This is a genomic window from Rhizobacter sp. P5_C2 (assembly GCF_054049715.1).
Map to the genome: position 1 here is coordinate 1 of NZ_JBFULV010000025.1, position 55,570 is coordinate 55,570.

The 55,570-nt window shown below is 68.7% G+C and carries 56 protein-coding genes (1 of these 56 cut by a window edge); 34 read left to right on the plus strand and 22 right to left on the minus strand.

Annotated elements, in window-relative coordinates; translation table 11 throughout:
* The coding region (pdxR, locus tag ACXJLU_RS11545; RefSeq protein ID WP_457330951.1) for a MocR-like pyridoxine biosynthesis transcription factor PdxR at window positions 1-1,100 on the plus strand (1,100 nt) is incomplete at its 5' end.
* Here pdxR and ACXJLU_RS11550 read toward each other — a convergent pair.
* Window positions 1,087-3,579, minus strand: coding sequence for a putative bifunctional diguanylate cyclase/phosphodiesterase (locus ACXJLU_RS11550; RefSeq protein WP_457330953.1), 2,493 nt, complete (start codon window positions 3,577-3,579; stop codon window positions 1,087-1,089). The two genes, pdxR and ACXJLU_RS11550, sit on opposite strands and share 14 nt — an antisense overlap.
* The gene (locus tag ACXJLU_RS11555) at window positions 3,576-4,205 is read right to left on the minus strand and encodes a methylamine utilization protein (protein WP_457330955.1); all 630 of its coding nucleotides are present in this window, start codon (window positions 4,203-4,205) and stop codon (window positions 3,576-3,578) included. Before ACXJLU_RS11555 ends, ACXJLU_RS11550 begins: the two co-directional genes overlap by 4 nt.
* 297 nt (window positions 4,206-4,502) lie before the next feature.
* On the opposite strand from ACXJLU_RS11555, the gene ACXJLU_RS11560 reads away from it, so the two are divergent.
* Window positions 4,503-5,036: a CAP domain-containing protein gene (locus ACXJLU_RS11560; RefSeq protein ID WP_457330957.1), complete on the plus strand. Its 534-nt coding sequence runs from the start codon at window positions 4,503-4,505 to the stop codon at window positions 5,034-5,036.
* Between the two features lie 13 nt (window positions 5,037-5,049).
* Here ACXJLU_RS11560 and mnmA read toward each other — a convergent pair whose 3' ends face one another.
* Together mnmA and ACXJLU_RS11570 are read right to left on the minus strand one after the other, a co-directional pair.
* Window positions 5,050-6,159, minus strand: a complete 1,110-nt coding sequence (gene mnmA / locus ACXJLU_RS11565) for a tRNA 2-thiouridine(34) synthase MnmA (protein ID WP_457331068.1) — start codon at window positions 6,157-6,159, stop codon at window positions 5,050-5,052.
* Window positions 6,150-6,650: an NUDIX hydrolase gene (locus tag ACXJLU_RS11570; protein ID WP_457330959.1), complete on the minus strand. Its 501-nt coding sequence runs from the start codon at window positions 6,648-6,650 to the stop codon at window positions 6,150-6,152. Before ACXJLU_RS11570 ends, mnmA begins: the two co-directional genes overlap by 10 nt.
* A 140-nt stretch (window positions 6,651-6,790) precedes the next feature.
* Here ACXJLU_RS11570 and ACXJLU_RS11575 point away from each other — a divergent pair, with 140 nt between their 5' ends.
* From ACXJLU_RS11575 to ACXJLU_RS11590, 4 genes are read left to right on the plus strand one after another with little or no spacing between them, the layout of a single operon-like run.
* Window positions 6,791-7,906 carry a Re/Si-specific NAD(P)(+) transhydrogenase subunit alpha gene (locus ACXJLU_RS11575; protein ID WP_457330961.1) on the plus strand — a complete coding sequence of 372 codons (1,116 nt, stop codon included), beginning with the start codon at window positions 6,791-6,793 and terminating at the stop codon, window positions 7,904-7,906.
* Window positions 7,899-8,597 carry a hypothetical protein gene (locus ACXJLU_RS11580; RefSeq protein WP_457330963.1) on the plus strand — a complete coding sequence of 233 codons (699 nt, stop codon included), beginning with the start codon at window positions 7,899-7,901 and terminating at the stop codon, window positions 8,595-8,597. The genes ACXJLU_RS11575 and ACXJLU_RS11580 overlap by 8 nt, the downstream gene beginning before the upstream one ends.
* A 10-nt stretch (window positions 8,598-8,607) precedes the next feature.
* On the plus strand, window positions 8,608-8,937 hold the full coding sequence (locus ACXJLU_RS11585; RefSeq protein ID WP_073465136.1) for an NAD(P) transhydrogenase subunit alpha part 2: 330 nt from the start codon (window positions 8,608-8,610) through the stop codon (window positions 8,935-8,937).
* Complete coding sequence (locus ACXJLU_RS11590; RefSeq protein WP_073465135.1) at window positions 8,934-10,358, plus strand: NAD(P)(+) transhydrogenase (Re/Si-specific) subunit beta; 1,425 nt, start codon at window positions 8,934-8,936, stop codon at window positions 10,356-10,358. The genes ACXJLU_RS11585 and ACXJLU_RS11590 overlap by 4 nt, the downstream gene beginning before the upstream one ends.
* 197 nt (window positions 10,359-10,555) lie before the next feature.
* On the opposite strand, the gene ACXJLU_RS11595 is transcribed toward ACXJLU_RS11590, so the two are convergent.
* On the minus strand, window positions 10,556-11,305 hold the full coding sequence (locus ACXJLU_RS11595; RefSeq protein WP_457330966.1) for a hypothetical protein: 750 nt from the start codon (window positions 11,303-11,305) through the stop codon (window positions 10,556-10,558).
* Complete coding sequence (locus tag ACXJLU_RS11600; protein ID WP_457330968.1) at window positions 11,302-11,499, minus strand: hypothetical protein; 198 nt, start codon at window positions 11,497-11,499, stop codon at window positions 11,302-11,304. The genes ACXJLU_RS11595 and ACXJLU_RS11600 overlap by 4 nt, the downstream gene beginning before the upstream one ends.
* A 174-nt stretch (window positions 11,500-11,673) precedes the next feature.
* On the opposite strand from ACXJLU_RS11600, the gene ACXJLU_RS11605 reads away from it, so the two are divergent.
* Window positions 11,674-11,877 carry a hypothetical protein gene (locus ACXJLU_RS11605; RefSeq protein WP_073465132.1) on the plus strand — a complete coding sequence of 68 codons (204 nt, stop codon included), beginning with the start codon at window positions 11,674-11,676 and terminating at the stop codon, window positions 11,875-11,877.
* A complete protein-coding gene (locus ACXJLU_RS11610) occupies window positions 11,810-12,340 on the plus strand; it encodes a Fic family protein (RefSeq protein WP_457330970.1) in 531 nt (176 codons plus the stop codon). Before ACXJLU_RS11605 ends, ACXJLU_RS11610 begins: the two co-directional genes overlap by 68 nt.
* 28 nt (window positions 12,341-12,368) lie before the next feature.
* On the opposite strand, the gene ACXJLU_RS11615 is transcribed toward ACXJLU_RS11610, so the two are convergent.
* A complete protein-coding gene (locus ACXJLU_RS11615; protein WP_073465130.1) occupies window positions 12,369-12,995 on the minus strand; it encodes a response regulator transcription factor in 627 nt (208 codons plus the stop codon).
* A complete protein-coding gene (locus ACXJLU_RS11620; protein ID WP_457330973.1) occupies window positions 12,992-14,920 on the minus strand; it encodes a sensor histidine kinase in 1,929 nt (642 codons plus the stop codon). Before ACXJLU_RS11620 ends, ACXJLU_RS11615 begins: the two co-directional genes overlap by 4 nt.
* Window positions 14,921-15,072: 152 nt before the next feature.
* On the opposite strand from ACXJLU_RS11620, the gene ACXJLU_RS11625 reads away from it, so the two are divergent.
* Genes ACXJLU_RS11625 through ACXJLU_RS11635 form a run of 3 tightly spaced genes read left to right on the plus strand, consistent with a single transcriptional unit; the run spans window position 15,073 to window position 18,045 of the window.
* Window positions 15,073-16,074, plus strand: a complete 1,002-nt coding sequence (locus ACXJLU_RS11625) for a TRAP transporter substrate-binding protein (protein ID WP_457331070.1) — start codon at window positions 15,073-15,075, stop codon at window positions 16,072-16,074.
* A gap of 7 nt (window positions 16,075-16,081) precedes the next feature.
* The gene (locus tag ACXJLU_RS11630) at window positions 16,082-16,726 is read left to right on the plus strand and encodes a TRAP transporter small permease (RefSeq protein WP_073465127.1); all 645 of its coding nucleotides are present in this window, start codon (window positions 16,082-16,084) and stop codon (window positions 16,724-16,726) included.
* Entirely contained in the window at window positions 16,723-18,045 is a 1,323-nt protein-coding gene (locus ACXJLU_RS11635; RefSeq protein WP_073465126.1) for a TRAP transporter large permease, read from the plus strand. Before ACXJLU_RS11630 ends, ACXJLU_RS11635 begins: the two co-directional genes overlap by 4 nt.
* A gap of 1 nt (window position 18,046) precedes the next feature.
* Here ACXJLU_RS11635 and ACXJLU_RS11640 read toward each other — a convergent pair whose 3' ends face one another.
* From ACXJLU_RS11640 to ACXJLU_RS11650, 3 genes are read right to left on the minus strand one after another with little or no spacing between them, the layout of a single operon-like run.
* Window positions 18,047-19,561, minus strand: coding sequence for a UxaA family hydrolase (locus ACXJLU_RS11640; RefSeq protein WP_457330976.1), 1,515 nt, complete (start codon window positions 19,559-19,561; stop codon window positions 18,047-18,049).
* A 31-nt stretch (window positions 19,562-19,592) separates the two neighbouring features.
* The gene (locus tag ACXJLU_RS11645; protein WP_457330978.1) at window positions 19,593-20,456 is read right to left on the minus strand and encodes a fumarylacetoacetate hydrolase family protein; all 864 of its coding nucleotides are present in this window, start codon (window positions 20,454-20,456) and stop codon (window positions 19,593-19,595) included.
* Between the two features lie 22 nt (window positions 20,457-20,478).
* A complete protein-coding gene (locus tag ACXJLU_RS11650; RefSeq protein ID WP_457330980.1) occupies window positions 20,479-21,246 on the minus strand; it encodes an SDR family oxidoreductase in 768 nt (255 codons plus the stop codon).
* Window positions 21,247-21,432: 186 nt separating this feature from the next.
* On the opposite strand from ACXJLU_RS11650, the gene ACXJLU_RS11655 reads away from it, so the two are divergent.
* The 5 genes from ACXJLU_RS11655 to ACXJLU_RS11675 all read left to right on the plus strand — a co-directional run bounded on the left by ACXJLU_RS11655 (window position 21,433) and on the right by ACXJLU_RS11675 (window position 25,538).
* Window positions 21,433-23,106: a long-chain-fatty-acid--CoA ligase gene (locus ACXJLU_RS11655; protein ID WP_457330982.1), complete on the plus strand. Its 1,674-nt coding sequence runs from the start codon at window positions 21,433-21,435 to the stop codon at window positions 23,104-23,106.
* A 91-nt stretch (window positions 23,107-23,197) separates the two neighbouring features.
* Window positions 23,198-23,710 (plus strand): hypothetical protein, encoded by a 513-nt coding sequence (locus tag ACXJLU_RS11660; protein WP_457330984.1) that lies wholly within the window; start codon window positions 23,198-23,200, stop codon window positions 23,708-23,710.
* Window positions 23,711-23,750: 40 nt separating this feature from the next.
* On the plus strand, window positions 23,751-24,260 hold the full coding sequence (locus ACXJLU_RS11665) for a hypothetical protein (protein ID WP_457330986.1): 510 nt from the start codon (window positions 23,751-23,753) through the stop codon (window positions 24,258-24,260).
* Window positions 24,261-24,287: 27 nt separating this feature from the next.
* A complete protein-coding gene (locus ACXJLU_RS11670) occupies window positions 24,288-25,022 on the plus strand; it encodes a 16S rRNA (uracil(1498)-N(3))-methyltransferase (protein WP_457330988.1) in 735 nt (244 codons plus the stop codon).
* A gap of 81 nt (window positions 25,023-25,103) precedes the next feature.
* A complete protein-coding gene (locus ACXJLU_RS11675) occupies window positions 25,104-25,538 on the plus strand; it encodes a YidB family protein (RefSeq protein WP_457330990.1) in 435 nt (144 codons plus the stop codon).
* A 10-nt stretch (window positions 25,539-25,548) separates the two neighbouring features.
* On the opposite strand, the gene ACXJLU_RS11680 is transcribed toward ACXJLU_RS11675, so the two are convergent.
* From ACXJLU_RS11680 to argS, 7 genes are all read right to left on the minus strand, one after another.
* Entirely contained in the window at window positions 25,549-26,793 is a 1,245-nt protein-coding gene (locus ACXJLU_RS11680; protein WP_457330992.1) for a THUMP domain-containing class I SAM-dependent RNA methyltransferase, read from the minus strand.
* 12 nt (window positions 26,794-26,805) lie between these two features.
* Window positions 26,806-28,335, minus strand: coding sequence for an RNA polymerase factor sigma-54 (locus ACXJLU_RS11685; protein ID WP_457330994.1), 1,530 nt, complete (start codon window positions 28,333-28,335; stop codon window positions 26,806-26,808).
* 10 nt (window positions 28,336-28,345) lie between these two features.
* On the minus strand, window positions 28,346-29,098 hold the full coding sequence (gene lptB / locus ACXJLU_RS11690; RefSeq protein ID WP_073465116.1) for an LPS export ABC transporter ATP-binding protein: 753 nt from the start codon (window positions 29,096-29,098) through the stop codon (window positions 28,346-28,348).
* A 32-nt stretch (window positions 29,099-29,130) separates the two neighbouring features.
* Entirely contained in the window at window positions 29,131-29,754 is a 624-nt protein-coding gene (gene lptA / locus ACXJLU_RS11695; RefSeq protein ID WP_457330996.1) for a lipopolysaccharide transport periplasmic protein LptA, read from the minus strand.
* Between the two features lie 88 nt (window positions 29,755-29,842).
* On the minus strand, window positions 29,843-30,514 hold the full coding sequence (locus ACXJLU_RS11700; protein WP_457330998.1) for a thiol:disulfide interchange protein DsbA/DsbL: 672 nt from the start codon (window positions 30,512-30,514) through the stop codon (window positions 29,843-29,845).
* Window positions 30,515-30,593: 79 nt separating this feature from the next.
* Window positions 30,594-31,265, minus strand: coding sequence for an SPOR domain-containing protein (locus ACXJLU_RS11705; RefSeq protein WP_457331000.1), 672 nt, complete (start codon window positions 31,263-31,265; stop codon window positions 30,594-30,596).
* Between the two features lie 10 nt (window positions 31,266-31,275).
* The gene (gene argS, locus ACXJLU_RS11710) at window positions 31,276-32,964 is read right to left on the minus strand and encodes an arginine--tRNA ligase (RefSeq protein WP_457331002.1); all 1,689 of its coding nucleotides are present in this window, start codon (window positions 32,962-32,964) and stop codon (window positions 31,276-31,278) included.
* Window positions 32,965-33,151: 187 nt separating this feature from the next.
* On the opposite strand from argS, the gene ACXJLU_RS11715 reads away from it, so the two are divergent.
* The gene (locus tag ACXJLU_RS11715; RefSeq protein WP_083614061.1) at window positions 33,152-34,513 is read left to right on the plus strand and encodes a serine/threonine-protein kinase; all 1,362 of its coding nucleotides are present in this window, start codon (window positions 33,152-33,154) and stop codon (window positions 34,511-34,513) included.
* A 142-nt stretch (window positions 34,514-34,655) separates the two neighbouring features.
* Window positions 34,656-34,949 carry a hypothetical protein gene (locus ACXJLU_RS11720; protein ID WP_073465112.1) on the plus strand — a complete coding sequence of 98 codons (294 nt, stop codon included), beginning with the start codon at window positions 34,656-34,658 and terminating at the stop codon, window positions 34,947-34,949.
* A gap of 1 nt (window position 34,950) precedes the next feature.
* Here ACXJLU_RS11720 and ACXJLU_RS11725 read toward each other — a convergent pair whose 3' ends face one another.
* Genes ACXJLU_RS11725 through ACXJLU_RS11740 form a run of 4 tightly spaced genes read right to left on the minus strand, consistent with a single transcriptional unit; the run spans window position 34,951 to window position 39,041 of the window.
* Window positions 34,951-35,871 carry a LysR family transcriptional regulator gene (locus ACXJLU_RS11725; protein WP_073465111.1) on the minus strand — a complete coding sequence of 307 codons (921 nt, stop codon included), beginning with the start codon at window positions 35,869-35,871 and terminating at the stop codon, window positions 34,951-34,953.
* 49 nt (window positions 35,872-35,920) lie between these two features.
* A complete protein-coding gene (locus ACXJLU_RS11730) occupies window positions 35,921-36,892 on the minus strand; it encodes a Bug family tripartite tricarboxylate transporter substrate binding protein (RefSeq protein ID WP_457331073.1) in 972 nt (323 codons plus the stop codon).
* Window positions 36,892-38,112 (minus strand): CaiB/BaiF CoA transferase family protein, encoded by a 1,221-nt coding sequence (locus ACXJLU_RS11735; protein WP_457331005.1) that lies wholly within the window; start codon window positions 38,110-38,112, stop codon window positions 36,892-36,894. The genes ACXJLU_RS11730 and ACXJLU_RS11735 overlap by 1 nt, the downstream gene beginning before the upstream one ends.
* 8 nt (window positions 38,113-38,120) lie before the next feature.
* The gene (locus tag ACXJLU_RS11740) at window positions 38,121-39,041 is read right to left on the minus strand and encodes a hydroxymethylglutaryl-CoA lyase (RefSeq protein ID WP_457331075.1); all 921 of its coding nucleotides are present in this window, start codon (window positions 39,039-39,041) and stop codon (window positions 38,121-38,123) included.
* A gap of 109 nt (window positions 39,042-39,150) precedes the next feature.
* On the opposite strand from ACXJLU_RS11740, the gene ACXJLU_RS11745 reads away from it, so the two are divergent.
* From ACXJLU_RS11745 to ACXJLU_RS11820, 16 genes are all read left to right on the plus strand, one after another.
* Window positions 39,151-39,891 (plus strand): IclR family transcriptional regulator, encoded by a 741-nt coding sequence (locus ACXJLU_RS11745; protein ID WP_457331007.1) that lies wholly within the window; start codon window positions 39,151-39,153, stop codon window positions 39,889-39,891.
* 100 nt (window positions 39,892-39,991) lie between these two features.
* Window positions 39,992-41,575 (plus strand): malate synthase A, encoded by a 1,584-nt coding sequence (gene aceB, locus ACXJLU_RS11750; RefSeq protein WP_457331009.1) that lies wholly within the window; start codon window positions 39,992-39,994, stop codon window positions 41,573-41,575.
* A 70-nt stretch (window positions 41,576-41,645) separates the two neighbouring features.
* Entirely contained in the window at window positions 41,646-41,960 is a 315-nt protein-coding gene (locus tag ACXJLU_RS11755) for a type II toxin-antitoxin system Phd/YefM family antitoxin (protein ID WP_457331011.1), read from the plus strand.
* Window positions 41,957-42,334, plus strand: coding sequence for a hypothetical protein (locus ACXJLU_RS11760; RefSeq protein ID WP_457331013.1), 378 nt, complete (start codon window positions 41,957-41,959; stop codon window positions 42,332-42,334). Before ACXJLU_RS11755 ends, ACXJLU_RS11760 begins: the two co-directional genes overlap by 4 nt.
* Window positions 42,335-42,553: 219 nt before the next feature.
* Window positions 42,554-43,537: an esterase/lipase family protein gene (locus tag ACXJLU_RS11765; protein WP_457331015.1), complete on the plus strand. Its 984-nt coding sequence runs from the start codon at window positions 42,554-42,556 to the stop codon at window positions 43,535-43,537.
* Window positions 43,534-44,490 (plus strand): lipase secretion chaperone, encoded by a 957-nt coding sequence (locus ACXJLU_RS11770; protein WP_457331017.1) that lies wholly within the window; start codon window positions 43,534-43,536, stop codon window positions 44,488-44,490. Before ACXJLU_RS11765 ends, ACXJLU_RS11770 begins: the two co-directional genes overlap by 4 nt.
* 129 nt (window positions 44,491-44,619) lie before the next feature.
* Entirely contained in the window at window positions 44,620-46,638 is a 2,019-nt protein-coding gene (locus ACXJLU_RS11775; RefSeq protein WP_457331019.1) for a M13 family metallopeptidase, read from the plus strand.
* Window positions 46,639-46,665: 27 nt separating this feature from the next.
* Entirely contained in the window at window positions 46,666-48,108 is a 1,443-nt protein-coding gene (locus ACXJLU_RS11780; RefSeq protein ID WP_457331021.1) for a DHA2 family efflux MFS transporter permease subunit, read from the plus strand.
* A 197-nt stretch (window positions 48,109-48,305) separates the two neighbouring features.
* The gene (locus ACXJLU_RS11785) at window positions 48,306-49,331 is read left to right on the plus strand and encodes a DUF2169 family type VI secretion system accessory protein (RefSeq protein ID WP_457331023.1); all 1,026 of its coding nucleotides are present in this window, start codon (window positions 48,306-48,308) and stop codon (window positions 49,329-49,331) included.
* Window positions 49,328-50,395 carry a beta-ketoacyl synthase N-terminal-like domain-containing protein gene (locus tag ACXJLU_RS11790; RefSeq protein WP_457331025.1) on the plus strand — a complete coding sequence of 356 codons (1,068 nt, stop codon included), beginning with the start codon at window positions 49,328-49,330 and terminating at the stop codon, window positions 50,393-50,395. Before ACXJLU_RS11785 ends, ACXJLU_RS11790 begins: the two co-directional genes overlap by 4 nt.
* Before the next feature lies 1 nt (window position 50,396).
* Window positions 50,397-51,308: a DUF4150 domain-containing protein gene (locus tag ACXJLU_RS11795; protein WP_457331027.1), complete on the plus strand. Its 912-nt coding sequence runs from the start codon at window positions 50,397-50,399 to the stop codon at window positions 51,306-51,308.
* On the plus strand, window positions 51,305-52,237 hold the full coding sequence (locus tag ACXJLU_RS11800) for a type VI immunity family protein (RefSeq protein ID WP_457331029.1): 933 nt from the start codon (window positions 51,305-51,307) through the stop codon (window positions 52,235-52,237). The genes ACXJLU_RS11795 and ACXJLU_RS11800 overlap by 4 nt, the downstream gene beginning before the upstream one ends.
* A gap of 19 nt (window positions 52,238-52,256) precedes the next feature.
* Window positions 52,257-53,039, plus strand: coding sequence for a type VI immunity family protein (locus tag ACXJLU_RS11805; RefSeq protein WP_457331031.1), 783 nt, complete (start codon window positions 52,257-52,259; stop codon window positions 53,037-53,039).
* Window positions 53,040-53,049: 10 nt separating this feature from the next.
* Window positions 53,050-53,799, plus strand: coding sequence for a hypothetical protein (locus ACXJLU_RS11810; RefSeq protein WP_457331033.1), 750 nt, complete (start codon window positions 53,050-53,052; stop codon window positions 53,797-53,799).
* Window positions 53,800-53,891: 92 nt separating this feature from the next.
* The gene (locus tag ACXJLU_RS11815; protein ID WP_073465097.1) at window positions 53,892-54,362 is read left to right on the plus strand and encodes a (2Fe-2S)-binding protein; all 471 of its coding nucleotides are present in this window, start codon (window positions 53,892-53,894) and stop codon (window positions 54,360-54,362) included.
* Between the two features lie 10 nt (window positions 54,363-54,372).
* Window positions 54,373-55,570, plus strand: partial view of a xanthine dehydrogenase family protein molybdopterin-binding subunit gene (locus ACXJLU_RS11820; RefSeq protein WP_457331035.1) — the 5' portion only. 959 nt of this gene lie beyond the right edge of the window; 1,198 of the gene's 2,157 nt are visible here — the first part of the coding sequence; its start codon is at window positions 54,373-54,375; its stop codon lies off the right edge, out of view.

Sequence of the window (55,570 nt, forward strand, 5' to 3'; positions counted from 1 at the left end):
CGCCGGTCGCGTTCCGCATCGGTGCGCCGGCCACCGCCGAGTTCCCGTTCGCGCTGTGGGACCGCCTCGCGCGCGACACCGTGGCAGCGCGCCGCCGGGCCTTGTCGCAGTACACCGACCCGGCCGGCGAGCCGGTGCTGCGCGAGGCCGTCGCCCAGTGGCTGCTGGTGTCGCGCGGCATCCGCTGCGATGCGTCTCAGGTGCTGGTCACGTCGGGTTCACAGCAGGCCATCGACCTGATCGGCCGGCTGCTGCTGGACCTGGGCGACGAGGTGATGGTCGAGGACCCCGGCTACCCGGGCATCCGCGCCAACCTGCTCGGGCAGGGCGCGGTCGTGCGGCCGGTGCCGGTGGATGCCGACGGGCTGTGCATCGCGCAGGGCGCGGCCCGCTGGCCGCAGGCGCGCATGGCGGTCGTGACGCCGACGCACCAGTTCCCGATGGGCGTGCGCATGAGCCTGGCGCGCCGGCTCGCGCTGCTCGAGTGGGCGCGCATGCGGCGGGCGTGGATCGTCGAGGACGACTACGACGGCGAGTTCCAGTACGGCGCGCACCGCATGCCGGCGCTGTGCAGCCTGCCGCAGTCGGAGCGGGTGCTGTACGTCGGCACCTTCTCGAAGACGCTGCACCCGGGGCTGCGGCTCGGCTTCATCGTGACGCCGCTCGCGCTGGCGCCGGCGTTTGCCGGGGCCAAGGCAGTAACCGATCGGCACAGCCCCGGTGCTGCGCAGGACGTGCTGGCGCGCTTCATCACCGAAGGCCACCTGCTGCGCCACCTGAGGCGCATGCGCGAGTTGTATGCGCAGCGGCAGGCGCTGGTGATCGAGGCGCTGGCGAAGGCGAGCGGTGGTGCGCTGCGGCTCACGCCGAGTGCGCAGGGCATGCACCTGGCGCACGAGGACGAGGCGGGCCGGGCGGACGAGCCGCTGTCGGCGCGGGCGCAGGAGGGCGGCGTGTACCTCGCGACGCTGTCGCGCTACGCGATCGAGGCGCCGCGGCGCGGGTGGCTGTTCGGGTATGCGGGGTACGACGAGGCGGCGTTGAAGGCCGCCGCGCGGACGGTGGGCGCCCTGTTCAGGCGCCCCGTCAATGCAAGGTGATCGGAATGTCCGGCCCCTTGCCCGTCGAGATCGTCATCGCCTGGCGCGTGCTCCAGCCGGTCGACCAGCGCGCGAACTCGGCGGCCGGCATCGGGCGGCCCATGTGGAAGCCCTGGGCCTCGTCGCAGGCCAGTTCGCGCAGCAGCTCCCAGACTTGCGCGTTCTCGACGCCCTCGGCCACCACCGTGAGCCCGAGGCCGTGCGCCAGGTCGATCGTCGAGCGCACGATGCGCGCGTCGTCCAGGTCCTTCTCCATGTTGATCACGAAGGACTTGTCGATCTTCAGCTCGTCCACCGGCAGCCGCTTCAGGTACGCGAGCGACGAATAGCCGGTGCCGAAATCGTCGATCGACAGCCGGAAGCCCAATGCGCTCAGCTTGTCGAGCGTGGCCTGCGCGCGCTGCGGGTCGTCCATGATCGCGCTCTCGGTGATCTCGAGGCAGAAGGCCTCGGCCGGCACCGAATGCCGCACCAGCAGCGCGTCGAATTTCTGCGGCAGCTCCGGGTCGAGCAGGTCGCGCGTCGACAGATTGACCGAGATCGTCAGCGTCTGCCCGCTGTCGTGCAGCCGCTTCCACATCTGCGCGGTCTGCTCGAAGATCCACAGCGTCAGCACCCGGATGAAGCCGGTCTGCTCGGCGAACGGGATGAACTCCATCGGCGGCAGCAGCCCGCGGCGCGGGTGCTGCCAGCGCACCAGCGCCTCGGCACCGACCACGCGCGCATTGTTCAGCGCCAGCTTGGGCTGCAGGTACAGCCGCAGCTCATCGTGGTCGACCGCGTGGCGCAGCTCGCTCAGCAGCGACAGCGTCTGCGAGCTCGCGGCGTCGAGCGCCGGGTCGTAGACCATCGGTCCGTCGTGGTGGCGCTTCGCGATGTACATCGCGACCTCGGCGCGGCTCAGCAGCACGTCGGCGTCGTCGGCATGCTGCGGCCAGTTCGCGAGGCCCAGGCTCGCGCTGATGTCGACCGTCTGGTCTTCCAGCGTCAGCGCGGCATCGAAGGCCTGCTGGATGCGCTTGGCCACGGTGCCGGTCAGCGCCAGGTCGGTCGCGGGGTCGAGCCCGGCCAGCAGCACCGCGAACTCATCGCCGCCCAGCCGCGCGACCAGGTCGCCGCCGCGCACCGCCTGCTGCGTCAGCCGCTCGGCCACGCCGCGCAGCAGCAGGTCGCCGAAGCGGTAGCCAAGCACGTCGTTGACATGCTTGAAGCGGTCGAGGTCGAGCATGATCACCGACACCGTGCGGCCGGCCTTCCCGGCCGCGACGATCGCGTCGCGCACCGCGTTGCGGAACTGCAGCCGGTTCGGCAGCGCGGTCAGCGGGTCCCAGTAGGCGAGCTTCAGGATCTCGTCCTGCTGCTCGCCGATGTTCTCGCGCATGCGTTCGAACGCGCGGGCCACGTCGCCCAGCTCGTCGCTGCGGTCCAGGCCGCGCAGCGGCGTCGAGTAGTCGCCGGCGCCGAGCCGTTCGGCCGCGGTCGCGAGGCGGCGCAGCGGCGTGGTCACGTGGCGCGCGGTCAGCACGCTGCCGATGCCGAACACCAGCACGCTGACCAGCGTCAGCGCGGCCAGCCCCAGCTGCAGCTGGCGGTAGGGCGCGACCGCATCGTCGACCGAGCGCAGCAGCAGCGCCGAGACGGCGGCGCCGTCGTGTTCGGCGAGCATCACGGTGCGGCCGCTGTATTCGTTGTCGAGCAGGCTCAGCGTCATCGCCGCCGAGCTGGCGGCTTCGGTGCGGCCGTTCACGCGGTCCAGCGACAGCGCGGCCTGCTTCTCCAGCGGGTCGCGCGTGGCCAGCGGCAGCGTCGAGACCGCGGTGGACCATCTGGCCGACGCGTCGGCGCGCACCTGCAGGCTGACCTGCAGCGACGACAGCGCGTGCATGTCGTCGACCAGCCGCTGGWCGATCGGGAAACCCATCAACACCCAGCCGACGACGACGGGTGCGCGCATCGGCACCATCACCAGCTGGAACGGGCGCTGGCCGAGCACGACGATCTCGCTGGCGCGCTTGGACGCGAGGGCCCGCGCGGCCAGCCGCTGCGTGACCGGCAGCAGCTCCTGCAGACCAGGCTGGGCGGCGGCGCGCAGGTGGAATTCGGTGTCGAGCAGCGCGGTGACGGTGGCGCCGATGCGCTCGCCGTGGTTGGCCAGCACTGACGCGATGGTGTTGGCATCGTTGCTGCTGACGGCGGCGCGGAAGCCGTAGTCGGCCGCCAGCAGGCTCGCGCCTTCGGCGAGCTTCTGCGCGTTCTGGTCGAGCACGCGGGTCAGCACGCGTTCGCCGACCTGCAGCTCTTCGGTGATCGAGGCCCGCGCGTTGCGGTCGATGCTGGCGCGGATCGCGAAGAAGCTCGCGGCCTGCACCAGCAACAGCAGCCCGAGGAACAGCACGACGATGCGCGTGCCGAGCGAGCTGCCGATCCAGCGCGGCCACTGGGTCGGGTGCAGCAGGGCGCTTAGCGGTGTCGGCGTCATGGGGCGCTCCCCGCGGCCACCGGCAGCTGGAGGCCGGCGTTGAGGTCGGCCGCGCCGATCGCGAGCGCCTGCGGCGCCGGCTCCTGGCCGGGCGCGACGCCGGCGTGCCAGCCGCGCAGCCGGTAGCTGCCGGGCGGGATGCCGTCGAGGCGCGCACGGCCGTCGGCGCCGGTGCGGGCGTGGTACGGCGTGTCGACGACGACGACCCAGGCGCTCATCTGGTCATGGATGTTGCAGCCGAGCACCGCGGCACCGGGCTTGTCGAACACCACCGGCGCATTCGGCACGCCGGCGTAGAGCTTCAGTTCGAAGGTCTTGATCGGCGAGAACGAGTAGACGTGGTGCCGCACGGTGTCGAAGTTCGGGAAGGTGACCGGCGTGCCGACCGTGACGACGGTCAGCGACGGGTGGAACTGGCGCTTGCTCTGCGAGATCTCGACGCCGGCCATCGGCTTGACCGGCAGCTTGCCGCCGGCGGGCTCCAGCATCACCACCGCGTCGACCAGCGGGCGGCCCGCCGGATCGGCCACCGCGACGCTGACGACGGCGCCGTGCGCGGCGGCGGCCAGCGACAGCGCCGTGGCGCAGAGGCTGTGTCGGGTCAGGGAGGGAAGGCGCAAACGCATGGTGGGCGGGAACTCGGGGTCGATGGGAACCGGTGCAGCGAAAGCCGCATCGTCTTCGGATATCGGCGGGCCATCGACCGACTGAAGCCGACGCTACCCCGGCAGCGCCGCCGAACGTGCACTGCGGCATCCGACGCCCGGCCTGCGCGTGCTTTGCATCACGCTTCGGGCCGCCGCAGGCGTCGGGTCAGCAAACGCTTACGTTTCGGGCGTGTTGCGTCGTCCGGGGGCGTTTAGGCTGTGAGCCCCCGGTTTTGGATATAGATCTTGTCGACCTCCTCACGACGCGCCCGCCTGGTGGCACCCTGGTTGATGTTCCTTGCGGCCTGCGGCGGCAGCAGCGATTCCGGCACGGCCGACGCCGCCACGCCGGCACCGCCCCCCGCGGCCTCCGGCACCTGCGACATCCTCGATTTCAACGCGCAGATGCTGGCGCGCATCAACGCCTTCCGCGCCAGCGCGCAGAGCTGCGGCACGTCGGGCAACTTCACGGCGGCGCCGGCGCTGGCCTGGAACGACAAGCTGACGCAGGCCGCCGCGGGCCATTCGCAGGACATGGCGACGAAGAACTACTTCTCGCACACCAGCCAGGACGGCCGCAGCGTCTCCGACCGCGTCGCCGCGGTTGGCTACACCTGGAGCCAGCTGGGCGAGAACATCGCCGCCGGCCAGAACAGCATCGACAGCGTGATGACCACCTGGCAGAACAGTGCCGGGCATTGCGCGAACCTGATGAGCAAGAACTTCACGCAGGTCGGCGTGGCCTGCGTGCCGGGCGCGACCGGTGCCGCCTACAGCCGCTACTGGACGATGGACCTGGGCAAGCCCTGAGCTTGGCTGCGTTTCAGGCGGCGCTCGCGATCACGCCGCCACCGAGGCAGACCTCGCCGTCGTACAGCACGGCCGACTGCCCGGGCGTCACGGCCCACTGCGCGCTGCCGAAGTTCAGGTTGAAGCCCGCCGCGCTGCCGCCATCGAGTGCGCAGCCGGCATCCGCTTGGCGGTAGCGCGTCTTCGCGGCCATCGCGCCGGGCTGCGGCGCCACGCCGGCCACCCAGCTCGCATCGTCCGCCGTCAGCGCATGCGACTGCAGCCACGGATGCTCATGCCCTTGCACGATGTACAGCGTGTTGGCCGCCATGTCCTTGCGGGCGACGAACCACGGCGCGTGCTCGCTGCCGCCCTTCGCGGCGCCCTTGTCCTTCAGCCCACCGATGCCGATGCCCTTGCGCTGCCCCAGCGTGTAGAACGACAGCCCGACGTGCTCGCCGATCACGCGGCTGCGGTCGTCCTTGATCGGGCCCGGCTTGTTGGACAGGTAGCGGTTCAGGAACTCACGGAACGGCCGCTCGCCGATGAAGCAGATGCCGGTCGAATCCTTCTTGGCCGCATTCGGCAGCCCGATCTCGGCCGCGATGCGGCGCACCTCGGTCTTCGGCAGCTCGCCGACCGGGAACAGCGTCTTGCTCAGCTGCGCCTGGTTCAGCCGGTGCAGGAAGTAGCTCTGGTCCTTCAGCGGGTCCAGCCCCTTCAGCAGCTCGAAGCGGCCATCGCGCTCGCGCACCCGCGCATAGTGCCCGGTCGCGATCTTCTCGGCGCCCAGGCGCATCGCATGGTCGAGGAAGGCCTTGAACTTGATCTCGGCATTGCACARCACGTCGGGGTTCGGCGTGCGGCCGGCCTGGTACTCGCGCAGGAACTCGGCGAACACCCGGTCCTTGTAGTCGGCCGCGAAGTTCACATGCTCGATCTCGATGCCCAGCACGTCGGCGACGCTCGCGGCGTCGAGAAAATCCTGGCGCGTCGAGCAGTATTCGTCGTCGTCATCGTCCTCCCAGTTCTTCATGAAGATGCCGATGACCTCGTGCCCCTGCTGCTTCAGCAGGTGGGCACTGACGGCGGAATCGACGCCGCCGGACAGCCCGACGACGATGCGTTGCTTCTTCACTTCGATGGGACCGCAAAGACCGACTCGTCGGTCGTGATGAGGGACAGCGGGAGGTTCACGCCCGCCAGGTGGTCGTCGACGCAGCGCAGCAGCAGCGGGCTGCGGTGCCGGTGCACGCTCGCGCGGATCTCGTCGGGCGTCATCCACAGCGCCCGCACGATGCCGGTGTCGAGCGCGCGCGACGGGTCGGGCTCGCCGACCGTGCCGCGGAACGCGATGCGCAGGTAGGTGGTGTCGCGCCCGGCCTCGCGCTCCGTGCCGGCGCGCTGCGAGCGCGACAGGTAGATGCCGACGATGCCGGTCGGCACGAACGCGCGGGCGGTTTCCTCGAGCGCTTCGCGCACCACGCCTTGCAGCGGCGATTCGCCCGGATCGAGGTGGCCGGCCGGGTTGTTCAGGCACAGGCCGTCGGACGTGTGCTCCTCCACCAGCAGGAAGCGGCCCAGGTGTTCGACGATCGCGGCAACGGTGACGCTGGGTTTCCAACGGGAGGACATCCGGCGGATTTTAAGGGCGGGTGTTGTGGCCCTGCATCGCGTGAGGGCGTGTGCCGGTTGTGAGCGCGAAAGCTTTGTGTAAGCTCTCGCGCCAGTTACAGCACAACCTGCAGCACAACAACATACCCGAGGAGTCCGCCATGTTGATAGGGGTCCCGCTGGAAACAGCGGCTGGGGAAACGCGCGTTGCCGCGACTCCGGAGACGGTCAAGAAGCTCAAGGCGCAGGGCCATGTGCTGCGCGTGCAGTCGGGTGCGGGCATCGCCGCCAGCGTCACCGACGAGGCCTATGCGGCGGCCGGCGCCGAGATCGTCGACCGGGCCGGCGCCTTCGGTGCCGAGCTGGTGCTGAAGGTGCGTGCACCGTCGGTGGACGAGCTGCCGCTGCTGAAGACCGGCACCGCGCTGGTCGGCATGCTGAACCCGTTCGACCGCGACGGGCTGCAGCGCCTGGCCGAGGCCGGGCTCACCAGCTTCGCGCTCGAGGCCGCGCCGCGCACCACGCGGGCGCAGAGCATGGACGTGCTGTCGTCGCAGGCCAACCTGGCCGGCTACAAGGCGATCATGATCGCGGCCGACCGCTACCAGCGCATCTTCCCGATGCTGATGACGGCGGCCGGCACCGTGAAGGCGGCGCGCGTCGTGATCCTCGGTGTCGGCGTGGCCGGGCTGCAGGCGATCGCGACCGCGAAGCGCCTGGGTGCGGTGATCGAGGCGAGCGACGTGCGGCCTTCGGTGAAGGAGCAGGTCGAGTCGCTGGGCGCGAAGTTCATCGACGTGCCGTACGAGACCGCCGAAGAGAAGGAAGCGGCCGAAGGCGTCGGCGGCTATGCGCGGCCGATGCCGCAGAGCTGGCTCGACCGGCAGAAGGTCGAGGTGGCCAAGCGCGTCGCGGCGGCCGACATCGTCGTCACCACCGCGCTGATCCCAGGCCGGGCCGCGCCGGTGCTGGTCACCGAGGAGATGGTGAAGGCGATGAAGCCGGGCTCGGTGATCGTCGACCTGGCGGCGGCGCAGGGCGGCAACTGCCCGTTGACCGAGGCCGGGAAGATCGTGGTCAAGCACGGCGTCACGCTGGTCGGCGAGACCAACCTGCCGGCGCTGGTGGCGGCCGACGCGAGCGCGCTGTATGCGCGCAACGTGCTCGACTTCCTGAAGCTCGTGCTGACGAAGGAAGGCACGTTCCACGTGCCGATGGACGACGACATCGTCGTGGCCTGCCTGGTGTCGAAGGACGGCAAGGTGCAACGTGCCTGACGCGATGCGCGTGCCGGGCCGTGCGTTGCTCTGCGCGATGCTCGCACTGTCGGTGTGTGGCGTGAGCCTCGCCGCCGACGACGTGTCGGTGCGGGTCAACGTCGGCCGGCGCTCGATGCTGCTGCCGGCGGGCTACACGGCCACCGGTGAACGGCTGGCGGCCGAGAACAGCGACATTGGCGTGAAGGACGTCGAGCGCGTGCTGACGAGCATCACGACCCCCACGGGGCGCAAGCTGGTGCTGCTGTTGCAGGCTATCGACGCCGCGGGACTGTTCGAGTGGGATTCCCAGTGCAGCCGCCTGAAGTCGGATGAGCAGCAGTTCGTCTACAGCCCGTTCCACTCGATGCGCGATGAATGCGTGATCGTCGTCGGTTCGGTCGAGTTGACGGAGGTGCTGCAGAAGGTGGTGCCCGAGTCGAAGGCCTCGCAGGCCGTGCTGGATGAGGGCGCCGTCGGCTACTTCATTCGCGCTCAGTACGCGGTGCCGACCGGCTCGATGCTGTCGGCCCTGGTGTTCCTGCCCGAGCCGTTCTCCGGCGCCGTGCCCGGCGGCAAGCGGCCGGCCAACGATTCGGGCCTGCCGGACGAGGTCGTCGCCTGGGCGCTGAACCTGGGCCGCGAGGTGCAGGACGGCGTGCGGTCGTTCAGCGGCGACTGGCACCTGCCCCCGATCAACGAGAAAGAGTGAGGAGAAGACCATGGATCCCGTGAGCCATACCCTGACCAACCTGATCATCTTCGTGCTGGCGATCTACGTCGGCTACCACGTGGTGTGGACCGTCACGCCGGCGCTGCACACGCCGCTGATGGCGGTGACGAACGCGATCTCGGCGATCGTGATCGTCGGCGCGATGCTCGCCGCGGCGCTCACCGAGACGACGCTCGGCAAGACGATGGGCGTGCTGGCGGTCGCGCTGGCGGCCGTCAACGTGTTCGGCGGCTTCCTCGTGACGCGGCGCATGCTGGAGATGTTCCGCAAGAAGGAAAAGAAGGCGATCGCCGTGGTGCCGAAGGAGGGCTCGCAATGAGCATGAACCTGGTGACGCTGCTGTACCTGGTGGCCAGCGTCTTCTTCATCCAGGCCTTGAAGGGCTTGTCGCACCCGACCACGTCGATCCGCGGCAACCTGTTCGGCATGGCCGGCATGGCGATCGCGGCACTGACCACGGCGGCGCTGATCGTCAAGCTGGCGGATGGCAACGCGCTCGGCCTCGGCTGGGTGCTGCTCGGCCTGCTGGTGGGCGGCACGGCCGGCACGGTGATGGCCAAGCGGGTCGAGATGACCAAGATGCCGGAGCTGGTCGCCTTCATGCACAGCATGATCGGCCTGGCCGCGGTGTTCATCGCGGTCGCCGCGGTGGCCGAGCCGCATGCGTTCGGCATCGTCGCGAAGGGCGAGCCGATCCCGGCCGGCAACCGGCTGGAGCTGTTCCTCGGCGCGGCGATCGGGGCGGTGACGTTCAGCGGCTCGGTGATCGCGTTCGGCAAGCTGTCGGGCAAGTACAAGTTCCGGCTGTTCCAGGGCGCACCGGTGCAGTTCGCGGGGCAGCACGTGCTGAACCTGCTGCTGGGCCTCGCGACCGTCGGCCTGGGCCTGGTGTTCGTGTTCACCGAGAGCTGGCCGGCCTTCTTCGGCATGCTGGCGCTGGCCTTCGTGATGGGCGTGCTGATCATCATCCCGATCGGCGGCGCCGACATGCCGGTGGTGGTGTCGATGCTGAACAGCTACTCGGGCTGGGCAGCGGCGGGCATCGGCTTCAGCCTGAACAACAGCATGCTGATCATTGCCGGCTCGCTGGTGGGGTCGTCGGGCGCGATCCTGAGCTACATCATGTGCAAGGCGATGAACCGCTCGTTCTTCAACGTGATCCTGGGCGGCTTCGGCGGCGAGGCCGGCACGGTGGCCGCCGGCGCGCAGGCGCAGCGCAGCGTGAAGAGCGGCAGCGCCGACGACGCGGCCTTCGTGCTCGGCAACGCCGAGACGGTGGTGATCGTGCCTGGCTACGGGCTGGCGGTGGCGCGGGCGCAGCATGCGGTGAAGGAGCTGGCGGCGAAGCTGACGGCCAAGGGCATCACGGTGAAGTACGCGATCCACCCGGTGGCCGGGCGCATGCCGGGGCACATGAACGTGCTGCTGGCCGAGGCCGAGGTGCCGTACGACCAGGTGTTCGAGATGGAGGACATCAATGGCGAGTTCGGCCAGGCCGATGTCGCGATCATCCTGGGCGCGAACGACGTGGTGAACCCTGCGGCGCACATCAAGGGCAGCCCGATCTACGGGATGCCGATCCTCGAGGCCTACAAGGCCAAGACGGTGATCGTCAACAAGCGGTCGATGGCGGCCGGGTATGCGGGGCTCGACAACGAGCTGTTCTACATGGACAAGACGATGATGGTGTTTGGGGATGCGAAGAAGGTCGTCGAGGACATGGTCAAGGCTGTCGAGTAGGCTTCGGCGCGACAAAGGCGCGTGGCCAAACAACCGTTCGCCCTGAGCTTGTCGAAGGGTTGGTGCCGCGGCGCGCTGGACATCCCCGCGCACGGTCACCGGGCCTTCGACAAGCTCAGTCCGAACGGGATACTGGCACCCGGCGAGCCCCTCACCCCCGCCTGCGCCTTTGCTCGCGCCAATGGCGCCCCGAGACCCTACGAGTCGACCAGATCCACGTACTGGATGTTGATGTTCTTGATCTCGCTGAACTTCACCGCGAACGTGTCGCCGGGGATCGGGGTCAGGAACTCGGGCTCGGCCGTGCCGGCGAAGTCGGGCACCACGCCGCGGAACGCCGAGGCCAGCACCAGCGCGTCGGGGGCCTTGGTCTTCTCGTCGAACGAGAAGTAGCTCAGGATCCCGCTGTACAGCACCGGCGTATCGCCGACCTGCACCAGCACGTCGACCACCACCGTGCGCCCGTCCCGGTTCGAGCGGTTCTCTCCGGTCAGGATGTAGTGCCATGGCGGCTTGAAGCGCAGGAAGCGGTGGCGGATGTCCAGCCCGCGGCGCTCGATCGCCGTGTTGATCGCCAAGCCCGCCACCAGCGGCAGCGTGAAGATGCTGATGAAGTAGACCGCGTTGAACCACAGCGCGCCGCCGATCGCCGCTTCGGCCGCGAGATACGGCGCGGTCGCGTTGTTCAGCGTCAGCAGCGCAAAGAAGTCGCGCGCCGCCGGCTGGCAGGCGCAGCCGCCGAGCAGCGCCCACGCATGGATCGCCAGCAGCCACCCGGTGTGCAGCAGCGCCGACACCAGCACCGCGGCAATCGCATGGCCGGTCATCGAGCCGGAGATCACCGGGATCTCGCCGTTGTCCCGGATCTTGCCGGTCACCGCCAGCACGAAGATCGCGCCCGGCAGGTAGATCAGCAACAGCAGGAAGGCCTGGAACGCGAAGTTCAAGGTTTCTGGACGGCCGGCGGCGTCGCGGGAAGCACCCTCAGGTGCACGACCTTGCCGGTCGCGTCTTCAAGCTCGATCCTGCGGCCTTCGTCCTTCTGCGGACGGCTGGCGATCAGCTGGCGCCGGTACTCCTGGCGCTTCTGCGGGTCGCTCAACAAGGCCCGGACCACCGGATTGATGTTGACACTGGGCATGCCCCGAAATGTACGGTCAAACGGGCGATGCCGCGAAAAACCGCCGTGTCGGTGGAACCATCACACGGTGGACGTTACACCAGGCGGTCTCCAACCATTGATTCACGGCGGGATGTCCCGCATTCTTGGGGTGCTGACGAGTGCACCCAAAACCTCCAGCAGAGGAGAGCAGCCATGAACGTCTTTCTGGGGCTGAAGACCAGCCCCGAATTGTTGAGCAAGCTGAAGCAGACCGTGGGGCGCAAATCGTCCGCGGCAGAAATCCTGGAACAACGGGTTTCGTTCGTCTTCGGGTCGTTGAAGCCCGGCAGTGGCATCACGCGCGAGAGAGTTCGCCAGATCCTCCTCGAACACGACGGACGCGTGGACAAGACGTGATCTTGTTCGACCTGGTGGGGGACGACGACATGCCTACGCCGGCGAATACAGGCCCTGCCAGGTTTTCGTCGTCGAACACGAGCCTCCACCGCACTATCGGGTTCAAGCGTTGATGGATGACTTCGTCAACACGGTCAACCGGGAGTGGGAGATGGCAGACCCCGTCGGTCTCGCCGCTTTCGTCCTGTGGCGATTGAATTGGGTTCACCCGTTCATCAACGGCAACGGGCGTACCGCGAGAGCGGCGTGCTATTTCGTGCTGTGCGTCAAGGCGCAGCAGTGGTTGTCCGGCGCCACCATTCTTCCGGAGCTCATCAGCCGGGAGCGCCAGCGCTACGAATTCGGCCTGCGGCATGCTGACGAATCCACGGTCGCCGGTGCCGTTGACTTGGCCCCGTTGCATGAGCTCCTGGTCGACTTGCTGAAAGAGCAAATCGCCGGCGCATCGTCAGCCACGCCATAGCACCGCGTCTTGCGTCGGAAGCTGGTCGTCAGCCCGCTGGTGCTGCCAGCACCGTGGCCACCTCCGCCGCCGAGCGCACGCCGAGCTTCGCGTACACCCGCGCCCGGTGCACCTCGACCGTCCGCACCGACACGTGCAGCTCGTCGGCGATCACCTTGTTCAGCTTGCCGGCCGCCACGCGCAGCATCACCTCGTGCTCGCGCTCGGTCAGGCTCGACAGCCGCGCCTGCCGCTCGGCCACTTGCGCGCCCTGGCGCTGCATCGCGGCATCGACCGCCAGCGCCTGCGTCACGCGGTCGGCCAGCGCGTTGTCGACGTACGGCTTCTCGAGGAAATCGAACGCACCCTTCTTCAGCGCCTCGACCGCCATCGGGATGTCGCCATGCCCGCTCAGGAACAGCACCGGGTTGCGCAGCCCGCGCGCGATCAGTTCGTCGTGCAGCCGCGGGCCTGACATCGGCTCCATCCGGATGTCGAGCAGGAACACGCCGGGCAACGGCCGCGGCGCGGCGTCCAGGGTCGCGAGCAGCGCCGGGCCGCTGCCGTGCGGCCGCACGTCGAGGCCGTGCGACGACAGCAGGAAGCCGAGCGCGTCCAGCACCACCGCCTCGTCGTCGACCAGGTAGACCACGCCAGCGCTCGTGCCAGGGTTCATGTGCCTTCCTCCGCCGAGAGTTCCGAAGTCGACAGGTCCACCGGCAGCGTCAGCGCGAAGACGGCGCCGCCGCCCGGCGCATCGGTCGCGTCGAACATGCCGTGATGCGCCTCGATGATCGAGCGGCAGATCGCCAGGCCCATGCCCATGCCTTCTGCCTTGGTCGAGAAGAACGGCGCGCACAGCGCCTCGATGCCGAACCCGCCGAGGCCTGGGCCGTTGTCGCGCACGTCGATGCGCACGAAGCGACCGTCGGCACTCAGCGAGCTGCCGGCCACGATGCGGCGCTCGCCCGCCTGGTGGGCCAGCGCATCGCCGGCGTTGCGCACCAGGTTGATCACCACCTGCTCGATCAGCACCGCATCGGCCACGATCACCGGCAGCGCCGCATCGAGTTGCAACACCACCTGCACCTGCTGGCGCTGCAGCTCGCGGCGCAGCAGCGCGACACCGCCCTCGATCACCGCGTTCAGCGCGCACGGTTCCAGCCGCGGCTCGCGCCGGGTCAGGAATTCGCGGATGCGCTGCACGATCGCGCCGGCATGGGCTGCCTGTTCGCCCAAGCGCTTCAGCGCCCGCATCACCACCGGGTCGGGGGCCGGCAGCTTCTGCATCGAGTTCATCACGCCGGCGTTGTAGCTCGCGATCGCCGTCAGCGGCTGGTTCAGCTCGTGCGCCAGCGTCGACGCCACCTCGCCCAGCATCGTCAACCGCGCATGGTGGGCCATGGTCTCGGTCTGGCGGCGCTCGCGCTCCTCGAGCCGGCGTCGTTCGGTCATGTCGAGGATCGAGCCCATCCAGCCGATGTGCACGCCGCGCGCATCGACCAGCGGCGCCTCGAACACCATCACGTCGAACAGCCGCCCGTCGCGGTGGCGCCAGCGCGCCTCGTAGCCTTCGCGCGGCGCCTGGCCGGCCATGTTGCGCAGGTGGCGCTGCATGATCTCCTCGTGCGAGTCGGCCGGCCAGTACGGCATCGGCGGCAGCAGGCCGACCAGCTCATGCGGCTCGTAGCCCACCATGTCGGCGAGCGTGCGGTTCACGTAGACGAGCCGGCCTTCGAGGTCGCGGGCGCGCAGGCCCACCGTCAGCGAGTCCTCCATCGCCTGGCGCCACGCCGCCTCGGTGCGCCACGCCGCCTCGGCGCGCGACACGCCGTGCATCTGCCGGCGCAGCATCCAGGTGATCGCGGCGATCAGCGCGACGAAGCCGGCCACCATCGCGACCGGCAGGCCGTGGTACCACGGCGGCACCACGTCGCGCGCGGTCAGCTCGAGCCAGCTGTCGGCCAGCGCCGGCGCCATGCTGATGCGCCAGCTTTGATGGCCCTCCAGCGGCCGGTCTTCGGTGGTCGACGCGATCACCGCATCGAAGCCGTCGAGCAGCCGCACGTCGTAGGTGCGGGCCAGCCACCACGGCACCGTCTGGCGCAGCATCTCGCCGGGCGAGTAGCGGGCCACCAGCGTGCCGCCGGACGCGAGCGGTGCCGACAGGTGGGCCGACAGGCCGGGGCCGCTGCGCGCGCCGTCCGGGCCGTCGGGCAGTTGCGCGACCAGCCGGTTGGCGGCATCGAGCCAGGTCAGGCTGATCCAGAAGCGGTGCAGGCCCTGCTGCGCCTCGGGCAGCGTCGCGAGCGCCTGCGGGCCGGCGTTGCGGTGATCCAGCCGCGTCGCGACATCCTTCAGCAGCAGCGACTCGCGCTCGATGCGTGCGCTGGCCTGCGTCTCGAGCGACAGCGCGTCGGAGACCAGCGCTGTGCGCTGCTCCTCCAGGTCGGCCTGCTCGGTGGCGCGCAGCCACAGCAGCACGCCGGCCACGAAGACCAGCGACAGCAGCAGCGGCAGCGCCCACAGCCCGCGCCGCGCCGGCGGACGCGGCGGCAGGGCGAGCGCGGGGTGGCGGGGTGGATCGGCCGGTGCGGGCATGGCGCGAAGTCTAGGTTGGCAGGCGGCGGGCGGGCCGGTCGCGGGCGATCTGTGGCACCGAAATGTGGAACTCCACAACTACCCGCGCCCCGGGCCGCCGACCAGAATCCGGCCGCAGTACAGACCATCGGAGACAAGACATGACGCATTCCATGACGCGCCGCAGTGCGCTCGCCGCCGCCGCATTGGCCGTGGCCGCCCCGACCACCTTCGCGCAAGCGCCGATCGTCATCAAGTTCAGCCACGTCGTCGCCCCCGACACGCCCAAGGGCAACGGCGCGCAGCGCTTCAAGGAACTGGCCGAGCAGCGCAGCGGCGGCCGCGTGAAGGTGGACGTCTACCCGAACAGCCAGCTCTACAAGGACAAGGAAGAGATGGAGGCGCTGCAGCTCGGCTCGGTGCAGATGCTCGCGCCGTCGCTCGCCAAGTTCGGCCCGCTGGGCGTCAAGGAATTCGAGGTCTTCGACCTGCCGTTCATCTTCAAGGACCAGGCGGCGTTCCGCGCGGTTACCGAGGGGCCCGTTGGCACCGACCTGTTCAAGAAGCTCGAGCCCAAGGGCGTCAAGGGCCTCGCGTACTGGGACAACGGCTTCCACATCATGAGTGCCAACAAGCCGCTGCACAAGGTGGCCGACTTCAGGGGCCTGAAGATGCGCATCCAGAGCTCGAAGGTGCTCGATGCCGAGATGCGCGCGCTCGGCGCGGTGCCGCAGGTGATGGCCTTCAGCGAGCTGTACCAGGCGCTGCAGTCCGGCGTGGTCGACGGCTGCGAGGGCGTGCCGTCGAACTTCTACACGCAGAAGACCTACGAGGTGCAGAAGCACACGACGATCTCGAACCACGGCCACCTGGCCTATGCGGTGATCGTCAACAAGAAGTTCTGGGACGGGCTGCCGGCCGACATCCGCACGATCCTCGAAGGCGCGCTGAAAGAGGCGACCGCGTTCGCCAACGACATGGCGACCAAGGAGAACATCGACGACCTCGAGAAGATGCGCGCGAGCGGCAAGACCACGATCTACACGCCGACGGCCGCCGAGCTCGACGAGTGGAAGAAGGCGCTGATGCCGGTGCACAAGGAGATGGCGTCGCGCGTGGGCCAGTCGACCATCGACGCGGTCTACAAGGCCGCCGGCTTCGTGCCGGCGAAGTAGGCCCGCCATGGTCGCGCCGGTGCTGCGGTCCGTGAACCGCTTCCTCGACCACCTCGAGGAATGGCTGATCGCCACCCTGATGGGTGCGGCGACGCTGCTGATCTTCGTCGCCGTGGTGCACCGCTATGCGGCCGCCGCGCACTACCCGCCCGTGTTGCAGCCGGTGCAGGATTTCCTGCTCGGCCTGAACCTCAGCTGGGCGCAGGAGCTGTGCATCTACATGTTCGTGTGGATGGCAAAGTTCGGCGCGGCCTACGGCGTGCGCCACGGCACGCACGTCGGCGTCGACACGCTGGTGCGCGCGCTGCCGCCGGCGCAGGCACGCTGGCTCACGCTGGTCGGGCTGCTCGGCGGCGTGGTGTTCACCGGCGTGGTCGGCACGATGGGCGCGGTGTTCGTCTGGGACAACGGCTTCCACCACGCGCTGTTCACCACCTTCGGCTGGGATGTGGGCGACGTGCCCGAGGGCCCGACCTCGCCCGACCTGGAGGTGCCGACCTGGATCCCGTACGCCTGCATCCCGCTGGCGTCGTACCTGATGTGTTTCCGCTTCCTGCAGGTGATGTGGGCCTTCTGGCGGCGCGGCGAGCTGCCGCACCATGAGGTCGCGCACGTGGAAGGCCTGGACGACGAAGCCGGAGTGGCCGCATGAACGCCTTGATCATCTTCGGCCTGCTGGTGCTGCTGATGCTGACCGGCATGCCGGTCTCCATCGCGCTCGGCCTCACGGTGCTGGGTTTCTTCTTCGGCATGACCAACGAGCCGATCGCGTCGATCGGGCTCAAGCTGTTCTCGGGGCTCGAGAAGTTCGAAATCATGGCGATCCCGTTCTTCATCCTGGCCGGCAACTTCCTGACCAACGGGGGGGCGGCGCGGCGGATGATCCACTTCGCGTCGACGATGGTCGGGCACTTCTACGGCGGGCTCGGGCTGGCCGGCGTGCTGGCCTGTGCGCTGTTCGCGGCGATCTCGGGCTCGTCGGTCGCCACGGTGGTGGCGGTCGGCACCATCCTTCTGCCGGCGATGCAGAAAGCCGGCTACCCGAAGCGCTTCTCGGCCGGCGTGATCACCACCTCGGGCGCGTTGGGCATCCTGTTCCCGCCGTCGATCAACCTGGTGATCTTCTCGATCGCGACCAACGGCATGAACGCGACCGGGCCGGACGGCCAGCCGGTGGCGACCGCGTCGGTCGGCGACCTGTTCATCGCCGGCGTGCTGCCCGGGCTGCTGCTGTCGCTGCTGCTGGGCGTGACCACCTGGTACCGGGCGCGCAAGTTCGACTACCCGCGGCTGCCGCGCGCCAGCTGGGGCGAGCGCTGGAAGGCGTTCCGCGACGCGTTCTGGGGCATCGCGCTGATCGTGATCGTGATCGGCGGCATCTACTCCGGCATCTTCACGCCGACCGAGGCGGCTGCCATCGCGGCGGTGTATGCCTTCGTGATCTCGGTCTTCATCTACAAGGACCTGAAGCTGCGCGACGTGCCGAAGGTGCTGCGCAACGCGGCCGCGATGAGCTCGATGCTGCTGTACATCATCACGAACGCGGTGCTGTTCTCGTTCCTGCTGACCTCCGAGCAGATCCCGCAGTCGATGGCGGCGTGGATGACGGGGCAGGGCTTCGGCGTGGTGGTGTTCCTGCTGCTGGTCAACATCATCCTGCTGGTGGCCGGCAACTTCATGGACCCGTCGGCGATCGTGCTGATCATGGCGCCGATCCTGTACCCGGTGGCCTGCAAGCTGGGCGTCAACCCGATCCACCTGGGCATCCTGATGGCGGTGAACATGGAGGTCGGCATGTGCCACCCGCCGGTCGGGCTGAACCTGTATGTCGCGTCGGGCATCAGCAAGATGGGCATCACCGAGCTGACGATCGCGGTGTGGCCGTGGCTGCTGACGATGATCGGGTTCCTGATCCTCGTGACCTACTGGCCGGCACTCTCGCTGACGCTGCCGCACCTGCTGGCGCGCTGATCTACATCACGGCGCCGAACTGCCACGGCACGAACTCGTTCTGGCCGTAGCCGTGGCGTTCGCTCTTGGTCAGCTCGCCCGACGCGGTCGCCAGCATCTGCTGGAAGATCGCCTCGCCCAACTCGGAGATGGTCGCGGTGCCATCGACCACGCTGCCGCAGTTGATGTCGATGTCGTCCTGCTGGCGCAGCCACAGCGCGGTGTTGGTCGACAGCTTCAGCGACGGTGACGGCGCGCAGCCATAGGCCGAGCCGCGGCCGGTCGTGAAGCAGATCAGGTTGGCGCCGCCGGCGACCTGGCCGGTCGCGCTGACCGGGTCGTAGCCGGGCGTGTCCATGAAGACGAGGCCGTGCGCGGTGACCGGCTCGGCGTACTCGCACACGTCGACCAGGTTGGTGGTGCCGCTCTTCGCGATCGCGCCCAGCGATTTCTCGAGGATGGTCGTCAGTCCGCCGGCCTTGTTGCCGGCCGACGGGTTGTTGTCCATCTCGGCATGGTTGCGCGCGCAGTGGTCTTCCCACCAGCGCAGCCGCGCGAGCAGCTTGTCGGCGACCGCGGGCGACACGGCGCGCCGCGTCAGCAGGTGCTCGCCGCCGTAGATCTCGGGCGTCTCCGACAGGATCGCGGTGCCGCCGTGGCGCACCAGCAGGTCGACCGCCGCGCCGAGCGCCGGGTTCGCGCTGATGCCGGAGTAGCCGTCGGAGCCGCCGCACTGCAGCCCGACGCACAGGTGGCTCGCGCTGACCGGCTGGCGCCGCGTGCGGTTCGCTTCCGGCAGCATCTCGTGGATCAAGGCGATGCCGCGCGCCACCGCCTTCGCGGTGCCGCCGGCGTCCTGGATGTTGTAGCTGTGCAGCCGCGGGCCGTCGGCCAGCCCGATGCCGGCGATCTGGTTGGTCTCGCAGCCCAGGCCCACCATCAGCAGCGCGGCGAAGTTCGGGTGCCGCGCATAGCCGGCCAGCGTGCGGCGCAGCACCTGCAGCGGCTCGCCTTCGCTGTCGGTCGCGCAGCCGGCGCCGTGCGTCAGCGCGACCACGCCGTCGACGTTCGGGAACGCGGCGAGCGCCTCGGGGTGGATGTCGCGGCGGAAGTGGTCGGCGATCGCGCGGGCGACGGTCGCCGAGCAGTTCACCGAGGTCAGGATGCCGAGGTAGTTGCGCGTCGCGACCCGGCCGTCGGCGCGCACGATGCCCTGGAAGGTGGCCGGGGTTGCGACGAAGGCCGTCGGATGCGCGTCGACGCCGACGGCAGGGTCGCGCTCGAAGCTCGAGAACTCCAGGTTGTGCGTGTGCACATGCTGGCCGGCCGCGATCGGCTGGCGTGCGATGCCGATCACCTGGTTGTAGCGCCGCACCGGCGCACCGGCCGCGATGTCGCGCACCGCGAGCTTGTGGCCGGGCGGGATCAGGCCGCTGACGGTGACGCCTTCGGATTCGATGCGGGTGCCCGACACCAGCTGCCGCCGCGCGATGACGACGTCATCGGCGGGGTGGATGCGGATGGTGGGGGCAGTCATGTCCGTAGCCCGGATGCCAATCCGGGATGCATCAGCCGTCGATCAACTCCGGATTCCACGCGTGCACCTTCTGCTGCTGCTCGCCCAGGCCCTGGATGCCCAGCTTGATCGAATCGCCCGGCTTCAGGTACAGCTGCGGCTTCTGCCCCATGCCGACGCCGGGCGGCGTGCCGGTGCTGATCAGGTCGCCCGGGTTCAGCGTCATGAAGCGGCTCACGTAGCTGACCAGGTGCGCCACGTTGAACACCATCGTCTTCGTGTTGCCGTTCTGGAAACGCTTGCCGTTGACCTCGAGCCACATCGACAAATTCTGCGGATCGGGCACCTCGTCCTTCGTGACCAGCCACGGGCCGACCGGGCCGAAGGTGTCGCAGCCCTTGCCCTTGTCCCAGGTGCCGCCGCGCTCCAGCTGGTATTCGCGCTCCGACAGGTCGTTGACGACGCAGAAACCGGCCACGTGGTCCAGCGCCTCGGCCTCGGACACGTAGCGCGCCGTGCTGCCGATCACGACCCCCAGCTCGACCTCCCAGTCGCTCTTCAGCGAATTCTTCGGCAGCACCACCGCATCGTTGCAACCGATCACCGCGCTGATCGCCTTCATGAAGATCACCGGCTCGGCCGGCACCGGCTGGCCCGATTCGGCGGCATGGTCGGCGTAGTTCAGGCCGATGCAGATGAACTTGCCGAGGCCGGCCCACGGCGGCGCGATGCGGCCGGGGGTCTCGACCAGCGGCAGCGTCGACGGGTTCAGCTCGTGCAGCCGCTTCAGCCCGTGCGGCGACAAGGTCGACGCGTTGATGTCGGCGAGCACGCCGGACAGGTCGCGCACCTGGCCGTCGGCATCGATCAGTGCGGGTTGCTCGGAGCCCTTCGGGCCATGGCGCATCAGTTTCATGGACTTCTCTTTCAGTGCTGCTTCAGTTGGACCAGCCGCCGTCGATGACCTGGGCGGTGCCGGTGGTGAATCCGGACTCGTCGGACGCAAGATACACCGCCAGCGCGGCGATCTCGGCGGTGCTGCCGATGCGGCCGATCGGCTGCCGCGCGACGAAGGCGGCCTCGACCTGCGCGACCGTCTGGCCACCCGCTGCAGCTTGCGCCTCGATGCGCTGGCGCAGCGACGGCGATTCGATGGTGCCGGGGCAGATCGCGTTGCAGCGGATGCCCTTCGCGACGAAGTCCGCCGCGACCGACTTGGTCAGCCCGATCACCGCCGCCTTGGTTGTGCCGTAGACGAAGCGGTTCGGCGCGCCCTTGATGCTGCCGGCCACCGAGGCCATGTTGATGATCGAGCCGCCGCCGGCTGCCAGCATCGCCGGCAGCGCCGCGCGGATCGTGCGGTACATCGAGCGCACGTTCAGGTCGAACGAGAAATCCCAGGCCGCGTCGTCGCATTCGAGGATGGTGCCCGCGTGCACGAAGCCGGCCCCGTTGAAGAGCACCTGCAGCGACCCGAGCCCCGCCACCAGCGACTGCACCGCCGCGCCGTCGCGCACGTCGAGGTGGTGCACGGTGATGCCGGGGATGCGCGACAGCTCGGCCAGCGCCGCGTCGTTGATGTCGGTCGCGATCACGCGCGCGCCCTCGCGCGCGAAGGCCTCCGCGGTGGCGCGGCCGATGCCCTGGCCGGCGGCAGTCACGAGGGCGGCCTTGCCGGCCAGCCGTGGGTTCGTCGAAAGGGTCATGGAGGTTTTCCCGTGGGCCACAATGATTGGTCTGGTGGTCTGACCAATTCGCTGAAAGCGTACGGGAAGCCTCCAGGAGCGTCAATCGTGTCGCACCCCAACTCCTGCCGCCCTTCAGGTGAAACACCTTAGGGGGCAGGGAGGGACCATGGGACAGAATCGCCCGTTCGTTTCCGGAGACCCCAGATGGATAAGACTTGGCTCAAGCAGTACCCCAGCGGGGTGCCGGAGCAGATCGATGTCGAGCAGTACACGTCGCTCACCGCGTTGATCGACGAAAGCCTGAAGAAGTACGCCGACCTGCCGGCCTACAAGTTCATGGGCAAGGTCTTCACGTTCCGCCAGGTCGACGACGCGTCGCGCGCGTTCGCGGCCTACCTGCAGTCGCTCGGGCTCGAGAAGGGCGACCGCGTCGCGATCATGATGCCCAACGTGCCGCAGTACCCGATCGCGGTCGCCGGCATCCTGCGCGCCGGCATGGTGGTGGTCAACGTCAACCCGCTGTACACGCCGCGCGAGCTGGAGCACCAGCTGAAGGACTCCGGCTCGAAGGCGATCCTGATCATCGAGAACTTCGCCGCGACGCTGCAGGCCTGCCTGGCCGCGGTGCCGAGCAAGAAAATCATCCTCGCGACGATGGGCGACATGCTCGGCTTCCCGAAGGGGCTGATCGTCAACTACGTCGTGCGCAACGTGAAGAAGCTGGTGCCGGCCTTCGAGCTGCCCGGCGCGGTGCCGTTCAACGACGCCGTCTCCGCCGGCAAGCGCGCGAGCCTGAAGCCGCCCACGCTCAAGCTCGACGACATCGCGGTGCTCCAGTACACCGGCGGCACCACCGGCGTCAGCAAGGGCGCGGTGCTGCTGCACCGCAACCTGGTCGCCAACACGCTGCAGGCCGAGGCCTGGTACCAGCCGGCGATGCGCAAGGTGCCCGCCGGCACGCAGATCATGTCGGTGTGCGCGCTGCCGCTGTACCACATCTTCGGCTTCACCTCGAACATGATGCTGTCGATGCGCACCGGCGGCTGCAACCTGCTGATCCCGAACCCGCGCGACATCCCGGGCGTGTTCAAGGAGCTGGCCAAGCAGCCCTTCCACAGCCTGCCGGCGGTCAACACGCTGTTCAACGCGATGGCCAACCACGCGCTGTTCAACACCGTCGACTGGAGCCACCTGAAGATCTCGGTCGGCGGCGGCATGGCGGTGCAGCAGGCCACGGCCAAGCTGTGGCTCGAGAAGACCGGCTGTCCGATCTGCGAAGGCTACGGCCTGTCGGAGACCTCGCCGTCGGCCACCTGCAACCCGACCGACAGCACCGCCTACACCGGCACCATCGGGCTGCCGCTGCCGTCGACCGAGCTGGCGCTGCTCGACGACGACGGCCGCGAGGTGCCGCTGGGCACGCCGGGCGAGATCGCGATCCGCGGCCCGCAGGTGATGGCCGGCTACTGGCAGCGCCCCGACGAGACCGCGAAGGTGATGACGGCCGACGGCTTCTTCCGCACCGGCGACATCGGCACCGTCGACGGCAACGGCTACTTCAAGATCGTCGACCGCAAGAAGGACATGATCCTGGTGAGCGGCTTCAACGTCTACCCGAACGAGGTCGAGGACGTGGTCACGCAGATGCCCGGCGTGCTCGAGTGCGCCGCGATCGGCGTGCCCGACGCGAAGGCGGGCGAGGCGGTGAAGCTCGTGATCGTGCGCAAGAACCCTGCGCTGACCGAGGCCGAGGTGCGCGCGTACTGCGAGGCCAACATGACCGGCTACAAGCGGCCGAAGGTGGTGGAGTTCCGCACCGAGCTGCCGAAGAGCCCGGTCGGCAAGATCCTGCGGCGCGAGCTGCGAGACAAGACCTGACGGTGCAGTGGATGAGCGCCCCGGCGAGGGCGCCATGCTGATAAATTCGGGCCGCGGCTGACCGGCCGCGCCGCGCCCTGGGAGAGCTCTGGTGATCTGGACCAAAACTGACGCGGGACGCATCGAGATGACCGCCCGCACGCGGGTGAAGGAAAGAGCGCAGCGCAACCTGCTGCTGCTGATCGACGGTGCGAAGTCCGAGGAGATGCTGCTGGCCAACGTCACCGGCGTGACGATCGAGGATTTCCGCGCGCTCGAGGCGATGGGCCTGATCGCCCAGGTGTCGGGCAGCGGCAGTTCGCGGCTGAACACCCCGCCGGCAGCGGCTCCCTCTGCCGGTTCCGCCGCGCCGGCCGCGGCGGCAGGCGGTGTCGGCACCCCGGTCGACCCGGGCGAACTCGACTACGCGAAGTTCACCTCCACGCTGACGCAGATGATCTCCAGCGAACTCGGCTTGCGCGGCTTCACGCTGACGCTCGCGGTCGAGAAGGCCAGCACGATCGAGGAACTGCGCGACGTGGCCGACCGCACGATCGAGCAGATCCGCTCGCGCAAGGGCGAGCCGGCGGCGCACAAGGCGCGCCGCATGCTGTACGGCGGCTGAGCTGGCGCAAGGTCCCGCGCGCCCGTTGTGGCGCAGGTTGATGCGGCTGCCGTGGCGGCTGCTGCGCGGTGTGCTGCTGGTGCTGGCGGCCGCCGTGCTGTTCATCGAGGAGTGGGGCTGGCGCCCGCTGACGGCCTTCGTCGCGCGGCTCGCCACCTGGCCCCCGCTCGCGCGCCTCGAAGCGCGGGTGCGCGAGGCACCGCCGCGCATCGCGTTGCTGCTGTTCCTGCTGCCGGCGGTCGCGCTGTTCCCGATCAAGCTGCTCGCGCTGTGGATCATCCACCTCGGCCATGCGCTGCTCGGCATCACGGTGATCGTCGTGGCCAAGCTGCTCGGCACCGCGATCGTCGGGCGGCTGTTCGTCCTGACCGAGTCGCAGCTGATGCGCTTCGCGTGGTTCGCGCGCGCGCTGATGTGGTGGCGCGCGACCAAGCAGCGCGTGATGGACGCGCTGCGCCGCTCGGCCGCATGGCGTGCCGCGCGCCGGCTGAAAACGCGCTGGCGGGCCTGGCGCCGGCGCTTCCGCGGGCTCGACGAGCAAGACAGCTGAGGCCTCGGGCTGAGGCAAACTCGCGGCATGCCGCCCCGTTTCCATGTGGCCGAGCCGATGCAGGCCGGTCTTGAATTGAGCCTCCCTCCCGGCGCCGCGCGCCATGTGCAGGTGCTGCGCCTGCAGCCCGGCGATCCGCTGACGCTGTTCAACGGCGAGGGCGGCGAGTGGCAGGCCGAGGTCGTCCGGATGGGCCGCAGCGAGGTCGGCGTGCGGCTGAACGCTCATGTCGCGATCGACCGCGAGCTGGCGATCCAGGTGACGCTCGCGCTCGGCATGCCGGCCAACGAGCGCATGGATGCGCTGGTCGAGAAGGCGACCGAGCTCGGCGTCGCCGCCATCCAGCCGCTGATGACCGAGCGCTCGGTGCTGCGCCTGAGCGGCGAGCGGGCCGACAAGAAGCAGGCGCATTGGCAGGGCGTCGCGGCCGCGGCCAGCGAGCAGTGCGGGCGCACGCGCGTGCCGGTGATCGCGCCGGTGCGCAGCCTTGCTGACTGGCTGCGCGGCCTGCCGCCCGCCGCGGGCCGCCGCTTCGTGCTGAGCCTGCGCACGCCCGAGCCGCTTGAGGCGCAACCCGGCGGCGCGCTGACCTTCCTGAGCGGCCCCGAGGGCGGACTCAGCGAGGCCGAAGAGGCGGCGGCCTCGGCCTGCGGCTTCGTGCCGGCGAGCCTCGGCCCGCGCGTGCTGCGGGCCGACACCGCGCCGCTCGCGGTGCTGGCACATCTTGGGCTCACAGGCCTCGGGCTGTCATCGGGCGCCTGAGGGGGCTTGAGCGCGGAGAGCGGTCTTGTGGTCGACACGGGAGGCGCCCACAATCGCCGCTCCCACTCCAAGGAGCACCTCATGGGACTGCTGGATTCCGTGGTCGGCATGGTGACCGGCCAGAGCGACCCGATGGGTCAAGGTGGCGGCAACCAGGCGGCGCTGATCGCCGCGGTGGTGTCGATGCTGAACGCGAACGGCTCGGGCGGCGGGCTCAATGACCTGATCGCGCGCTTCGAGCAGGGCGGGCTCGGCTCGGTGATCGGCTCGTGGGTGTCGACCGGGCACAACCTGCCGATCTCGGCCGAGCAGTTGCAGAGCGTGCTCGGCTCAGGCCAGCTCGGGCAGATCGCCGAGCAGCTCGGGCTGACGCATGGCGAGGCGGCCGCGCAGTTGTCGCAGGTGCTGCCGCAGGTGGTGGATCACCTGACGCCGAACGGGCAAGTGCCCGTGAGCGGTGACGCCGGCAGCATGGGCGACATCGGCAGCTTGATCGGCAGCTTGCTCAGACGCTGAGCCGCTGGGCTCAGCGCGCCGAGCCGGCCACCAGGTCGAAGCGGAACAGCCGGCACTCGATCGGCCCGTTCCACATCGGCGTGCGCTTCGATTCCTTCAGGCGCATCGCGCCGGGCAGCTTCATGTCCGGGCTCAGCACATAGGCCGTCCAGCCGCCGTCGTGCTGCGTGTACGCGCGCTTCCAATGAGCAGACAGGCGCGGGAAGAAGTCGTCGACCAGCGCCTTGTTGTCGCCGTCCTGGTCGTCGCGCGCCGGTGCCGATGCGCGCGCCTTGCCGGCCACCTCGATGCGCTCGCCGTACGGCGGGTTGATCATCAGCGTGCCGGGCAGCCCCGCCGGCAGCGCCGGTGCCGGCCGCTCCAGCGCATCGCCGCCGTTGAACTGGATCGCCTGCTCGACCCCCGCGCGCTGCGCATTGCGGCGCGCGAAATCGACCATCCGGAACGACACGTCGCTCGCATGGATGGGCACCGCGCTCGCGTGGATGCGCGACTGCGCATGGCTCTTCAGGCGCTGCCACTGCGCGCGCATCTCGGCATCGGCGAACGGCAGCAGGTGCTCGAACGCGAAGCGGCGCTTCAGCCCGGGCGCGATGCCGCAGGCGATCTGCGCGGCCTCGATCGCGATCGTGCCGGAGCCGCAGCACGGGTCGTGCAGCGCGCCACCTGCCTCGGGCGTGCCGCGCCAGCCGGCGGCGGCCAGCATCGCGGCGGCCAGCGTCTCCTTCAGCGGCGCGTCGCCCTTGTCCTCGCGCCAGCCGCGCTTGAAGAGCGGCTCGCCCGAGGTGTCGACGTACAGCGACGCACGCTCCTCGCCGACGTGCAGCAGCAGCGGCAGGTCGGGGTGGCGGGTGTCGACGCTCGGGCGCGTGCCGGTGGCCTCGCGCAGCTGGTCGCACACCGCATCCTTGATGCGCAGCGCGGCGAAGTTCAGGCTGCGCAGCGGGCTGCGGTGCGCGGTGGTATCGACGCGCAGCGTCTGCTCCGGCGTGATCCATTGCTGCCAGTCGACACCGCGTGCCAGCTCGTACAGATCGTGCTCGTCGCGGTACGGTCCTTCGGCCACCTCGGCCAGCACGCGCTGCGCGAGCCGGCATTCGAGGTTCAGCGTCATCACGTCGCTCGGGTCGCCGTCGAGCGCGACGCCGCCGCGACCGGCATGCACCTGCGCGGTCGGCAGGATGCGCAGCACCTCTTCTTCAAGAAACGCTTCGACGCCCGCGGCGCAGGGCAGGAACAAGGGCAGGGCGCACATCGGGAGTTCAGTTCAAAGGGATTTGCGAAGATTGGCCGGCGCGATCTTCAACGCTTCGCGGTACTTCGCGACCGTGCGCCGGGCCACCTGGATGCCCTGCTCTTCGAGCATGTGGCTCAGCTGGCTGTCCGACAGCGGCTTGATGGGGTCTTCGGCATGCACCAGCTGCTTGATCAGCGCCCGCACCGCGGTGCTCGACGCATTGCCGCCGGCCTCGGTGTTCAGCGACGAGCCGAAGAAGTACTTCAGCTCGAAGGTGCCGAACATCGTTGCCATGTACTTGGCCGTCGTCACCCGCGAGATGGTCGATTCGTGCAGGCCCAGCTCGTCGGCGATCTCGCGCAGCACCAGCGGCTTCATCGCGATCTCGCCGTGCGTGAAGAAGCTCTTCTGCCGCTCGACGATGGCCTGCGACACGCGCTGGATGGTGTCGAAGCGCTGCTGGATGTTCTTCATGAACCAGCGCGCTTCCTGCAGCCGCGAGCTCAGCGCGCTGCCGCCGCCGGCCCCGCGGCCCTGGCGGATCGCCTGCGCGTAGAGGTCGTTGATGCGCAGCTTGGGCATCACGTCGGGGTTCAGCACGACCTTCCAGTTGCGGCCGGACTTCTGCACGATCACGTCGGGCACGATGATGTTGGCCTCGGCGCGCGAGAACGGGCGGCCCGGCTTCGGCTCGAGCGCGACGATCAGCGTCTGCGCCTGCTTGATCAGCTCTTCGTCGGCACCGGTGGCCGCCATCAGCTTCTTCATGTCGCGCCGCGCCAGCAGATCGAGGTGCTGCTTGCAGATGATGATCGCGATCATCTGCGCCTCGCAGCGCTCCTGCGCGCGCAGCTGCAGCGTCAGGCATTCGCCGAGGTTGCGGGCGCCGACGCCCAGCGGCTCCATGTTCTGCAGCCACTTCATCGCGCACTGCAGGCGCTCGAGGATCTCTTCCTGCTGCTCGGGGTCGCTCGCCAGCTCGGCGGCGATCTCTTCCAGCGGGTCGGCGAGGTAGCCGTCGTCGTCGAGCGATTCGATCAGCACGGTGATCGCGGCAGCGTCCTCGGCGCTGACGCGCATGCCGAGCAGCTGCTCGCGCAGGTGCTCCTGCAGGCTCGGGGCCTGCGGGTTGCGGTCCTGGCCGTCGAAGTCATCGTCGGCATTGCTGCTGCCGCTGCCGGGCGCGCTCGGCGTCTCGCGGATGCCGTCGAAATCGTCGCGCTCGGTGCCGTTCTCCCAGTCCTCGCGCTCGGTCGCGCCGTACTCGGCACTGTCGATCCCGGCGGCCTCGTCAGGTGCGGTGTCGGCCGAGCTTTCGCTCGCGCTGCTGCTCTCGGTCTCGCGCTCGGCATTGCGCTCCGACACGGTCAGTCGTTCGACCATCGGCTCGGCCGCGCTGGCTTCTTCCAGCTCGGCTTCGAGGAAGGGGTTCTGCTCCAGCATCTGCTCGACTTCCTGGTGGAGTTCGAGCGTGGAGAGCTGCAGCAGCCGGATGGACTGCTGCAACTGCGGCGTCAAGGCCAGGTGCTGCGACAGGCGTACCTGAAGGGAGGGCTTCATTCGTCAGCCCCTACATGCGGAAGTGTTCGCCGAGGTAGACCTTTCGCACATCGGCGTTGTCGACGATCTCGGCCGGCGTGCCCTCGGTGAGAACGCGCCCCTCGCTGATGATGTACGCGCGATCGCAGATGCCCAGCGTTTCGCGCACGTTGTGGTCGGTGATCAGCACACCGATGCCACGGCTTTTCAGGAACCCGATGATGCGCTGGATCTCGATCACCGCGATCGGGTCGACGCCGGCGAACGGCTCGTCCAGCAGGATGAAGCGCGGCTGCGTGGCCAGCGCCCGGGCGATCTCGACGCGCCGGCGTTCGCCGCCCGACAGCGACGGCGCCGGGCTGTCGCGCAGCTTCTCGATGCTCAGGTCGTTCAGCAGGTTGCCGAGCAGCTTGTCGACGGTGGCCTTCGGCAGCTCCTTGCCGTCGGGGCCGCGCTGCAGCTCGAGCACCGCACGGATGTTTTCCTCGACCGTCAGCTTGCGGAAGATCGAGGCTTCCTGCGGCAGGTAGCTCAAGCCGAGGCGCGAGCGCTGGTGGATCGGCAGGCGCTCGACGCGCTGGCCGTCGATCAGGATCTGGCCGTCATCGGCGCGCACCAGGCCGACGATCATGTAGAAGCTGGTGGTCTTGCCGGCGCCGTTCGGACCGAGCAGCCCGACGACTTCGCCGCTGCGTACCGACAAGCGCACGTCCTTGACCACCTTGCGGGCGCCGTAGGTCTTCTGCAGGCCGATGGCTTCGAGCCGGCTGGCATCGGACGGCATCGCGGATGCCGCGGAGGAGACCGGGACTGCGCTCAACGGCGTGCTCCCGAGGCAGGTTGCGATGCCGCTTCGGCGGCGGCCGGCGTGCCTTCCTTCGGCGTGAACACGTAGCGCACGCGGCCGGTCGGGTTGCTCGGGGTCACCGCGGCGCTGCCGCCGGCGACGGTGAACAGCTCGGCCGTGCCGTCGTAGGTGATCAGCGCGCCGGTCACCTCGTCGGCCACCGCGGTGCCGCGCAGCCGGCGCACCGAGGCCTTGTTGACGAAGCGGATGGTGTCGAGCTTGCTGTCGTACTCGAGGCGCTCGGCCTCGCCCTCGACGAATTCGTTCACGCCTTCGCGCTTCTGGCGGAAGCTGGCCGGCTGGGTCGGCGTGCCGACCGCGACGGCGGACTGGTAGCCGTCCGGGCTCTCGCGCACCTCGATGCGCGCCGCCTTGATCAGCATGGTCCCCTTGCTGACGACGACGTTGCCGTTGAAGACCACCAGCTGGTTGGCCAGGTCAACCTTGCCCGGCTGGTCGGATTCGACCTCCATCTTCTTCAGCCGGTCGGCCCGTTCGGCCCGGGCCGGCAGCACCGCCGCGAGCATGCAGGCGGCGGCGACAAGCGCCAGGCGACGCCGGGAGAAGAGGGAGGTGTAGGTAAGTGGGGTCATTGCGGCATGAAACTTGCAGGCCATTCTAGCCACAGTTTCATGCCATCGGGGTTACGAGATGAAGTCGGCGTTGCACCGACTTGGGGTCTCAAGCGCCGGTGCGCGACTTTTGAATGAGGAAGTCGGTGACCTGCAGCATGCGCTCGTTGGTACCGGCCAGCGAACCCGACGTGAAGTAGCGGCCGTTGATGCCCAGGGCCGGCACGCCGTCGAGCTTGTAGGCCTCGGCCAGCTTGGCAGCCTGCTTGGTCTTGGTCTGGGTCGAGAACGAGTTGTAGGCTTCCAGGAACTTGGCGCTGTCGATGCCGTTCTTGGCCATGAACGCGGCGATCTCGTCGGGCTTGTCCAGGCGGGCGTGCTCGTTGTGGATCGCGTAGAAGACCTTGCGGTGCATCGCCTCGACCTTGCCGAGCGACTCGAGCGCATAGAAGATCTTCTGGTGCGCGACGAAGGGCTCGTCACGGAAGGCGACCGGCACGCGGCGGAACACCACGTCGGCCGGCAGCTTCTTCTGCCAGGCGTCGAGCGCCGGCTCGAAGGCGTTGCAGTGCGGGCAGCCGTACCAGAAAAACTCCACCACCTCGATCTTGCCCGGCGTGGCGGGTGACACCGGCTGGCCGAACTTGATGTAGTTGGTGCCTTCGACCGGGGCGGCGCCTTGCGCCAGGGCGCCGGTGCTGGCCGAAAGAGCGAGGGTGCCCAGGCCGGCACCGCCCAGGCTTGCTCCGACCAGCTGTGCCGAGAAATCGCGACGGTTCATGTTCAGTTCCAAAGTGGGGTAGGGGTCAACGACGAGCGGTGGAGTCGGTGTCGGATGCGAAAGTTCAGGGCGGTTGTCTTTACTTTTGCACCCGGACCAACGCCGATTCCACACCCACGCCATCCAGTTTTTCCTTCGCCAGGTCGGCGTCTTCCTTCTTGTCGTAGGGGCCGAGGCGCACCCGGAACATCGTGCGCCCGGCCTGCTCACGCTCGGTGATCTTGGCCTGCAGACCCATCATCGCCAATTTGGCGCGCTGCTGCTCGGCATCCTCGACGCGGCCGAAAGCGCCAGCCTGGACGAAGTAGCTCAACGCATCGGAGCCGGGTTTGGTGGACGTGATCACCGGGGCCGGCGGGGTGGTGGCGGCCGGGACCGTCGTGCTGGCAGCCCGGCCCTCGAGGATGGCCGCCGGGTCGCGGCGCGAGGTGCCCGCGGCCGGCGTCGGCACGACCGGCGGTGCCCCCGTCGGGACGGACGGCGGGAAGGCCGGCACCGGTGCCGCGACCACGCCGCTGGCGGCCTGGCTGCCGGTGCGCACCGGTGTCTTGCCCGACAGCGAGCCGTTCGGGTCCCAGTTCTTGTTCTTCTCGGCCTCGGCCGCGTCCTGCTCGGCGGTGCGCTGCGGCACCTTGTTGATGAAGGGCACCGGCACCTTCGCGATGTACAGCGCGACGCCCAGCGCGAGCGCCAGGCCGATCAGCAGGCCGATGATCAGGCCCAGGACGAAACCGCCACGTTGGCTCTTCATGTTGTCTCCATTACATCCGGTCGGGAGCGGCCACGCCCAGCACCTGCAGCGCATTGCGCAGCACCTGGGCGGTGGCGGCCAGCAGCGCGAGGCGGGCGCGCGTCAGCGTGGCGTTGTCGGCGAGCAGGAAGCGCTCGGCCGCGTAGTAGCTGTGGAAGGCGCTGGCGACGTCGCGCAGGTAGAAGGTGACGTCGTGCGGCGCCAGGTCGACGGCTGCGTGGGTCAGCATGTCGGGGTACTCGGCCAGCTTCAGCAGCAGCGCCGCCTCGGTCGGTGCGGTCAGCAGCGACAGGTCGGCACCCTTCAGCGCGTCGAGGTCGCCGCCGTGCTCGGCCACCCAGTCGCGCAGCACCTTGCTGATGCGTGCATGGGCGTACTGGACGTAGAACACCGGGTTCTCGTCGTTCTGCTTCAGCGCCAGGTCAACGTCGAAGGTGAATTCGGTGTCGGCCTTGCGGCTGATCATGAAGAAGCGCACCGCATCGCGGCTGGTCCAGTCGATCAGGTCGCGCAGCGTCACGTAGCCGCCGGCGCGCTTGGAGATCTTCACCTCCTCGCCGCCGCGCATCACCGTGACCATCTTGTTCAGCACGTAGTCGGGGTAGCCGGCGGGAATGTTCTCGCCGACGCCCTGCAGCCCGGCGCGCACGCGCGCGATGGTGCCGTGGTGGTCGGTGCCCTGGATGTTGACCACCTTGGTGAAGCCGCGTTCCCACTTGTTGATGTGGTACGCCACGTCGGGCACGAAGTAGGTGTAGGTGCCGTCGGACTTTCGCATCACGCGGTCCTTGTCGTCACCGTAGTCGGTGCTGCGCAGCCACAGCGCGCCGCCTTCCTCGAAGGTCTTGCCGGCGGCCTTGAGCTTGGACACCGTCTGTTCCACGCGCCCGCTGCTGTACAGGCTGGACTCGAGGAAGTAGTTGTCGAAGCGCACACCGAAAGCCTGCAGGTCCAGGTCTTGTTCGTGCCGCAGGTAGGCCACCGCGAACTGGCGGATGCTGTCGAGGTCGTCGGGGTCGCCCGACGCGGTGAACTCGCGGTCGTCCGACTTGACGGTCTTCTTCGCGAGGAAGTCGGCCGCGATGTCGGCGATGTACTCGCCGTTGTAGGCCGGCTCCGGCCAGGCCGCGTCCCCGGGCTTCAGGCCCTTGATGCGGGCCTGCGTGGTGCTCGCCAGCGTCGCGATCTGCACGCCGGCGTCGTTGTAATAGAACTCGCGCGTGACCTGCCAGCCCTGCGTGTCGAGCAGGCTGCAGATCGCGTCGCCCAGCGCGGCCTGGCGGCCGTGCCCGACGTGCAGCGGGCCGGTCGGGTTGGCCGAGACGAACTCCACCATCACGCGCCGGTCGACCGGCGGCTGGTTGCCGAAGGCCGGACCGGCCGCCAGGATCTCGCCGATCACCGACTGCTTGGCAGCAGCCTTGAGCCGCAGGTTGATGAAGCCGGGGCCGGCGATCTCGAGCGCCTCGACGTGGCGCTGCACCGCGGGTTGCCGGTTCAGCGCGTCGATCAGCGCCTGGGCCAGTTCGCGGGGGTTCTTCTTCAGCGGCTTGGCCAGCTGCATCGCGAGCGTCACCGCGAAGTCGCCGTGCGACGCCTGCTTGGGCGATTCGAAGGCGATCGGCACGTTGCTGCCGGGGTGGACATCGGCAACCGCCGCGGCCAGCGCCTGCAGCAGTTCCTGTTTGGCTTGGATCATGGCAGCGATTCTAAGTGGGGCCCGTGGGTGGCTCCGGGGAAACCCGGCGGGGTGGACACAGCACACGGGTTCGGATTTGCACTCACTTTGGTGTTCAATTTGGCACACTGGGGTGCGGTGACGGTGCCAAGATGCGACTCTCGGCCTTCGGGCCCCTCGGCATCCCCGTGCCGACAATGCATCACCCATGAGTCTTCCGCTCGCCACCACCGAACCCAACGCCGTCTCGGGCCTGCCGCTGCCGGCCCAGGTCGGCAAGTACCCGGTGCTGCGCCGGCTCGGCGAAGGGGCCACCAGCGAGGTGTTCCTCGCGCGCGACGAATTCCACCAGCGCGACGTCGCGATCAAGCGGGTGCGCTGCGGCGCGGTCAACGACCCGACCGACGGCCGCTTCTTCGAGCGCTTCTTTGCGGCCGAGGCGGCCCTGGTCGGCCGGCTGCAGCACCCGAACGTGGTGCAGATCTTCGATGCGGTCGCCGACCCGAACGAGCCTTACCTCGTGATGGAGTACGTGTCGGGCCACACGCTGCGCCAGTACTGCCGGGCCGACCAGCTGCTGCCGCTGGAGCTGATCGTTGAAATCGGCTTCAAGTGCGCGATGGCGCTGGGCTACGTGTTCCGCCAGGGGCTGGTGCACCGCGACGTGAAGCCGGCCAACATCCTCGCGGTGATCACCAACGGCAGCATCACCGACGTGAAGGTCACCGACTTCGGCAGCGTGCTGAACATGACGGCCGAGACGACCCAGGTCTACCGGGTCGGCTCGTTGGCCTACATGGCGCCCGAGCAGCTCGACGGCGCCTCGCTCGACAGCCGGGCCGACATGTATTCGCTCGGCGCGGTGCTGTACCACCTGATCGCCGGGCGCCCGCCGTTCGACGCGCCGTCGCAGTCGGCGATGATGAACCAGGTCTACAACGCGTTGCCGATGCCGCCGAGCCAGTTGCGCTCGGGTGTCGGCGAAGGCGTCGATGCGGTCATCCTGCGGGCGCTGGCCAAGCGCCCCGATGACCGCTTCGCGACCTGGGACGAGTTCGCGCAGGCGCTGTCCGGGCTGATCGTCAACCACCAGGTGCCGCGCGGCCAGTTGCAGGGCGTGCTCGATTCGGAGCGCTTCAACCTGCTGCGCACGCTCGACTTCTTCTCCAACTTCGGCGACGTCGAGCTGTGGGAGGTGGTGCACCGCGCGAAATGGCAGCGCTACACCTTCGGCCATGCGCTGTACCGGCGCGGCGAGGAAACGCGCAACTTCCACATCATTGCGCAGGGCGAGGTCGAGGTGTTCCGCGAAGGCACGAAGGTCGCGCAGCTCGGCGCCGGCACCTCGGTGGGCGAGATGGTTTACCTCGCACCGAGCGCCGAACTGCGCCGCCACAGCACCGACGTGATCGTCACCGAATCTGCAACCACGATCACCTTCACGCCGGACACGCTGGCCCAGGTCAGCCCCGGCTGCCGCCACCTGTTCGACGAGGCCTTCATCCGCGTGCTGGTGCGCCGCCTGCACGCCGCGCACGAGGCCCTGGCCCACCCGCGCCGCATTCTCTGACCTGCGTAGTTACCCTCGCAGTCGTCGACATGTTGTGACATGAACGGACGCATGTTGACCCAGACTCACGCTTGATCACATTCGATCGAGGTGCTTCAATCCGGCCGGCGACGCACTGTTCGCCGCACCCCGGAGGAATCCCATGAAGAAACTGAGCACCCTGGTGGCCCTGGGCCTGATCGCGCTGTCGAACGTGGCGTTTGCGGCCGATGCGGCGACCTGCGAATCGAAGGCGACCGACAAGAAGCTGGCCGGCGCGGCCAAGAACAGCTTCATGAAGAAGTGCGAGCGCGAGGCCAAAGCCAGTGGCGCCGGCTCGGCCTGCGAGATGCAAGCCGCCGACAAGAAGCTGAAGGGCGCGGCGAAGAACAGCTTCGTCAAGAAGTGCACGAAGGACGCGTCGGCCCCGGCCGCCGCAGCGTCAGCCGCCAAGTAACTCAGGCGGGACCTGCGGTGCGTTGCCAATACGTGGCGTCGCCGTAGGTCTGCTTCAGGAAATCGATCCACAGCCGCACCCGCAGCGGCAGGTGCTTGCGCTGCGGGAACACGGCGTAGATGCCGTTCGGCGGCGCGGCGAAGTCGTCGAGCATGCTGACCAGCGCGCCGCTCGCGACCTCGCCTTCGACCTCCCAGGTCGAGCGCCATGCAATGCCGAGCCCCGCCAGGCACCAGTCGTGCAACACCTGGCCGTCGCTGCAATCGAGCCGGCCGTTCAGCCGCAGGTGCTGCACCTGGTCGTCGATCGTGAAGGCCCAGCCGCGCGTCTGGCTGGCATCGCTGCTGAGCGTCAGGCATTCGTGGTGCGACAGCTCCTGCGGCGTGCGCGGCGTGCCGGCGCGCTTCAGGTAGTCCGGCGTCGCGACGCACAGCCGGCGGTTGTCGGCCAGCCGCACGCTGACCAGGCTGCTGTCGGGCAGCTCGCCGACGCGCACCGCGCAATCGACGCCTTCGTTGACGATGTCGACCAGCCGGTCGCTCAGGTTCAGCGAGACGCTGACCTCGGGATGCAGCGCGAGGAAGCGCGGCACCAGCGGCGCGACGTGGCGGCGGCCGAAGCCGGCCGGTGCGGTCAGCCGCAGGTAGCCTGCCGCCTTGACCCCGCCGGCGCTGACACTCGATTCGGCGTTCGCCAGGTCTGCCAGCAGCCGCTGGCAGTCCTCGAGGAAGGCGCTGCCTTCGTGCGTCAGCGTGATGCGGCGGGTGGTGCGCACCAGCAGCTTGACGCCCAGCCGTTCTTCGAGCGCATCGATGCGCCGGCCGATGACCGCCGGCGCGACGCCCTCGGCATGGGCGGCGGCCGTCAAACTGCCCTTGGCAGCGACCGATACGAACGATTCGATCTGCTTTAGCCGGTCCATGGCCCGCGATTATGCGCGCCGAAGTCAGCAATCCTCGGGGTCGGCGAGCTCAGTCTGGCTTGATGCCGGCTTCGCGGACGACCTTGCCCCAGCGCGTGTACTCGGCCTTCAGGAACTGCGCGAACTGCTCCGGCGTGCCACCCATCGGCGCACTGCCGTCGGCCAGCAGCGCCGCCAGCGTGTCGGCCCGGCCGAGCGCGCGGTTGACCGCTGCATTCAGCTTGCGCACCACGTCGCGTGGCGTGGCGGCCGGTGCGACCAGGCCCTTCCAGTCGGTCGCCTCGAAGCCGGCGTAGCCCGATTCGGCGACCGTCGGGACCTCGGGCATCACCGGCAAGCGGCGCGCCGACGTGACGGCCAGCGCCCGCAACTTGCCGCCGCGCACCAGCGCCGTGACGGCCTGCGGCGTGCCGAACATGAAATCGGTCTGCCCGCCGATCAGGTCGGTCAGCGCCGGGCCGGCGCCTTTGTACGGCACGTTGGTGAACCGCACGCCGGCGAGCCGGCCGAACATTTCGCCCGCGAGGTGGCCGACGGTGCCGTTCGAGGCCAGCGCCTGCAACAGCACGCCGGGCTTGGCCTTGGCCGCCGACACGATCGCCGCCAGCGACGTGAACGGCGATTCGGTGCGCACGACAAGAACGACCGGCAGCGAGGCCACCAGCGCGACCGGCGTGAAATCCTTCAGCGGATCGAAGGGCATCTTCGCCAGCAGCGCCGGGTTCACCGCGAGGTTGGCGGTCTGGCCCATGCCGAGCGTGTAGCCGTCGGCCGGCGCCTTGGCGACCGCATCGAGGCCGATGTTGCCGCCGGCCCCGGCCCGGTTGTCGACGACGAAGTTCCAGCCGGTGTCGGCGCTGATCTTGCCCGTGATCAGCCGCGAGACCACGTCGGTCGCGCCGGCCGGCGGGAACGGCACGACCAGCCGGATCGGCTGGTTGGGGAAGGTGGATTCGGCCAGCGCAGGCCAGGAGGCGAGCGCCGGCAGGCCGGCGAGAAGGGTGCGGCGCAGTGGGTTCATCACGAGGTGTCTCCGGGTGGTTGTTCGGTTTGGGTGGGGGCGATCACGCCATCGCTGCGCAGCGCGAGGATCTGCGCGGGGTCCAGGCCGAGCGACTGCAGCAGCGCCTCGGTGTGCTCGCCGATCGACGGCGGGTTGGAGCGCAGCGGTGGCCGCCGCCCGTCGAGCGTGATCGGCAGCAGCGGCGTGCGCGTGTCGCGGCCATCGGGCAGCGTGACCGGCGCGAGGCCGCCGGTGGCCAGCAGGTGCGGGTCGTCGAACAGGTCGTGGGGCCGCGTGATCGGCGCCCAGGGCAGGCCGTTGGCCTCGAAGCGCGCGCCGATCTCGGCCGCGCGGTGTACCGCCATGCGCTCGCGCAGCAGCGGCATCATCCAGCCGCGCGCGGCCACGCGCAGGTTGTTGGTCGCGAGCCGCGGGTCGTCCTTCAGGTCGGCGAAACCGAACGCGTCGCACAGGTTCGCCCATTGGCCGTCGGACACCACCGCGAGGAAGATCTGCTCGCCGCCGGCCACCTCGAAGATGTCGTAGACGCCCCAGGCCGGGATGCGGCTGGGCATCGGCGCGGCTGGCCGGCCGGTGACCGCGAACTGCATCATGTGCTGCGCGACCAGCAGCACGTTGTTTTCGAACAGCGCACTCTGCACCTCCTGGCCGCGGCCGGTGCCGGCTCGCTGCGCGAGCGCGGCCAGCGCGCCGATCGCGCCGAACATGCCGCCCATGATGTCGTTGACGCTGCTGCCGGCCCGCAGCGGCTGCCCGACCGGCCCGGTCATGTAGGCCAGGCCGCCCATCATCTGCACCACCTCGTCGAGCGCGGTGCGGTGCTCGTAAGGGCCGGGCAGGAAGCCCTTGTGCGAGACGTAGACCAGCCGCGGGTTCAGCGCCGCGAGGTTCGCATAGCCGAGGCCGAGCGCGGCCATGCCGCCGGGCTTGAAGTTCTCGCAGAACACGTCGGCCGTCGCGACCAGCTTCAGCACCAGCTCGAGCCCGCGCGGCTGCCGCACGTCGATCGCGAGGCTCTTCTTGTTGCGGTTGAACATCGGAAAGAAGCCGGCGCCCGAGCCCTGCAGCCGCCGGGTGGCGTCGCCCGCCAGCGGCTCCACCTTGATGACCTCGGCGCCCAGGTCGGCGAGCACCATGCCGCAGCTCGGGCCCATCACCATGTGGGTGAACTCGATGACGCGGATGCCGGCCAGCGGCAGCTCGTTGCCGTCATTCATGCTGTCGCTCATGCCGGCACGAACCCGAGCGGCAGCCCCGCCTGCGGCGTGTGGCCGTACAGCGGCTCGCCGGCGAGCGACTGCTGCAGCACCTCGCGCGAGCGCATCAGCCGGGGCAGGTCGACACCGGTGCGCACCCCCATCGCCTCGAACATGAAGACCAGGTCCTCGGTGACGACGTTGCCCGACGCGCCGGGCGCGTACGGGCAGCCACCCAGGCCGGCGAGCGAGCTGTCGAAGACGCGCACGCCAGCCTCGAAGGCGGCCAGGCAATTCGCCAGCCCGAGGCCGCGCGTGTTGTGCAGGTGTGCGGCACCGGCGTGCTCGCCGATCTCGGCGCGCAGCCGCGCGAACAGCCGCTTCACCTGGGCCGGGTTGCCCATGCCGGTGGTGTCCGACAGGCCCGATTCGTCGGCGCCCGCGGCGATGGCCTGCGCGGCGAGGCGGATCACCGCGTCTTCGGACACCGGGCCTTCGATCGTGCAGCCGAACGCGGTCGAGATGCCGGCCTCGATGCGCACGCCGGGCGCCCGCTCGTCGCGCAGTTCGGCGATCGAGCGCAGCGCCTCGATCATCTCCAGCGGCGTCTTGCGCACGTTGGCCAGCGAATGCGCCGTGCTGGCCGACACCGGCAGCGTCAGCTTGTGCACGCCGGCCGCGAGGGCCGCTTCGGCGCCGCGCAGGTTCGGCACCAGCGCCATCACGGTGAGGCCCGGCAGCGTCAGCGCGTGCGCGACGACCTCGGCCACGTCGGCCATCTGCGGCAGCAGCCGGGCCGGCACGAACGAGCCGACCTCGATCTCGCGCAGGCCGGCGGCATGCAGCGCATCGATCCAGCGCAGCTTGTCGGCGGTCGGCATCACGCGCTCGATGCTCTGCAGGCCGTCGCGCGGGCCGACTTCGCTGATCAGCACCGCGGGCGGGGGCAGGGGGCTTGCGTTCATGAGCATGATTTCATAAGATAGAACGACATTCTTTCCTTTGAATTCAAGTATCGATGTCGCCCGGACGCAAGTCAATGGCGGCAACGAGGAGCCCATGCCCCGCAAAGCTGCCCAGGCCTCGGTCGCCGACGAACATGCCGCCCCCGGCGGCGCGGCCGCGGTCGACCGCGCGCTCAGCCTGCTGATGGCGTTCGACAGCGCGCAGCCGATGCTGTCGCTGGCCGAGCTGTCTCAACGCACGCGCCTGCACAAGAGCACCGCGCTGCGGCTGCTGGCCTCGCTGGAGCACGCCGGCCTGGTGCAGCGGCTGGCCGACGGGCGCTACGCCGCCGGCGCGGCGTCGATCCGGCTGCAGGCGGCGCATGCGGCGGCGTTCTCGCTCGAGGCCGTCGTGATGCCGGTGCTGCGGCAACTGGCGGGGGCCACCCGCGAAAGCGCGGCCTTCCATGTGCGGCAGAACGACGCACGGCTGTGCCTGTACCGCGTCGATTCGCCGCAGCCGATCCGCGACCACATCCGGGCCGGCGACGTGCTGCCGCTGAAGCGTGGCGCGGGCGGGCGCGTCATCAGCGCCTATGCGCCGTTGGCGTCGGGCGCGTTGCCGGGCGATGCGATCAGCAAGTGCCTGCGCCGCGACGGCGTGATCGGCCTGGCCGACGACCGCAGCGAGGGCGTGGCCGGCATCTCGTCGCCGGTGTTCGATGCCGCAGGCGCGCTGGCCGGTGCGCTGACGCTGACGATGCCGACCCAGCGCTACACCGACGCGCATGTGGCGCCGGTCCGCGAGGCGGCGATTGCGCTGACGAAGCGGCTTGGCGGGCGATTCCCGGACTGATTGCTTGCGTTGAAGTCACGAATCACCGGATTCGCAGGCTCTTAATCTTCACGCAAGTCTCCAATAGAGTGCGGGGATTCGTTTTCGAGGAGATTCCCCCATGAGCAGCCTTTCCCTGCCGCACGGCATGCAGATCAACGCGCCCGTCCTGCCGGGCTTCGAGACGGTGCTGACGCTGCCGGCGCTGGAGCTGGTCGCCAAGCTGCACCGGGCCTTCGAGCCGCGCCGGCAGCAGCTGCTGGCCGCGCGCGTCGAGCGCACGCAACGGCTGGATGCCGGCGAGCGCCCTGATTTCCTGCCCGAGACGGCGCACATCCGCGCCGGCGACTGGAAGGTCGCGGCCATCCCGAAGGCGCTGCACTGCCGGCGTGTCGAGATCACCGGCCCGGTCGACGCGAAGATGGTGATCAACGCGTTCAACTCGGGCGCCGACAGCTACATGACCGACTTCGAGGACAGCAACTCGCCGTCGTGGTCCAACCAGATCCAGGGGCAGATCAACCTGTCGCAGGCGATCCGCCGCACGCTGACGCTCGAATCGAAGGGCAAGACCTACCAACTGAACGACCAGATCGCGACGCTGCAGGTGCGCCCGCGCGGCTGGCACCTCGACGAGAAGCATGTGACGGTCGACGGCCAGCGGGTGCACGGCGGCATCTTCGACTTCGCGCTGTTCATGTTCCACAACGCGAAGGAACAACTCGCGCGCGGGGCCGGCCCGTACTTCTACCTGCCGAAGATGGAGAGCCACCTCGAGGCGCGGCTGTGGAACGACGTGTTCGTGATGACGCAGGCCGAGCTCGGGCTGCCGCAGGGCACGATCAAGGCGACGGTGCTGATCGAGACCATCCTCGCGGCCTTCGAGATGGACGAGATCCTGTACGAGCTGCGCGAGCACAGCGCCGGGTTGAACGCCGGCCGCTGGGACTACATCTTCAGCTGCATCAAGAAGTTCAAGGTCGACCGCAACTTCTGCCTGGCCGACCGCGCGAAGGTCACGATGACCGCGCCGTTCATGCGCGCGTATGCGCTGCTGCTGCTGCAGACCTGCCACAAGCGCGGCGCGCCGGCGATGGGCGGCATGAGCGCGCTGATCCCGATCAAGAACGACCCGGAGAAGAACGCGATCGCGATGGGCGGGATCATTGCCGACAAGAAGCGCGACGCGGTCGACGGCTACGACGGCGGCTGGGTCGCGCACCCGGGCTTGGTCGAGCCGGCGATGAAGGAGTTCATGGCGGTGCTGGGCGACCGGCCGAACCAGTTCGACAAGCAGCGGCCCGACGTGAAGGTCAGCGCCGCCGACCTGCTCGACTTCCAGCCCGAGGCGCCGATCACCGAGCACGGGCTGCGGATGAACATCAACGTCGGCATCCACTACCTGGGGGCCTGGCTGGCCGGCAACGGCTGCGTGCCGATCCACAACCTGATGGAGGACGCGGCCACCGCCGAGATCAGCCGCTCGCAGGTGTGGCAGTGGATCCGCTCGCCGAAGGGCACGCTCGACGACGGCCGCAAGGTCACCGCCGAGCTGGTGCGGGCGCTGGTGCCGGAAGAACTCGCGAAGATCAAGGCCGGTGGCTTCGAGGGCAAGTTCGACCGCGCGGCGGAGATCTTCACGCAGATGAGCACGCAGGATGAGTTCGCGGAGTTTCTGACCTTGCCACTTTACGAAGAGATTTGATGGCGTTTGCCATTGCCCGAATGGTAGTTGTTGAGCAGAATGACGCAGCGTTATTCTGCTCAACACCGCCATGGCCATCGACATCACCAAGGGCATCGTGCCCATCACGCAAGCCCGCGCTCGCCTGACCGAACTCGCCGACGACGTGTCGAAGTCCGGGCAGGAAAAGATCTTCACGAAGAACGGCGAGAGTTACGTGGCATTGATCACTGCAGAGCAACTGGCCGAATACCACGGCTTCAAGGATGCAGAAAACCTCTCGCGCTTGAAGGCGTTGGTCGAGTCGGCCGAAGACATCGAAGCGGGCCGGGTGTACACCCAGGAAGAATTCAAACCGAGGCTTGCAAAACTGCGAGCCCGGGCTGAGCGCATCGCGAAAGCATGAGTGCGGCAGCGCCGCAGGTGATCTACACGCGGCGCTTCGAGCGCGCCCTCGAGGCGCTGCTCGATCACTACGACGCCATTCGCCACCTGCACCCCGACGCCGGATCCCGCGCCTTGGATTTGCTCGCTGTCGTCGAACTGAAGTTGCCGGTTCTGCTCGCGGCTCAGCCCAGGATCGGTCGCCGAGCTGTCCTCGGCGTCAGCCAAAGCCAGGCAGAGATTGCATGGTTGTCGCGGCTTGCACCGCTGACGTCCCGCCGACGCCTGGAGGCGCGTGAATGGTTGATCGAGGGCTTCTGGATCCTCTATCACCGCACGCCGGCGGCCATCTACGTCGCATCTGCTCGCGGGGAGAGGGAAGCGACGTATCGTTGAATGGGACACCGAACGCTCCCATCATCCGACGCCCTCCGGGAAAGTCCGGTGACGATTTCAGGGCCATCCCTCTTTTAAAAGACGAACGTTCGTTCGAGACTCCGCGTCGGCCGCATGTTTTGCAGGCAGTTCGCAGGATGTTCGGTCCCGCGTGCGCACACGACTGGCTTCGATGCCAGCGGGCGCACGACATACCTAGAACCTTCAGGAGACATCTCGATGAACTTGCCGATCTGCCGCGTGCCGCGGCCGTCCCCGTCTTTGCGTTCCTTGATCCCGCGTGCGCTCGGCGCCATTGCGCTGGCTGCCGGCCTCGCGCTCGGTGCCGCGCCCGAGGCACGCGCTGCCGACACCTACACGAAGACGCAGTACCCGATCGTGATGGTCCACGGCCTGCTTGGCTTCGATGCGATCGGGCCGGTCGACTACTTCTACGGCATCCCGTCGGCGCTGCGCGCGGGCGGCGCCACCGTCTACACGCCCAGCGTGTCGGCCGCCAACTCCAGCGAGGCGCGCGGCGAGCAGTTGCTGCGTGAACTGCGCGCGCTGAAGGCCGCCTACGGCTACGCGAAGTTCAACCTGATCGGCCACAGCCACGGCGGCCCGACGATCCGCTACGTGGCGGCCGTCGCGCCGGAGCTGATCGCCTCCGTCACGACGGTCGGCGCGCCGCACACCGGCAGCAAGACCGCCGACGCGATCCAGGGCGTCACCTCGTGGACCGGCACCACCGGCGCGGTCGCGGCGATCGCGAACGCGCTGGCGGCGACGATCTCGTTCCTGTCGGGCTCGCCGAGCCTGCCGCAGAACTCGCTCGGCGCGCTGCAGTCGCTGAACACCGCCGGCGCCGCCGACTTCAACCGCCGCTTCCCGCAGGCCGCGCCCACCACGCCCTGCGGCCAGGGCGCTGCGGTCGTCAACGGCGTGCGCTACTGGTCGGTCGGCGGCACCAGCGTGCTGACCAACGTGTTCGACGTCAGCGACGGCCTGCTCGCCGCCACCAGCGTGTTCTTCGGCTTCGAGCAGAACGACGGGCTGGTCGGCCAGTGCTCCAGCCACTGGGGCGTGGTGCTGAAGGACAACTACGCCTGGAACCACCTCGACGAGGTGAACCAGGCCTTCGGCATCCGCGGCCTGTTCGCGCAGGATCCGGTCGCGTTCTACCGCAGCCAGGCGAACCGCCTGAAGGCGGCCGGGCTGTGAGCGATCGGCCGGCCTCGCTGTTCGCACTCTCGGTCGCAGGGGTCTGCCTGGTGATCGGCGTGGTCGCCTGGCGGCTCACGCCATCGTCGACGCATGCGGCGCGGCCGGCCGAGCCGCGCTTCACCGAATGGCGCGACAACCCGTTCGCCGCCGGCGTCCCTACCGATGCCGCGGCCTACAACGAAGCATCCGGCCGGGAGGCGGAGGCCGCCGCGGCGCGGGTCGCCCGGCTGTGGGTCGATGGCTCGCTGCGCGGCACCGACCTCGATGGCGACTGGGGCAGCTGGGTCGGCGACCGGCTGCAGCCCGGCCTGGCGCTGCGCCGCCGCTTCGACTACCTGCTGACCGGCACCGGCGAGGTCGAGCCGGCCGAGTTGCGCCACTGGATCGAACAGCAGCTGACGCTCGAACGCGGCATCGACGCCGCGCGCCAGGTGCTCGATGTCTGGGACCGCTACCTCTCGCTGCAGCAACGCCGCTTCGAGACCGCGTGGAAACCCGAGGACCCGACCAGCTGGGCCGGCGTGATGGCCGAACGCTCGAAGGTGCGCCGCGACCTGCTGGGACTGCCGTGGGCGCAGGCCTTCTATGCCGACGAGGAGCGCGACTTCGCGGCGCTCGCGGCCCGCCGCAGCGCGCCGTCCACCGATGCCGCGCCAGCGTCGCCGTCGCTGCTGACCCCGGACGCGGCCCGCCAGACGCCCGAGCTGCAGGCCGCCCGCACCGCGCAGTTCGGTGCGGAAGGCGCTGAGCGGCTGCGCGCCGAGGATGCCGCCTGGGCGCGCTGGGAGCAGCAGATCGCCGACGCGCGGGCCGCGCTGCAGGCGATCGCGCAGCGCCCGGAGCTGTCGGCGCCGCAGCGCGAGCAGGCGCTGCAGGACGAGCTGGCCCGGCGTTTCAGTGGTCCGGAACTGCAACGCGCCCACGCGATCCTGCGCTCCGTCGCACCGTGAACCCGCGAAAGGTGAGGCGCCTGTAGAGTACGGCTGCGCCGATCAGGCGCCCCCTCGACCACCGCGGTCCATCCGGCCGCCCAGGAGCTTCACTTGCATCTTCTGCCTCATCGCCCCCGACGGGCTGCCTTGTTTGCTGCCCTTGCCGCCGTCGCCGCCACGCTGTTCGCCGGCCCCGTCCTCGCGCAGACCGAGGCGCCCCGCTCCGGCATCGACCGCAGCAGCATGGACAACGCCGTGCGTCCGCAGGACGACCTGTTCCGCCACATGAACGGCACCTGGCTGCGCGACGCGCCGATGCCGGCCGACAAGGCCCACATCGGCGCCTTCGAGAAGATCCAGGAAGGCACGCTCGAGAAGCTGCGCGGCCTGATCGAAGACGCCGCGGCGAACGGCGGCGACGCCGACGCGAAGAAGATCGGCGACCTGTACGCCAGCTTCATGGACGAAGCCGTGCTCGAGAAGCTGGGCGCCAAGCCGCTGGCCGGCGAGCTGGCTGCGATCGACGCGGTGCGCACCCGCAAGCAGTTCAGCGTGCTGATGGCGCGCCACGGCCGGCTCGGCATCCCGTCGGCAGTCAACGGCGAGATCGACCAGGACGCGAAGGATTCCACCCGCTACGTCACCTACCTGAGCCAGGGCGGCCTGGGCCTGCCCGACCGCGACTACTACCTGAAGGAAGACGACGCCCGCTTCAAGGAAGCGCGCGCCAGGTACGTCGAGCTGGTCGCGAAGCTGCTGAGCCTGGCCGGCGAATCGCACACCGAGGCCAGCGCCCGCGCGGTGCTCGCGCTCGAGACCGAACTGGCCCGCGTGCAATGGACGCGCGTCGAGAACCGCGATGCCGTCAAGAGCTACAACCCGGTGCTGCAGAAAGACCTGCCGAAGCTCGCGCCGGCCGTCGACTGGAAGGCCTGGCTGGCCGATTCCGGCATCGCTGGCAAGACGCCCGACGTGATCGTGCGCCAGCCGAGCTACTTCAAGGGCATGAGCGCGCTGCTGCAGTCGCAGCCGCTGTCGACCTGGAAGGCCTATGCGAAGACACGGCTGCTGATCTCGTTCGCGCCCTACATGAGCAAGGACTTCGTCGACGCCCATTTCGCGTTCAACGGCACGGTGCTGAGCGGCACCACCGAGAACCGCCCGCGCTGGAAGCGCGGCGTCGGCATCGTCGAGCGCTCCATCGGCGAAAGCCTCGGCAAGGTCTACGTGGCCAAGTACTTCCCGCCCGAGTCGAAGGACAAGATGGAGAAGCTGGTCGGCAACCTGCTGGCCGCCTACAAGCAGAGCATCGACACGCTCGACTGGATGGGCGCCGACACCAAGAAGCAGGCGCAGGCCAAGCTCGCGACCTTCGTGCCGAAGATCGGCTACCCGAAGAAGTGGAAGGACTACAGCCGGCTGCAGATCCGCCGCGACGACCTGGTCGGCAACGTGATGCGGGCGCGCCTGCTGGCCGATGCGCGCGAGGTGGCCAAGCTCGGCAAGCCGGTCGACCGCGACGAATGGTTCATGACGCCGCAGACCGTCAACGCCTACTACAACCCGGCGATGAACGAGATCGTGTTCCCGGCGTCGATCCTGCAGCCGCCGTTCTTCGACGCGAGCGCCGACGACGCGGCCAACTACGGCGGCATCGGCGCAGTGATCGGCCACGAGATCAGCCACGGCTTCGACGACGAGGGCAGCCGCTTCGACGGGCTGGGCAACCTGCGCGAATGGTGGACCGCCGAAGACCGCAAGCGCTTCGAGGCCAAGACCAGCATCCTGGTCGAGCAGTACGGCGCGTTCGAGCCGGTGCCGGGCTACAAGGTCAACGGCGAGCTGACGCTGGGCGAGAACATCGCCGACAACTCGGGGCTGGAGATCGCGTACAAGGCCTACCACCTGTCGCTGAACGGCCAGCCACCGCTCGCGATCGACGGGCTGAGCGGCGACGAGCGCTTCTTCCTCGGCTTTGCCCAGGTGTGGCGCGGCAAGGCGCGCGACCAGGCCATGATCCAGCAGCTGAAGTCCGACCCGCACTCGCCGGAAGAGATCCGCGCCAACGGCACGGTGCGCAACCACCCGGGCTACTACTCGACCTTCGGCGTGAAGGCGGGCGACAAGATGTACCTGCCGCCGGAGAAGCGCGTCTCGATCTGGTGATGCGGATCTGGTGAGAAACTGGGGCGCATGAGCACCCCGCCCGAGTCGCCGGCCTCCCTCGTCCAGTTGCGCGAGAGGTTCGGCGAGCGCTACCGCTGGATGGTGCTGCTGACGGTGATGATCGGCACGATGGCGTCGATCATGGCCTCGACCATCATCAACGTCGCGGTGCCCGACATCAGCCAGCGCTTCGGCCTCGGGCAGGAGCGCGCGCAGTGGCTGTCGGCCGGCTTCATGGCGGCGATGACGGTATCGATGCTGGTCACGCCGTGGGTGCTCGACCGCTTCGGCTACCGCAGCAGCTACTTCGGCGCGGTACTGCTGCTGATGCTGGGCGGCATCGGCGGCGGGCTCGGGACGAGCTTCGAAGGGGTGCTCGCGATGCGGGTGCTCGAAGGCCTGTCGGCCGGCGTGCTGCAGCCGATCCCCGCGATCATCGTGCTGCATGCGTTCCAGCGCCACGAGCAGGGCAAGGCGATGGGCATCTTCGGCTTCGGCGTCGTGCTCGCGCCGGCCATCGGGCCGAGCATCGGCGGCGTGCTGGTCGAGGCCTTCGGCTGGCGCTCGATCTTCTTCGTCGTGGTGCCGTTCTGCCTGGCGGCGCTCGCGATGGCGGCGCGCTACCTGCCGCACAGCTCGCCCGGCGGTGCGCATGTCAACCAGCATGGCCGCAAGCTCGACGTCGGCGGCCTGGCGCTGCTGACGGTGGCGGTGCTGGCGCTGTTGAACGGGCTGGTGCACCTGCACGACGCGGCCAAGCTGTCGGCGATCGTGCTGCTGGCGGTCGCGATCGGTGCCGGCGTCGTGTTCGTCGCGCGCCAGCGCCGAAGCGACAACCCGATCATGCGGCTCGGGCTGTTCAGCTTCCGCTCGTTCTCGATGGGCGGCTGGGTCGCGTTCATCTACGGCATGGCGCTGTTCGGCTCGACCTACCTGGTGCCGGTGTTCATGCAGCTCGCGCTGAAGCTGCCGCCGTCGCAGGCCGGTGCGGTGCTGCTGCCGGCGGGCATCGTGCTCGCGATCACCATCCCGCTGGCCGGCCGGCTGGCCGACAAGCTGCCGGTGAGCCGCGTCGTCGCGGCCGGCGTGCTGCTGCTGGCGGCCTCGTTCTGGCTGATGCTGACGGTAGGCTTCGCGACGGCGCTGTGGCTGATCACGCTGTGGGCGGTGGTCGGTCGCATCGGGCTCGGGCTGGTGCTGCCGTCGCTCAACCTCGGCGCGATGCGCGGGCTGCCGACCGAGCTGATCTCGCACGGCTCGAGCACGATCAACTTCCTGCGCCAGCTGGGCGGGGCGGTGGGGATCAGCATCGTCGGTATCGTGCTGCAGTGGCGGCTGGGCGTGCATGCGGATGCGCCGCTGCGGGCGTTCCATGAGACCTTCGGGCTGCTCGGTGGGATCAGCGCGCTGGCGGTGATCGCGGCGTGGCGGATGGCGCCACCAAACGGGAGTTCGTCGGAGCGAACCTGACATTCGTACCGGTTGCGTTTGGTGGGTCGGTCTCTACAGTGCGACGACCGCGGTGCCGCTCACCGCGACACTCTTCTCCGCGACACACAGCCAGATGCTCTCCACCTCCACGTTCCCATGCCGATGGAGGTCAGGCCGATTGAGGTGGTACGGCTTGACCCAGGACGCCACGGACGCCCCTCACTGATCGGGCGCCCATGTGGCAACTTGCCAATCGAACGCCGTTCGCGGCCGAGCGCGTCTGGCTGCGCGACCGCGATGGCTCCGAGGTCTGGATCGTCGCGGTCAAGGCCACGTTCGACATCGCCGATGGTGCTCCCCGTGTCGCCGACGAACAGGCACCCGTGCTGCGGCTGCCGGAGCACCTCGGCGAAGCCGGCCGCAGCAGCCTGCGTCAAGATGCCGACCTCGTCCTGACCAAGCAGGCCACCGATGTGCTGGTGCTGGGCCATGCCCACGCACCGGGTGGATCACCGGTGACGCAACTGGACGTGGGCTTCAGCGTCGGCCCGATCCGGAAGGTGCTGAGGGTGTTCGGCGATCGGCGCTGGGGCACGCTGGGCGCGTCGGCGCCCGAGCCATTCGCATCGATGCCGCTGGTCTACGAGCGGGCCTACGGCGGCGTGGATGCGGCCTCGGCACACCCTGAGCGCGATTGGGAGTGGCGCAATCCGGTGGGCACCGGATTCGCCGTGTCGGGCCGCCATGCGAAGGGCCTGCGCCTGCCGAACATCGAACGACCGGAGGCGCCAATCCGTGGCTGGCGCGACCGGCCGGAGCCCGCCGGCTTCGGCCCGATCGCGTGCCACTGGCACCCGCGCGTGGGCTTTGCAGGCACCTACGGCGAACGCTGGATGAAGACGCGCCAGCCCTTGTGGGCCGAAGACCTCGACGATCGCTACTTCCAGAGCGCGCCGGCCGACCAGCAGGTGCCGGGCTTCCTGCGGGGCGGCGAGCCGGTGGTGCTGCGTGGCCTGACGCAGGGCGGTAGCCTGGACTTCACGCTGCCCAGGGTCTACCTCGGCTTCGAAACCCATTTCACCGATGGCACGCGGGAGATCCATCGCAACCGCCGCCTGCACACGTTGATCATCGAGCCCGATGGTCCCCGGCTGCAGATGGTGTGGCACAGCGCGCTGCCCTGTCATTTCAAGGTGCATCGGTTGCTGCGCACCGTCATCACGCTGAAGACCGGGCGCGATATGGACGGAGAGCGCCAGTGAGCGAGCCGGTGGCCATCGTCGCGCTGGGGGCGAGCACGCCGGTCGGCCGCTGTGCCGCATCGAGTGCGGCCGCGGTACGCGCCGGCATCTCGGTGTTCCAGGCGCACCCCGCGATGATCGACACGGCGGGCGAGCCGATGACGGTGGCCTTTGCCGACTGGATCGACCTGCAGCAGCCCTTCGAGCAGCGACTCCAGGCGCTGCTGCTCCCTGCTGTCGACGAGGTGCTCGAAGCCGTTGCGATGCCGATGCAGCGGCGCATGCCCGCCGAGTTGGCGCGGTGCGCACTGGCCTTGGCCATGCCGGCGGCACGGCCCGGCCTTGAAGCAGGGCTGGCACAGCGCCTGCTGGAAAGCATCTGCGGTCACTGCGAAGACATGTTTCAAGCCGCCGCGTGCTTCGAGGCCGGGCATGCCGCGGGCCTGCTGGGGTTGCGGGCCGCCGTCTCCAAGCTGGTGCGGGGAGAGTTGGATGCCTGCGTGCTCGCCGGCGTCGACAGCTACCTGCACTCGCTGACGCTGGAGTGGTTGGAGTCCTGCGACCAGTTGCATGGCGCAGGTGTGCAGAACAACGCCTGGGGCTTCGTGCCCGGTGAGGCGGCAGGGGCGCTGCTGCTGACGGGGTGGCACAAGGCGCAGGCGCTGGGGCTGCCGATCCTGTCGGTCGTGCTGGGCACAGGCCAGGCGGTCGAGGCGAACCGGATCAAGACACGCACGGTGTGCATCGGCCAAGGGCTGACGCAGGCCGTGCAGGACACGCTGGCGGCGCTGCCGGCAGGCGCACGCGTGAGCGACATCTACTGCGACATGAACGGCGAACCGTACCGCGCCGACGAGTACGGCTTCACCTGCACGCGTTCGGCGCAGAACTTCGTGTCGGCGTCCGACTTCGTCGCGCCGGCGGACTGCTGGGGCGACGTCGGCGCGGCCGGCGGTGTGCTGCATGCGGTGCTGGCCACGGTGGCCGGCCGCAAGGGCTATGCAAAGGGGCCGCTCTCGCTGCTGTGGGCGAGCAGCGAGGGTGGCGAACGGGCGGCCGCGCTGGTGGCCACGGCGGAGGGCTGACATGGCGGTCACGATCAAGGTCAACGGCACCTCGCACACGCTGGTGCACAAGGGCAGCAGCGGCGTGTCGACGGCGACGGTGCCGGACGTGTGCAAGACCCCGTCGCCGGGTGGGCCGGTGCCGATCCCGTATCCGAACATCTCGCAGTCGTCGACGCTGGCCAACGGCACGACGACCGTGAAGGCCGACGGCGGCATGATGATCGCGATCAAGGGCTCGGAGTTCTCGACATCGAACGGCGACAACGCCGGCACGCTGGGCGGCGTGAAGTCGTCGACCTTCATGAAGGAGTCGACCTGGATCCTCTACTCCTTCGACGTGAAGATGGAAGGCCGGAACGCCTGCCGGCTCACCGACAAGAAACTGCAGAACCATGGGAACACCGCCGACATGGCGGGCGAGCTGCAGATGGCGATCGCGGTGCAGACGCTGCAGGACATGCTGTGCGAATGCGACCAGCAGGTGCAACCCGAACCGGACGACACCTGCCCGTCGCTCGGCGCGAAGAAGCATGAGTGCATGAACAGCAAGATCAGCCAGAACCGGTCGCCCGTGATGATGGTGGGGGAGACGGCGTACAACCGGAAGACGGGTGAGCCTGCGGCGCGGCCGAACACGCGCATGCGGCTGATCGGCGAGCCGATCCATCAGTTCTTCCGGCGCATCCGCGGGAATATCTATCCGGATGCGACGATCCTTGATGACTATGGTCGGCCGGCTCGGTTTGCGGAGTTCAAGTTCCAGTGTCCGTCGCCGGTGCCTACGCGTCTGGGTGGTCCTCCGTCTACTGGAACGGCGGCCCAGTGGTGGAGCAAGGGGCAACGCGGCGAAACCCGTAGGCTGGGTATGCGGCAGGATCCCCCCATCACTGAGAGGCCCGCATTGATCACAAACGAGATGTGCCCATCATGACCGACACGGAAGATCAGGAACTTCGAATACTGGAGGAATTGCAACTGCAATTGAACGTGCGCAGTGGCGAATACTGTGCCGCCCGCACCGGCGTGACGTTGGTGCTGTACTACGGAAGGTCGACGCGCAATTTGGCAGGCGCGGTGGGGCGGCTGGTGGACCTCTACTTGGCAGCCATTCCAGAGGGTGCGATGAGGTCGACTCTGAGTGCAACCGGTATATGGCGGGGCTACACGAAGCAAGGACTGTCAACTCAGCTGCGTAGGCTCACAGCGCAGGACGTCGAATACACCTCCATTCATTTGAGCTCTGGTGAGCCCGCGCACATGGGCGACTATGGATTCCATTTCTTCGGATCTGATCTCTCCAACTTCGAACTGTGGCCTCGCGAGACTTGCTCCTGCATCCTTGAGTTTCCGTTGAGCGTGCTGAGACCCGGGCGTCGAGAGCATTTCGAAGACTTTGTCGCCGAGGCGGCAGCGGTCGAGCCCTTCGAGTCCGGCTACGCGGGTTACGCCTTCAAGCACTTGTCCGAGACATGGGGGGATCAGGCGATGCCCTGGATTGCGCAGAAGGCGCCCCGCTTCCTCGGGCTGGACATCAGCTACGACAGCTTCGCCGAGGTGGCCCGACGCCGTGTGGTGAATGTCTCCTGGATCACGTTGCTGGGGCAGCCTTTGGTTGACGATTTGGGCGGCGAAGCGCAGATCCGCTCTCAGCTGTCATCCGAAGTTCGCCTGCGATCGATTGCTTCTGGCTTGGCGATCGTCGCTGGCGAAGTCCCACCGATCGGCGACGTGAACCGTGGCCCGCACGACCTGCAATGGTTGAAGGAGGTGGCCGCGCTGACCCGGCCGGTTCGGGCGTCGATGGAAATCGACTTTGGCAGCGAGACCTTCCGCCGTACGTGGTTGAGCCGGCTCGACTGAAATGGCCAGGACTCTCCTGTTGGAAGAGATCGGCGTAAAGGAGTTGGACGCGCTGCGACTTCAGTTGAAGATGCGCAGCGGCGAGTACTGCGTCGCGCGCACCGGCGTTACGCTGGTGCTGTACTACGGCAAGTCGATGCGCGACATGGTGGCCCCGCTGACGAGGCTGCTGGATGCTTACTCTGGCGAACCCTCCCATGTCGGCGAATACGGCTTCCATTTTTTCGGGACCGACCTGTCCAGTTTCGATGTGTCGCCGCGCGAAGCATGCTCATGCATGTTCGAGTTTCCCCTCTCGATGTTGAATGTCGAACACCGAGAACGATTCGAGAGCTTTGTGGCGGAGATCTGCGACGCAGAGTCCTTTGAATCGGGCTACGCGGGGTATGCCTTCGAACATCTGACCAGATCGTGGAGAGATCAGGCATTGGCCTGGATTGCGCAGAAGGCCCCACGCTTCCTCGGTTTCGACATCAGCTACGACAGCTTTTCGGCAGTCGCCCGCCGCCGCGTGGTGAACGTCTCCTGGATCACCCTGCTGGGCCACCCCTTGATCAAGGAGCTGGGCGGCGAAGCGCAGATCCGCTCCCAGCTGTCGCCCGAGATTCGCTTGCGATCGCTGGCAACCGGTCTGGTCATCGTCACGGGCGATGTGCCGCCCATCGGTGACGTGTCTCGCGGCGCACAAGACCTGCAGCTGCCGAAGGAAGTCGCCGCATTGACCCGCCCCGTGCGCGCGGCGCTGCAGATCGGCTTCGGCAGCCAAGCCTTCCGCCGCTACTGGCCGAATCGACTCGACTGAGGACCGCCCCTTGCTCCGACCCTTCAACATCACGCTGAACTGCCACGCCTCGCCAGGCACGCTGAACCTGCACCTCCGCTTCATCGCCCCCCTCTCGACCGACGAGCGCCTCGGCTGGCTCGACCTGCTGAAAACCTTCGTCGACGTGGCGCAGTGCGGCGCGCTCTGCGGGTCGAACATCGCGCCGGCGCAAGCGGGCTGCGCCGTCGTCCACGCACACGTGCAGGGCGATGTGGCGGTGCTGGAGCTGTCCAACACCGCCCTCGATCCGGCCGCTTGCACCGTGCTGCTGAACCTGTGCCACTGGGCCCACGCGCAGTTCGCACCGTTGCACAGCCTGTCGCTGGCCTGGGCCGACCTCCCGGATCTGGCGCCCGCACCCGAGGCCGACCTGGTGTTCCCCGGCACCCGGGGCCAGCTCGGCTTCGCCCTGACCGACTACGAACTCGTCGGCCAGACGATCGCAGTCGACATCGAGTTCGAATCGCCGCAGTCCGAGCGCGACCGCGAGCGCATCAACACCGTCCTCGGCCACTGGTTCAAGGCCGCCAATTGGGGCGGCTATGCGGACGAACTCTTCCCGCCCGAGTCCAGCACGCTGACCGTCGCGTCGCCGCCGATGGTCGACGACGAAGTCGGCATCAGCTGGTACTTCGAGTCGTACCACTGCTCCTATGCGGTGTTCGGCGGGCTGCTCAACTGCCTGGCCCGCATCAACGCGACCGACGCACCGATCCGCCAGGTCACGATCGGGGAGTGATCCCGCCGTGCCCTAGGGTTTCCCGCGGGCAGACGGGGTGGCGACGCAGGGGGATCCTGGGTGCTCATGCACAAGACCCCAGGAGACGCCCCGTGAGCACACGTTTCAAGATCAACGGCAAGTCGGTCGACGTGAAGGCCGAACCGGACACCCCGCTGCTGTGGGTGATCCGCGACGAGATCGGCCTGACCGGCACCAAGTACGGCTGCGGCATGGCGCTGTGCGGCGCCTGCACCGTGCACCTGAACGGCCAGCCGGTGCGCTCGTGCCAGACGCCGGTGTCGGCCGTCGCCGGCAAGTCGGTCGCGACGGTGGAGAGCCTGTCGCGCAACAACACCCACCCGCTGCAGGTCGCGTGGATCAAGCACGACGTGCCGCAGTGCGGCTACTGCCAGTCCGGCCAGCTGATGAGCGCGGCCGCGCTGCTGAAGGACAACAAGAACCCGAGCGATGCCGAGATCGACGCCGCGATGAGCGGCAACATCTGCCGCTGCGGCACCTACCCGCGCATCCGCGCCGCGATCAAGAGCGCGGCCGCCGACATGCAGCACCACAAGGCCTGAGGAGAACGCCATGACCAAGACAACAAGTCTCAGCCGGCGCGGCTTCCTGCAGACCTCGGCGCTCACCAGCGGCGGCCTGATGCTGGGCATCGCGCTGCCCGGTGCCGTCTCCGATGCCAACGCGGCCGGCATGCTGTACACGCCGAATGCCTGGGTGCACATCGCCGACGACAACACCATCACGCTGCTGTCGGCCCGCTCCGAGATGGGCCAGGGCGTCTACACCTCGATGCCGATGCTGATCGCCGAGGAGTTGAACGTCGACATCCGCGCGATCAAGGTGTCGATCGCGCCGCCGAACCAGAAGCTCTACGGCAACGCACTGCTCGGTGGCCCGCAACTCACCGGCGGCTCGAGTTCGGTGCGCGACGGCTGGGAGAAGCTGCGCATCGCCGGCGCCCAGGTGCGCATGATGCTGATCAGCGCGGCTGCTCAAAAATGGAACATCCCGGAGTCGCAGCTGCGCGCCGAGAACGGCCATGTGATCGGCCCGAAGGGCAAGAAGGCGACCTACGGCCAGCTGGCCGCGGCGGCCTCGAAGCTGCCGGTGCCGGACAAGGTGGTGCTGAAGGACCCGAAGGACTTCAAGATCGTCGGCAAGCCGACCCGCCGGCTCGACACGCCCTCGAAGGTGAACGGCACGGCCGAGTTCGGCATCGACGTGAAGCTGCCCGGCATGGTCTACGCGTCGCTCGAGCAGTGCCCGGTGATCGGCGGCACGGTGAAGAGCTTCGACGCGAGCAAGGCGAAGACGATGCCCGGCGTGATCGACGTGGTGCAGATCCCCGACGGCGTCGCGATCGTGGCCGACACCTGGTGGCACGCGAAGACGGCGCGCGAGGGCCTGACGGTCGTCTGGGACGAAGGCCCCGGCGCGGCGCTGACGCACACCGCGATGACCGAGAGCACGCGCGGCGCGCTGAAGACCGGCAAGGTGCTGCCGCTGAAGGCGGTGGGGGATGCGGATGCCGAGATCGCGAAAGCGGAGAAGGCGTCTGGCAAGGTGATCCGCGCCGAATACATGATGCCGCTGCTGTCGCACTCGCCGCTGGAGCCGATGAACTTCACCGCGCACGTGCATGACAACCGCGTCGAGCTGATCGGCCCGACGCAGTGGCAGGACGCCGCCGCCGCCACGGTGGCCAAGGTGGTCGGCGTGCCGCCGGAGAACGTGAGCCTGCGCACCACCTTCCTCGGCGGCGGCTTCG

Coding starts and splice junctions, on each gene's coding strand:
- ACXJLU_RS11555 (WP_457330955.1), bottom strand. CDS start 4,205: ATGCGTTTGCGCCTTCCCTCCCTGACCCGACACAGCCTCTGCGCCACG.
- ACXJLU_RS11570 (WP_457330959.1), bottom strand. CDS start 6,650: ATGTCCTCCCGTTGGAAACCCAGCGTCACCGTTGCCGCGATCGTCGAA.
- ACXJLU_RS11575 (WP_457330961.1), top strand. CDS start 6,791: ATGTTGATAGGGGTCCCGCTGGAAACAGCGGCTGGGGAAACGCGCGTT.
- ACXJLU_RS11585 (WP_073465136.1), top strand. CDS start 8,608: ATGGATCCCGTGAGCCATACCCTGACCAACCTGATCATCTTCGTGCTG.
- ACXJLU_RS11590 (WP_073465135.1), top strand. CDS start 8,934: ATGAGCATGAACCTGGTGACGCTGCTGTACCTGGTGGCCAGCGTCTTC.
- ACXJLU_RS11600 (WP_457330968.1), bottom strand. CDS start 11,499: ATGCCCAGTGTCAACATCAATCCGGTGGTCCGGGCCTTGTTGAGCGAC.
- ACXJLU_RS11605 (WP_073465132.1), top strand. CDS start 11,674: ATGAACGTCTTTCTGGGGCTGAAGACCAGCCCCGAATTGTTGAGCAAG.
- ACXJLU_RS11615 (WP_073465130.1), bottom strand. CDS start 12,995: ATGAACCCTGGCACGAGCGCTGGCGTGGTCTACCTGGTCGACGACGAG.
- ACXJLU_RS11620 (WP_457330973.1), bottom strand. CDS start 14,920: ATGCCCGCACCGGCCGATCCACCCCGCCACCCCGCGCTCGCCCTGCCG.
- ACXJLU_RS11625 (WP_457331070.1), top strand. CDS start 15,073: ATGACGCGCCGCAGTGCGCTCGCCGCCGCCGCATTGGCCGTGGCCGCC.
- ACXJLU_RS11630 (WP_073465127.1), top strand. CDS start 16,082: ATGGTCGCGCCGGTGCTGCGGTCCGTGAACCGCTTCCTCGACCACCTC.
- ACXJLU_RS11635 (WP_073465126.1), top strand. CDS start 16,723: ATGAACGCCTTGATCATCTTCGGCCTGCTGGTGCTGCTGATGCTGACC.
- ACXJLU_RS11640 (WP_457330976.1), bottom strand. CDS start 19,561: ATGACTGCCCCCACCATCCGCATCCACCCCGCCGATGACGTCGTCATC.
- ACXJLU_RS11645 (WP_457330978.1), bottom strand. CDS start 20,456: ATGAAACTGATGCGCCATGGCCCGAAGGGCTCCGAGCAACCCGCACTG.
- ACXJLU_RS11650 (WP_457330980.1), bottom strand. CDS start 21,246: ATGACCCTTTCGACGAACCCACGGCTGGCCGGCAAGGCCGCCCTCGTG.
- ACXJLU_RS11655 (WP_457330982.1), top strand. CDS start 21,433: ATGGATAAGACTTGGCTCAAGCAGTACCCCAGCGGGGTGCCGGAGCAG.
- ACXJLU_RS11665 (WP_457330986.1), top strand. CDS start 23,751: ATGCGGCTGCCGTGGCGGCTGCTGCGCGGTGTGCTGCTGGTGCTGGCG.
- ACXJLU_RS11670 (WP_457330988.1), top strand. CDS start 24,288: ATGCCGCCCCGTTTCCATGTGGCCGAGCCGATGCAGGCCGGTCTTGAA.
- ACXJLU_RS11675 (WP_457330990.1), top strand. CDS start 25,104: ATGGGACTGCTGGATTCCGTGGTCGGCATGGTGACCGGCCAGAGCGAC.
- ACXJLU_RS11680 (WP_457330992.1), bottom strand. CDS start 26,793: ATGTGCGCCCTGCCCTTGTTCCTGCCCTGCGCCGCGGGCGTCGAAGCG.
- ACXJLU_RS11685 (WP_457330994.1), bottom strand. CDS start 28,335: ATGAAGCCCTCCCTTCAGGTACGCCTGTCGCAGCACCTGGCCTTGACG.
- lptB (WP_073465116.1), bottom strand. CDS start 29,098: ATGCCGTCCGATGCCAGCCGGCTCGAAGCCATCGGCCTGCAGAAGACC.
- lptA (WP_457330996.1), bottom strand. CDS start 29,754: ATGACCCCACTTACCTACACCTCCCTCTTCTCCCGGCGTCGCCTGGCG.
- ACXJLU_RS11700 (WP_457330998.1), bottom strand. CDS start 30,514: ATGAACCGTCGCGATTTCTCGGCACAGCTGGTCGGAGCAAGCCTGGGC.
- ACXJLU_RS11705 (WP_457331000.1), bottom strand. CDS start 31,265: ATGAAGAGCCAACGTGGCGGTTTCGTCCTGGGCCTGATCATCGGCCTG.
- argS (WP_457331002.1), bottom strand. CDS start 32,964: ATGATCCAAGCCAAACAGGAACTGCTGCAGGCGCTGGCCGCGGCGGTT.
- ACXJLU_RS11715 (WP_083614061.1), top strand. CDS start 33,152: ATGAGTCTTCCGCTCGCCACCACCGAACCCAACGCCGTCTCGGGCCTG.
- ACXJLU_RS11720 (WP_073465112.1), top strand. CDS start 34,656: ATGAAGAAACTGAGCACCCTGGTGGCCCTGGGCCTGATCGCGCTGTCG.
- ACXJLU_RS11725 (WP_073465111.1), bottom strand. CDS start 35,871: ATGGACCGGCTAAAGCAGATCGAATCGTTCGTATCGGTCGCTGCCAAG.
- ACXJLU_RS11730 (WP_457331073.1), bottom strand. CDS start 36,892: ATGAACCCACTGCGCCGCACCCTTCTCGCCGGCCTGCCGGCGCTCGCC.
- ACXJLU_RS11735 (WP_457331005.1), bottom strand. CDS start 38,112: ATGAATGACGGCAACGAGCTGCCGCTGGCCGGCATCCGCGTCATCGAG.
- ACXJLU_RS11745 (WP_457331007.1), top strand. CDS start 39,151: ATGCCCCGCAAAGCTGCCCAGGCCTCGGTCGCCGACGAACATGCCGCC.
- aceB (WP_457331009.1), top strand. CDS start 39,992: ATGAGCAGCCTTTCCCTGCCGCACGGCATGCAGATCAACGCGCCCGTC.
- ACXJLU_RS11755 (WP_457331011.1), top strand. CDS start 41,646: ATGGCCATCGACATCACCAAGGGCATCGTGCCCATCACGCAAGCCCGC.
- ACXJLU_RS11760 (WP_457331013.1), top strand. CDS start 41,957: ATGAGTGCGGCAGCGCCGCAGGTGATCTACACGCGGCGCTTCGAGCGC.
- ACXJLU_RS11765 (WP_457331015.1), top strand. CDS start 42,554: ATGAACTTGCCGATCTGCCGCGTGCCGCGGCCGTCCCCGTCTTTGCGT.
- ACXJLU_RS11780 (WP_457331021.1), top strand. CDS start 46,666: ATGAGCACCCCGCCCGAGTCGCCGGCCTCCCTCGTCCAGTTGCGCGAG.
- ACXJLU_RS11785 (WP_457331023.1), top strand. CDS start 48,306: ATGTGGCAACTTGCCAATCGAACGCCGTTCGCGGCCGAGCGCGTCTGG.
- ACXJLU_RS11795 (WP_457331027.1), top strand. CDS start 50,397: ATGGCGGTCACGATCAAGGTCAACGGCACCTCGCACACGCTGGTGCAC.
- ACXJLU_RS11800 (WP_457331029.1), top strand. CDS start 51,305: ATGACCGACACGGAAGATCAGGAACTTCGAATACTGGAGGAATTGCAA.